The 57,671-nt window shown below is 41.4% G+C and carries 50 protein-coding genes (2 of these 50 only partly in view); 23 read left to right on the top strand and 27 right to left on the bottom strand.

The window, feature by feature from the left end; genetic code table 11:
- The 8 genes from L3Q70_RS08235 to L3Q70_RS08200 all read right to left on the bottom strand — a co-directional run.
- Positions 1-455, bottom strand: partial view of a serine/threonine protein kinase gene (locus tag L3Q70_RS08235; protein WP_062569064.1) — the start only. Its footprint begins 1,369 nt before the window's first position; the window shows 455 of its 1,824 coding nt (coding positions 1-455); its start codon is at positions 453-455; its stop codon lies off the left edge, out of view.
- 147 nt (positions 456-602) lie between these two features.
- The gene (locus L3Q70_RS08230) at positions 603-1,364 is read right to left on the bottom strand and encodes an SDR family oxidoreductase (protein ID WP_193988800.1); all 762 of its coding nucleotides are present in this window, start codon (positions 1,362-1,364) and stop codon (positions 603-605) included.
- 9 nt (positions 1,365-1,373) lie between these two features.
- Complete coding sequence (mmsB, locus tag L3Q70_RS08225; RefSeq protein ID WP_062569062.1) at positions 1,374-2,264, bottom strand: 3-hydroxyisobutyrate dehydrogenase; 891 nt, start codon at positions 2,262-2,264, stop codon at positions 1,374-1,376.
- A gap of 17 nt (positions 2,265-2,281) precedes the next feature.
- Positions 2,282-3,424: an enoyl-CoA hydratase/isomerase family protein gene (locus L3Q70_RS08220; RefSeq protein WP_237115218.1), complete on the bottom strand. Its 1,143-nt coding sequence runs from the start codon at positions 3,422-3,424 to the stop codon at positions 2,282-2,284.
- Positions 3,424-4,203, bottom strand: coding sequence for an enoyl-CoA hydratase (locus L3Q70_RS08215; protein ID WP_062569060.1), 780 nt, complete (start codon positions 4,201-4,203; stop codon positions 3,424-3,426). Before L3Q70_RS08215 ends, L3Q70_RS08220 begins: the two co-directional genes overlap by 1 nt.
- A 10-nt stretch (positions 4,204-4,213) precedes the next feature.
- Entirely contained in the window at positions 4,214-5,371 is a 1,158-nt protein-coding gene (locus L3Q70_RS08210) for an acyl-CoA dehydrogenase family protein (protein WP_237115217.1), read from the bottom strand.
- 110 nt (positions 5,372-5,481) lie between these two features.
- The gene (locus tag L3Q70_RS08205) at positions 5,482-6,972 is read right to left on the bottom strand and encodes a CoA-acylating methylmalonate-semialdehyde dehydrogenase (RefSeq protein WP_054553805.1); all 1,491 of its coding nucleotides are present in this window, start codon (positions 6,970-6,972) and stop codon (positions 5,482-5,484) included.
- Between the two features lie 92 nt (positions 6,973-7,064).
- Positions 7,065-8,246: an acetyl-CoA C-acyltransferase gene (locus tag L3Q70_RS08200; protein ID WP_237115216.1), complete on the bottom strand. Its 1,182-nt coding sequence runs from the start codon at positions 8,244-8,246 to the stop codon at positions 7,065-7,067.
- 380 nt (positions 8,247-8,626) lie between these two features.
- On the opposite strand from L3Q70_RS08200, the gene L3Q70_RS08195 reads away from it, so the two are divergent.
- The 9 genes from L3Q70_RS08195 to L3Q70_RS08155 all read left to right on the top strand — a co-directional run bounded on the left by L3Q70_RS08195 (position 8,627) and on the right by L3Q70_RS08155 (position 18,193).
- The gene (locus L3Q70_RS08195; protein WP_054553803.1) at positions 8,627-9,061 is read left to right on the top strand and encodes a MerR family DNA-binding transcriptional regulator; all 435 of its coding nucleotides are present in this window, start codon (positions 8,627-8,629) and stop codon (positions 9,059-9,061) included.
- Positions 9,062-9,105: 44 nt separating this feature from the next.
- Positions 9,106-10,281: an isovaleryl-CoA dehydrogenase gene (locus L3Q70_RS08190; protein WP_054561519.1), complete on the top strand. Its 1,176-nt coding sequence runs from the start codon at positions 9,106-9,108 to the stop codon at positions 10,279-10,281.
- 9 nt (positions 10,282-10,290) lie between these two features.
- On the top strand, positions 10,291-11,898 hold the full coding sequence (locus L3Q70_RS08185; protein WP_062569056.1) for a carboxyl transferase domain-containing protein: 1,608 nt from the start codon (positions 10,291-10,293) through the stop codon (positions 11,896-11,898).
- A gap of 10 nt (positions 11,899-11,908) precedes the next feature.
- A complete protein-coding gene (locus tag L3Q70_RS08180) occupies positions 11,909-12,679 on the top strand; it encodes an enoyl-CoA hydratase/isomerase family protein (protein ID WP_237115215.1) in 771 nt (256 codons plus the stop codon).
- 8 nt (positions 12,680-12,687) lie between these two features.
- Positions 12,688-14,652 (top strand): acetyl/propionyl/methylcrotonyl-CoA carboxylase subunit alpha, encoded by a 1,965-nt coding sequence (locus L3Q70_RS08175; protein ID WP_237115214.1) that lies wholly within the window; start codon positions 12,688-12,690, stop codon positions 14,650-14,652.
- Positions 14,652-15,557, top strand: coding sequence for a hydroxymethylglutaryl-CoA lyase (locus L3Q70_RS08170; RefSeq protein ID WP_062569053.1), 906 nt, complete (start codon positions 14,652-14,654; stop codon positions 15,555-15,557). The genes L3Q70_RS08175 and L3Q70_RS08170 overlap by 1 nt, the downstream gene beginning before the upstream one ends.
- Positions 15,558-15,568: 11 nt before the next feature.
- Complete coding sequence (locus tag L3Q70_RS08165; RefSeq protein WP_054553797.1) at positions 15,569-16,267, top strand: CoA transferase subunit A; 699 nt, start codon at positions 15,569-15,571, stop codon at positions 16,265-16,267.
- A gap of 11 nt (positions 16,268-16,278) precedes the next feature.
- On the top strand, positions 16,279-16,935 hold the full coding sequence (locus tag L3Q70_RS08160) for a 3-oxoacid CoA-transferase subunit B (RefSeq protein WP_054553796.1): 657 nt from the start codon (positions 16,279-16,281) through the stop codon (positions 16,933-16,935).
- 379 nt (positions 16,936-17,314) lie between these two features.
- On the top strand, positions 17,315-18,193 hold the full coding sequence (locus L3Q70_RS08155) for a LysR family transcriptional regulator (RefSeq protein WP_062569052.1): 879 nt from the start codon (positions 17,315-17,317) through the stop codon (positions 18,191-18,193).
- Between the two features lie 92 nt (positions 18,194-18,285).
- Here L3Q70_RS08155 and L3Q70_RS08150 read toward each other — a convergent pair whose 3' ends face one another.
- Complete coding sequence (locus L3Q70_RS08150) at positions 18,286-18,531, bottom strand: hypothetical protein (RefSeq protein WP_237115213.1); 246 nt, start codon at positions 18,529-18,531, stop codon at positions 18,286-18,288.
- A 292-nt stretch (positions 18,532-18,823) separates the two neighbouring features.
- On the opposite strand from L3Q70_RS08150, the gene L3Q70_RS08145 reads away from it, so the two are divergent.
- Positions 18,824-19,246: a hypothetical protein gene (locus L3Q70_RS08145; protein WP_062569050.1), complete on the top strand. Its 423-nt coding sequence runs from the start codon at positions 18,824-18,826 to the stop codon at positions 19,244-19,246.
- Between the two features lie 124 nt (positions 19,247-19,370).
- On the opposite strand, the gene L3Q70_RS08140 is transcribed toward L3Q70_RS08145, so the two are convergent.
- Positions 19,371-19,898, bottom strand: coding sequence for a hypothetical protein (locus L3Q70_RS08140; RefSeq protein ID WP_237115212.1), 528 nt, complete (start codon positions 19,896-19,898; stop codon positions 19,371-19,373).
- A 545-nt stretch (positions 19,899-20,443) separates the two neighbouring features.
- Between L3Q70_RS08140 and L3Q70_RS08135 the strand changes: the two genes are divergently transcribed.
- Positions 20,444-20,863 carry a hypothetical protein gene (locus L3Q70_RS08135; protein WP_237115211.1) on the top strand — a complete coding sequence of 140 codons (420 nt, stop codon included), beginning with the start codon at positions 20,444-20,446 and terminating at the stop codon, positions 20,861-20,863.
- A 78-nt stretch (positions 20,864-20,941) separates the two neighbouring features.
- Here L3Q70_RS08135 and L3Q70_RS08130 read toward each other — a convergent pair whose 3' ends face one another.
- Both L3Q70_RS08130 and msrA read right to left on the bottom strand, forming a co-directional pair.
- A complete protein-coding gene (locus tag L3Q70_RS08130; RefSeq protein ID WP_237115210.1) occupies positions 20,942-21,712 on the bottom strand; it encodes an amino acid ABC transporter substrate-binding protein in 771 nt (256 codons plus the stop codon).
- Positions 21,713-21,791: 79 nt separating this feature from the next.
- The gene (msrA, locus tag L3Q70_RS08125) at positions 21,792-23,063 is read right to left on the bottom strand and encodes a peptide-methionine (S)-S-oxide reductase MsrA (protein ID WP_062569046.1); all 1,272 of its coding nucleotides are present in this window, start codon (positions 23,061-23,063) and stop codon (positions 21,792-21,794) included.
- 158 nt (positions 23,064-23,221) lie between these two features.
- On the opposite strand from msrA, the gene L3Q70_RS08120 reads away from it, so the two are divergent.
- The 5 genes from L3Q70_RS08120 (at position 23,222) to L3Q70_RS08100 (ending at position 30,407) form a co-directional block, all read left to right on the top strand.
- Positions 23,222-24,742, top strand: coding sequence for a leucyl aminopeptidase (locus L3Q70_RS08120; protein WP_193988785.1), 1,521 nt, complete (start codon positions 23,222-23,224; stop codon positions 24,740-24,742).
- Positions 24,743-24,874: 132 nt separating this feature from the next.
- The gene (pxpB, locus tag L3Q70_RS08115; protein ID WP_237115209.1) at positions 24,875-25,540 is read left to right on the top strand and encodes a 5-oxoprolinase subunit PxpB; all 666 of its coding nucleotides are present in this window, start codon (positions 24,875-24,877) and stop codon (positions 25,538-25,540) included.
- On the top strand, positions 25,537-26,475 hold the full coding sequence (locus L3Q70_RS08110) for a biotin-dependent carboxyltransferase family protein (RefSeq protein ID WP_237115208.1): 939 nt from the start codon (positions 25,537-25,539) through the stop codon (positions 26,473-26,475). Before pxpB ends, L3Q70_RS08110 begins: the two co-directional genes overlap by 4 nt.
- A 349-nt stretch (positions 26,476-26,824) precedes the next feature.
- Positions 26,825-28,492 (top strand): asparagine synthase B, encoded by a 1,668-nt coding sequence (gene asnB / locus L3Q70_RS08105; protein WP_193988784.1) that lies wholly within the window; start codon positions 26,825-26,827, stop codon positions 28,490-28,492.
- A 340-nt stretch (positions 28,493-28,832) separates the two neighbouring features.
- Positions 28,833-30,407 (top strand): BCCT family transporter, encoded by a 1,575-nt coding sequence (locus L3Q70_RS08100; protein ID WP_062569041.1) that lies wholly within the window; start codon positions 28,833-28,835, stop codon positions 30,405-30,407.
- A 125-nt stretch (positions 30,408-30,532) separates the two neighbouring features.
- Here the strand turns inward: L3Q70_RS08100 and L3Q70_RS08095 are convergent, their stop codons facing one another.
- The 6 genes from L3Q70_RS08095 to L3Q70_RS08070 all read right to left on the bottom strand — a co-directional run bounded on the left by L3Q70_RS08095 (position 30,533) and on the right by L3Q70_RS08070 (position 39,472).
- On the bottom strand, positions 30,533-31,240 hold the full coding sequence (locus tag L3Q70_RS08095) for a 3'-5' exonuclease (RefSeq protein ID WP_237115207.1): 708 nt from the start codon (positions 31,238-31,240) through the stop codon (positions 30,533-30,535).
- Complete coding sequence (locus tag L3Q70_RS08090; protein WP_193988782.1) at positions 31,240-33,138, bottom strand: DUF294 nucleotidyltransferase-like domain-containing protein; 1,899 nt, start codon at positions 33,136-33,138, stop codon at positions 31,240-31,242. Before L3Q70_RS08090 ends, L3Q70_RS08095 begins: the two co-directional genes overlap by 1 nt.
- Before the next feature lie 82 nt (positions 33,139-33,220).
- The gene (locus tag L3Q70_RS08085; RefSeq protein WP_237115206.1) at positions 33,221-36,298 is read right to left on the bottom strand and encodes an efflux RND transporter permease subunit; all 3,078 of its coding nucleotides are present in this window, start codon (positions 36,296-36,298) and stop codon (positions 33,221-33,223) included.
- Positions 36,298-37,275, bottom strand: a complete 978-nt coding sequence (locus L3Q70_RS08080) for an efflux RND transporter periplasmic adaptor subunit (protein ID WP_237115253.1) — start codon at positions 37,273-37,275, stop codon at positions 36,298-36,300. The genes L3Q70_RS08085 and L3Q70_RS08080 overlap by 1 nt, the downstream gene beginning before the upstream one ends.
- 323 nt (positions 37,276-37,598) lie before the next feature.
- Positions 37,599-38,231 carry an outer membrane beta-barrel protein gene (locus L3Q70_RS08075; RefSeq protein WP_237115205.1) on the bottom strand — a complete coding sequence of 211 codons (633 nt, stop codon included), beginning with the start codon at positions 38,229-38,231 and terminating at the stop codon, positions 37,599-37,601.
- 233 nt (positions 38,232-38,464) lie between these two features.
- Positions 38,465-39,472, bottom strand: coding sequence for a rhodanese-related sulfurtransferase (locus L3Q70_RS08070; protein WP_237115204.1), 1,008 nt, complete (start codon positions 39,470-39,472; stop codon positions 38,465-38,467).
- Between the two features lie 199 nt (positions 39,473-39,671).
- Between L3Q70_RS08070 and L3Q70_RS08065 the strand changes: the two genes are divergently transcribed.
- The 4 genes from L3Q70_RS08065 (at position 39,672) to L3Q70_RS08050 (ending at position 44,243) form a co-directional block, all read left to right on the top strand.
- On the top strand, positions 39,672-40,997 hold the full coding sequence (locus L3Q70_RS08065; RefSeq protein WP_237115252.1) for a DEAD/DEAH box helicase: 1,326 nt from the start codon (positions 39,672-39,674) through the stop codon (positions 40,995-40,997).
- 2 nt (positions 40,998-40,999) lie between these two features.
- Positions 41,000-41,830 (top strand): S1-like domain-containing RNA-binding protein, encoded by an 831-nt coding sequence (locus L3Q70_RS08060; protein WP_062569035.1) that lies wholly within the window; start codon positions 41,000-41,002, stop codon positions 41,828-41,830.
- 503 nt (positions 41,831-42,333) lie between these two features.
- Entirely contained in the window at positions 42,334-43,338 is a 1,005-nt protein-coding gene (locus tag L3Q70_RS08055) for a hypothetical protein (RefSeq protein WP_237115203.1), read from the top strand.
- 113 nt (positions 43,339-43,451) lie between these two features.
- On the top strand, positions 43,452-44,243 hold the full coding sequence (locus tag L3Q70_RS08050) for an MBL fold metallo-hydrolase (protein ID WP_237115202.1): 792 nt from the start codon (positions 43,452-43,454) through the stop codon (positions 44,241-44,243).
- Positions 44,244-44,537: 294 nt separating this feature from the next.
- Here L3Q70_RS08050 and pyrF read toward each other — a convergent pair whose 3' ends face one another.
- The 9 genes from pyrF to gyrA form a co-directional block, all read right to left on the bottom strand.
- Complete coding sequence (gene pyrF / locus L3Q70_RS08045; RefSeq protein WP_193988776.1) at positions 44,538-45,242, bottom strand: orotidine-5'-phosphate decarboxylase; 705 nt, start codon at positions 45,240-45,242, stop codon at positions 44,538-44,540.
- Between the two features lie 32 nt (positions 45,243-45,274).
- Positions 45,275-46,411 (bottom strand): lipopolysaccharide assembly protein LapB, encoded by a 1,137-nt coding sequence (gene lapB / locus L3Q70_RS08040; RefSeq protein ID WP_062569029.1) that lies wholly within the window; start codon positions 46,409-46,411, stop codon positions 45,275-45,277.
- Between the two features lie 2 nt (positions 46,412-46,413).
- Complete coding sequence (locus tag L3Q70_RS08035) at positions 46,414-46,695, bottom strand: LapA family protein (RefSeq protein WP_062569028.1); 282 nt, start codon at positions 46,693-46,695, stop codon at positions 46,414-46,416.
- 20 nt (positions 46,696-46,715) lie between these two features.
- Positions 46,716-47,003: an integration host factor subunit beta gene (gene ihfB, locus L3Q70_RS08030; protein WP_062569027.1), complete on the bottom strand. Its 288-nt coding sequence runs from the start codon at positions 47,001-47,003 to the stop codon at positions 46,716-46,718.
- Positions 47,004-47,065: 62 nt separating this feature from the next.
- A complete protein-coding gene (gene rpsA / locus L3Q70_RS08025) occupies positions 47,066-48,733 on the bottom strand; it encodes a 30S ribosomal protein S1 (protein WP_062569026.1) in 1,668 nt (555 codons plus the stop codon).
- Positions 48,734-48,825: 92 nt separating this feature from the next.
- Positions 48,826-49,539 carry a (d)CMP kinase gene (cmk, locus tag L3Q70_RS08020; protein WP_062569025.1) on the bottom strand — a complete coding sequence of 238 codons (714 nt, stop codon included), beginning with the start codon at positions 49,537-49,539 and terminating at the stop codon, positions 48,826-48,828.
- Positions 49,540-49,643: 104 nt separating this feature from the next.
- The gene (gene aroA / locus L3Q70_RS08015; RefSeq protein WP_237115201.1) at positions 49,644-50,924 is read right to left on the bottom strand and encodes a 3-phosphoshikimate 1-carboxyvinyltransferase; all 1,281 of its coding nucleotides are present in this window, start codon (positions 50,922-50,924) and stop codon (positions 49,644-49,646) included.
- Between the two features lie 2 nt (positions 50,925-50,926).
- On the bottom strand, positions 50,927-52,015 hold the full coding sequence (gene serC / locus L3Q70_RS08010) for a 3-phosphoserine/phosphohydroxythreonine transaminase (protein ID WP_130149812.1): 1,089 nt from the start codon (positions 52,013-52,015) through the stop codon (positions 50,927-50,929).
- A gap of 69 nt (positions 52,016-52,084) precedes the next feature.
- The gene (gene gyrA, locus L3Q70_RS08005) at positions 52,085-54,781 is read right to left on the bottom strand and encodes a DNA gyrase subunit A (protein WP_237115200.1); all 2,697 of its coding nucleotides are present in this window, start codon (positions 54,779-54,781) and stop codon (positions 52,085-52,087) included.
- Positions 54,782-54,957: 176 nt separating this feature from the next.
- Here gyrA and ubiG point away from each other — a divergent pair, with 176 nt between their 5' ends.
- The 3 genes from ubiG to nrdA form a co-directional block, all read left to right on the top strand.
- The gene (gene ubiG / locus L3Q70_RS08000; protein ID WP_062569021.1) at positions 54,958-55,668 is read left to right on the top strand and encodes a bifunctional 2-polyprenyl-6-hydroxyphenol methylase/3-demethylubiquinol 3-O-methyltransferase UbiG; all 711 of its coding nucleotides are present in this window, start codon (positions 54,958-54,960) and stop codon (positions 55,666-55,668) included.
- Complete coding sequence (locus L3Q70_RS07995) at positions 55,668-56,342, top strand: HAD-IA family hydrolase (RefSeq protein ID WP_062569020.1); 675 nt, start codon at positions 55,668-55,670, stop codon at positions 56,340-56,342. The genes ubiG and L3Q70_RS07995 overlap by 1 nt, the downstream gene beginning before the upstream one ends.
- Positions 56,343-56,734: 392 nt before the next feature.
- Positions 56,735-57,671 carry the 5' end (the start) of a class 1a ribonucleoside-diphosphate reductase subunit alpha gene (gene nrdA / locus L3Q70_RS07990; RefSeq protein ID WP_062569019.1) on the top strand. Its footprint extends 1,349 nt past the window's final position, so the window shows 937 of its 2,286 coding nt (coding positions 1-937); the start codon lies at positions 56,735-56,737; its stop codon lies beyond the right edge, outside the window.

Here is a 57,671-nt window from a genome sequence, read left to right as displayed (position 1 = left end):
AGAACATTGCGAAGCTTAAGCGCCAGCGCCATGATTTTCGCTGCGCTAAAACGCCCCTGTTTGATGGAGATTTTTTCTAAGTCTTCACCTAAGGCGCGCTCCATCATTAAAATGCCTTGCTTTTTAATGCGCTCAAAAGCATAAAATTTTGGCACGAGCGGGTTATGCACTTGCGAGAGCATGTAGGCTTCGTCTTCTAAACGGTCACGTACACTCTGCGCAAGGGTTATGCGTGAAAACTTAAAGACCCAAGGCATACCTTCGTCATCAATACCCGCAAATACAAAGCCAAATGCACCAGAACCAATCAATTCAACATCGCTGTAACCAAGCAAGGTTAGCTGTTTAATACAAATGTTAAGCCATTGGCGGTGCTTTTTAGCATCATGGTGAGACAGCAAATAAACAGACTGTTCTTCATTGATATAAAAATTGCGGATTTGTTTGGAATTCACTGCATCTCTCAAGGTAGAAAACGACTTTAATTATTGAATGTAGGAAAGTTAATTACAAGGGCTGAGTTAAATTAAGGTTTGTTGCGACTTAGAGCAAAAAAACGGCAAGCAAAGCTTACCGTTTTGGGACTCAATGGGTAGTTGAAATTAAAGTCTTATACCACCGTCAATTTCTACAACACGACCGGTAAAGAAGTCGTTTTCTACAATGTACTGTGCTGTTTGGGCAATTTCTTGTGCTTCACCAAAACGACCCACTGGCGTTACCGCCATCATGCGTTGTTTTGCTTCTGGTTTCATTGCATCTGTCATCGCAGTGCGGATAACACCTGGTGCGATTGCACCAACACGGATACCAAAGCGACCTAATTCTTTCGCCCAACCCGTTGTCATCGCAACAACACCGGCTTTAGACGCTGCATAGTTAGTTTGGCCAATGTTACCAGCACGGGCAACACTCGACATATTAACGATAACGCCGCCTTTGCCAGACTCAATCATGTGGCTTGTAGCTTCACGACCGGCTAAGAATACACCGGTTAGGTTAACATCAATTACAGATTGAAACTGAGCCAACGACATTTTATCAACCACTTTGCCTTCTTTTGCTTTGATAAACATACCATCGCGTAAGATACCTGCGTTATTAATTAACACACCAATATGACCAAAGTCTTTGTTAATCGTGTTAAACGTTGCTACCACAGCGTCTTCATCGGTCACATTAGCAGCATACGCCATCACTTTTGTGCCATGCTTAGCAAGCGCTGATACTGCAGTATCAAGTACGTCTTGTTGCATATCGATAAGGGCGATGTTCGCGCCAAGCGATGCAAATTTTTCAGCCATCGCAAAGCCTAAACCTTGCGCACCACCAGTAATTACAATGTTGTTGTTTTTAATTTCCACAACAAACTCCTACTTCGAGAATAATTTAAAAATAGCGCTAAAATCATCACTACCTGCACCTTGATGCTGAAGCATAGTGTATAGATTCTTCGCCATTGACCCCATTGGGGTAGATGAATTACTTTGTTGAGCCGCTTCCATAGCAAGGCCTAAATCTTTAGCCATTAAATCAACCATGAAGCCAGGTTTATAATCATTACTTGCTGGCGCCGTTTCCATTACACCAGGGCATGGGTTGTAAAGCTCAAGTGTCCAGTTACGACCAGAGCTGGCAGTCATAATGTCGCTTAACACTTTTGGATCAAGCCCATTGTTAATCCCCATTTGCAGGGCTTCACTAGTACCTGCCATTAAAATGCTCAGTAGCATGTTGTTACAGATTTTTGCCACTTGGCCAGCGCCAATATCACCAGCATGGAAGATGTTTTTACCCATATCAACTAAAGCAAGCTTAGCTTTTTCAAAATGGCTTTGCTCACCACCCACGATAAAGGTTAAAGTACCCGCTGTTGCACCTGCAACACCACCTGATACCGGTGCATCAACAAAATCAATGCCTTTTTGAGCAAGTTCGCTACCCACTTGACGCGCTGATTCTGCATCAATGGTTGAGCAGTCAATGACTAGGGTTTTGCTATCAAGTAAGTTGATAAGACCCGTTTCACCTAAGTAAAGCGACTTAACATGCTTACTTGCTGGTAGCATACTGATAAAAATATCAGCGCCAATGGCACACTCAGCTGCATCATTTGCAGCAACCGCACCTTTATCGGCAAGTTCACTGACTGCTGTTTTATTTAAGTCAAACACACGAACTGTGTGACCTGCATTGACAAGGTTTGCCGCCATCGGGCCACCCATGTTGCCTAAACCAATAAATCCTATTGTTAATTTAGCCATTTGTTTACCCCTTCGACTTAAGATGACGTTAATGAGTTAAGTGGGTGAGATTGCTCATCCCAGCGTGGTGTAAAGAAACTATCTACAACTGCTGCGTCAATATCGCTAAGCGATTTAAACTGCCAGTTAGGTGCACCGTCTTTGTCGATTAATAGCGCACGGACCCCTTCTTGGAACTCGCCTACTTCGCCACAGCGTACCGACATGCCTAGTTCCATTTTGAAGCACTGTGCTAATGTCATCTCTTTTGAGTTTGCTAATTGACGTTCAACCAGCGCACAACTAAGCGGACAACCATGCGCTAATGACTTTTGCGCACGTGTGAGCCATTTGTCTTCGGTATCTAAACCTTGGATGTGGTCGATTTTGCCCTGCAATGAGTCAAATTCAGCCAACTTTTGAATAACCTCAAGATTATCCCTTACGTTTCCTTTAGGTACGCGGCCTGAAATATTATCGATTGAGATTAAAATTTTTGTCAGCTTTTCGTGGTTTAATGAAGCCGTTTTGCCCCACTTTTCAGCTGTGATAGCCGTTAACATAGCATCATATTTATCGGCAGTTGCATAGTGATCAGCAAGATTAACAAACAATGCATCTTCAGCATTGATAGACGCTGCAGTTAATCCTAAAAAGAGGCCCACTTGCTCAGGCATTTTATGTAAGAAATAACTGCCACCAACATCAGGGTATAAACCAATGGTAAGCTCAGGCATTGCAATACGAGAGGTTTCTGTTACCACGCGGTGACTTGCCCCTGCCATTAAACCTAAGCCGCCCCCCATAACAATGCCATTACCCCAAAGTAAAATTGGTTTTTCATAGCAATGAATCAGATAGTCTAATTTATACTCAAGTGAGAAAAAATCTTCGATGTAATTAGCTGGCTCACCCGTGCTCATTGCTTTATGCAGGCTTACTACATCGCCACCGGCGCAAAAGGCTTTTTCGCCAGCCCCTTTTAAAATAACCATGGCAACAGTGTCATCTTCAGCCCATTTTCTAAGCTGAGGCTCAAGCAATTGGATCATGTCGTAATTTAAGGCGTTTAACGATTTTGGCGCATTGAGTGTCGCAATTGCAATGAGGCCACTTGCGGCCTCTGCAGTTTCAAACACCACAGGCGCATCTTGGTGATTTAGTAGTGTTACGTTAGTCATTAGCCATTTACCCAATTAGCTTTACGCTTTTCTAAGAACGCATTCACACCTTCTTTTTGGTCTTGCGTATCGAATAATTGTACAAATAACTCACGCTCTAATGGCAATGCATGAAGCATCGGTTGTGTACGACCTTTTTGAATAAGTTCTTTACATGCAGTCACAGCAACTGGGCTTTGCTCGCCAACTTGGTTAGCAAGTTTCATTGCCGCCGCTAAACTTTCTCCAACGCCAACCACTTCTTCAACAAGGCCTATCTCGCGTGCTTTATCTGCTTTTAGGCGCTCGCCACATAAGATCATACGTTTTGCCCAGCCTTCACCTACAAGCCATGCAAGATTTTGCGTACCACCAGCACATGGCAGTAAGCCAACTTTTGCTTCTGGTAATGCCATTTGTGCTTGCTCTTCGGCAATACGAATGTCACAAGCAAGTGCAACTTCAAGGCCGCCGCCCATGGCATAACCATTAATTGCTGCGATTGATACGCCACGGAAATTGGTTAGTGCTTCAAATGCATCACCAAACACTTTTGACATAGTGGCAGCTACGCCTTTGTCACCACTGGCAAACACGTTTAAATCGGCACCAGCGCTAAAGAACTTTTCACCTTGACCTGTGATCACTAATGCATACACATTTTTGTTGGCATTTAGCTCAGTCACAGTCTCTTTAAGTGCGGTTAATGTATCTTGTGTCCAGGTATTCGCTGGCGGGTTGTTCATGGTTAAAACCGCTACGTTACCTTCAATATTTAAATCAATCGATGGATTAGACATAGTATGCTCCTTATAGAATGTCGCCAGCTGACTCGGCTAAGATACGACGTGCGATAATCACACGCATGATTTCGTTTGTGCCTTCAAGAATTTGATGCACACGGACGTCTCTGAAATGACGCTCTAATGGGTATTCTTTGATGTAACCGTAACCACCGTGAATTTGCAGTGCATCATCACATACTTTAAAACCAACATCTGTTGCAAAACGTTTTGCCATTGCACAGTACGTGGTTTTTTCGCTGTCCCCGGTATCTAGTTTAAATGCCGCTAAGCGAACCATTTGACGAGCCGCAACAAGTTCTGTGTTCATATCGGCAATTTTGAACTGCAATGCTTGAAAAGCAGCTAATGGCTTGCCAAATTGCTCACGTTCTTTTAAGTATTCGCGTGCGGTGTTAAGGGCTGCTTGCGCTGTACCTAACGAACAAGTAGCAATATTAATACGACCCCCGTCTAAGCCCTGCATTGCAAACTTAAAGCCTTCGCCTTCTTGGCCTAATAAGTTAGCCGCAGGAACTCTTACACCTTCAAAACTAATTAAGCGTGTTGGCTGGGCATTCCAGCCCATTTTTTCTTCAGCTTTACCGTATTCAATACCCGCTGCGTCAGCAGGTACTACGAATGCCGAAATACCGGCTGCGCCTTCGCCACCAGTGCGCGCCATAACAACGAGTAAGTCAGTTTCACCAGCACCCGAGATAAACATCTTAGAGCCTGAAATCACATACTCATCGCCCTCTTTTACTGCTTTGGTTTTTAGCGATGCCGCATCAGAGCCAGAGCCAGGCTCTGTTAAACAGTAAGAAGCAAGTAACTCACCCATTACTAATTGCTCACAGTACTGGGCTTTAACATCATCAGTACCAAAACTTGCAATCATCCAAGTCGCCATATTATGAATGGTCAACATAGCTGTCGTTGCGGTACAACCCATAGCAAGCTGTTCAAAAATAATGCTTGAATCTAGGCGAGATAAACCTAAACCGCCCGCTTCCTCAGGGGTATATAAACCACAAAAGCCAAGCTCACCGGCTGCTTTTATCGTGTCTTTAGGGAAAATGTGTTCTTGGTCCCACTTAGCTGCATGTGGAGCAAGTTCAGACTCTGCAAACTGACGGGCTGTTTGTGCAAATGCTTGCTGATCTTCGGTTAAATTAAAGTCCATAGTAGACCTCTATTTTGTTGTCTTATTCTTGTGTGAATAACGATTGTTGTCGTTTAAATGTGTGTTCTTCGAGCGAGCGTGTGCTCGCTCAGCAGTAAATTAATTACAGCTTATTTAAGGTTGATACTCATGTTAGGACCTGAGGCGATATCATCCTCAAACCAACGTGAAGTAATCGTTTTCGTTTCTGTGTAAAAACGAATACCTTGCTTACCATAGGTGTGTTGGTCGCCGTAGAATGAGCCTTTCCAACCTGTGAAAGAGAAAAACGGGAGTGGCACAGGAATTGGCACGTTGATACCAACTTGACCTACTTCGATTTCATGTTGGAATTTACGTGCAGCAGCGCCGCTTGATGTAAATAACGAAGTACCGTTACCGTAAGGCGAGTTATTAATAAGCTCAATCGCCTCCTCAAGAGTATCTACAAACATACAAGCCAATACAGGACCAAAGATCTCTTCTTTGTATAAATCCATCTCGGTTGTTACATCAGTAAATAGCGTTGGACCCACCCAGTTACCTTGCTCGTAACCTTCAACAGTAAAGTCAGAGCCATCAATTAAGCACGTTGCACCTTGTTCTTTACCACTTGCGATAAGTGATAAAATACGGTCTTTAGCTGCTTTAGATGTTTGTGGGCCGTAAGCCGCGTTTGCATCATCCCATACACCTGGGCGTACGTTTTCAAAGCCTGCTTTAATTTCATCAACCCAGTCTTTTGCTTGACCAACAAATACAGCAACCGAAATACCCATACAGCGCTGACCCGCAGCACCTACAGACGCACCTACTAGGTTGTTTACAACATGCGATTTACTTGCATCAGGCATAATAACCATGTGGTTTTTTGCACCTACACACGCTTGCACGCGTTTAAGGTTTGCTGTGCCTTTTGAGTAGATATACTCACCTACACCACACGAGCCAACAAATGAAATAGCGCGTACTGCTGGATCTTCTAATAAACGGTCAACTTGTGGTTTTGTACCGTGAACAACTTGTAACACCCCTTTTGGAGCGCCCGCTTCAACAAATAGTTCAGCTAAACGCATCGGTGTTAGTGGATCTTGCTCTGAGGGCTTAAGAATAAAGGTGTTACCACACACAATAGCCAGTGGGAACATCCATAATGGGATCATTGCAGGGAAGTTAAATGGCGTAATACCTGCACATACACCCAGTGGCTGCATGTAAGAGTAAGTATCGATTTTACGCGCTACGTTTTCCATTGTTTCGCCCATCATCAGTGATGGTGCATTGGCTGCTTGCTCAACCACTTCAATACCACGCCAAACATCACCTTTGGCATCTTCAAATGTTTTACCCAGCTCATGACAAATAATCGTCGCAAGCTCGTCATGGTTTTCTTTTAACAGTGCTGCGTATTTCATCATAATGCGCGCACGCTCAGAAATTGGCACTTCTTTCCATGTTTTAAACGTTTCTTTTGCAGAGGCAATAGCTGCATCCATTTCTGCATCCGTTGCACACGGCACTTGCGCTAACACTTCTTGGTTTGCAGGGTTGATAACATCAATCAACTGCGTTGAACTTGATTGGGTAAATTCGCCGTTGATAAATAAAGGTACTTGGTGCATGAGGCACTCCTCCCCAGTGGGTATAAAGAGGCCGCAACATGATAGTTTTTAAAATACGTTGCGGCTGTGAGAGATTAAGTTCAAAAACGTAATTAAATTACTTCGACTGCCATAGCAACAGCTTCACCACCACCGATACACAGTGAGGCAACACCTTTGCTAAGACCACGATTCTTTAATGCATGAATTAACGTTACTAAGATACGCGCGCCGCTGGCACCAATTGGGTGACCAAGTGCACAGGCACCGCCGTTAACATTTACTTTGCTTTCATCAAGTTTTAACTCGTTAATTGCGAGCATAGTCACCATTGCAAACGCTTCGTTGATTTCCCATAAATCAACATCATTAACAGACCAACCGGCTTTTTCTAAAAGCGATTGCATCGCGCCAACCGGTGCTAAAGTAAATTCGCTTGGTGCTTGTGAATGTGTGCTGTGAGCAACGATACGGCAAAGTGGTGTTAAGCCTTGTGCTTTAGCATCTGACTCACGCATCAACACAAGCGCTGCTGCACCATCAGAAATTGATGACGAGTTTGCAGCTGTAATCGTACCGTCTTTTTTAAATGCAGGACGTAAACCTGGGATTTTATCAGGGCGAGCATTGCCTGGTTGCTCATCAATCGCAACGGTCACATCACCTTTGCGTGTAGAAATAGTGTGCGCGGCAATCTCGTTTGCAAATGCGCCTGTTTCAATCGCGCTGTTTGCTTTAGTCAGTGAGCTAAGTGCAAAATTATCCATTTGTTCACGACCAATTGAATACTGATCGGCAGTGTCTTGAGCAAAACAACCCATTGCTTTGTTGTCGTAAGCATCTTCAAGGCCATCACACATCATGTGATCTTTTACTTCGCCATGACCCATACGCATTCCTGAACGTGCATTCGGTAACATATAAGGCGCATTACTCATGCTTTCCATGCCACCAGCAACTGCGGTATTGATAGAGCCTGATTTAATTAAGTCATGGGCAAACATTGCAGCTTTTAAGCCAGAGCCACATACCTTGTTGATTGTTGTTGCGCCAGTACCTTGATTAAGGCCCGCTTTTAACATTGCTTGGCGCGCAGGTGCTTGACCAAGACCAGCTGGTAATACACAGCCCATGATCACTTCATCAATCTTATCGGCTGATAAACCGGCTTGCTCTAAGCTACTTTTAATAGCAGTAGCACCTAGATCAGTTGCGTGTGCACCACTTAGTGCGCCCATAAACCCCCCCATTGGGGTACGTTTTGCGGCAACAATAACAACGGCTTCAGTAGTCATAATTGGCTCCATGTAAGTGGTTATCATCATGTGTTCAAATCATGTGTTCAAATCATGTGTTCAAATCATGTGTTCAAATCATGTGTAACCAAACAGTTAATTTGTTATAGTTTAATTTCGATTTAATTCAGCATACATAATATTTACGTTTACGCCAACGTAAATCTAAAATCAACTTTTTTGCGGTCGTTAAAACTGTAAACTTATCTGTATTTTGTTGTATTAAAAATCGAACATCTGCTTACAAGGCTAGATAAATAAAGCTTTTCAACAAATCCAACCAGTTATCTTTATAAGTCTAAAGTATAACACCCAAATCACCCTTTACCTTTACGTAAACTTCACTTATATTGGTGTTATTCGAATGAGGTAAATAAATCATGAAACAAGACAATCAAACAAACTTCGAAAGCGCAGCAGTTGAACCTGCTAGCAATGAGCAAACGTTTAGTATCAGTGAACTAGCAAAAGAATTTGATATTACAACTCGCTCTATCCGCTTTTATGAAGACCAAGGGCTGATCTCACCTGATCGCAATGGTCAAACCCGTATTTATTCAAAACGCGACAAAGTAAGACTAAAGCTTATTCTACGTGGTAAACGCTTAGGTTTTACCTTGGCTGAAACGGGTCGTTTGTTTGAACTTTACGATGCAGATAAATCAAGCGCTAAACAGCTAGTGACTATGCTTGACCTTATCGCAGAGAAAAAAGCAGACCTAAGCCAACAGATGGACGACATTAAAGTTGTACTGATGGAATTGGTTACAGCAGAACGCCGCTGTCGTGAAACCCTTAATAATTTAGACGAATAACCTGACAACAACCTCGTCAACAGACTCTCACAGGAACACACATTATGAGCACTATTTCACTATACAAAGAAATGAACTTCGGACTTGGCGAAACAGCAGACATGATCCGCGATCATGTAAATAGCTTTGCTAGCCAAGAAATTGCCCCACTTGCAGAACAAACTGATGTAGACAACGCCTTCCCTAATCAACTTTGGCCACAGCTTGGCGAAATGGGTTTATTGGGTATGACAGTGCCAGAAGAATTTGGCGGTGCGGGCCTTGGTTACCTCGAGCATGTAATCGCAATGGAAGAAATTAGCCGTGCAAGTGCATCGATTGGTTTAAGTTATGGTGCTCATTCAAACCTATGTGTTAACCAAATTAACCGTAATGGGTCACAGGCTCAAAAAGAAAAATACCTGCCTAAGCTAATCAGTGGTGAGCACATTGGTGCCCTTGCGATGAGTGAGCCAAATGCGGGTTCTGATGTTGTATCGATGAAATTAAAAGCTGAGAAGAAAGGCGATGTGTTTGTGCTTAACGGTAACAAGATGTGGATCACTAATGGTCCAGATGCCGATACCTTTGTTATTTATGCAAAAACAGATTTAAATGCTGGTCCTAAAGGGATCACCGCTTTCATCGTTGAACGTAACACGCCAGGATTCTCTACTGCGCAAAAGCTCGACAAACTAGGTATGCGTGGCTCTAACACCTGTGAATTAGTGTTCGAGAACTGCGAAGTGCCCGCAGAAAACATTCTAGGTAACTTAAACGAAGGCGTAAAAGTACTTATGAGTGGTCTTGATTATGAGCGTGTTGTACTAGCAGCTGGCCCGCTTGGCATTATGCAAGCATGTATGGACATTGTTGTTCCTTATATTCATGAACGTAAGCAATTTGATAGCCCAATTGGTCAATTCCAGCTTATTCAAGGCAAAATCGCTGACATGTACACGCAAATGAATGCAGCTCGTTCATACGTTTACACGGTAGCGCGTGCCTGTGACCGCGGAGAAACAACGCGTAAAGATGCCGCTGGTGCGATTTTATATGCCGCAGAGCTTGCTACTAAGATGGCCCTTGATGCTATCCAAATCTTAGGGGGTAATGGTTATATTAACGAATACGCGACAGGTCGTTTATTACGTGATGCAAAACTGTATGAAATTGGCGCTGGTACGTCTGAAATCCGCCGCATGCTAATTGGCCGCGAATTATTCACTGAAAGCCGATAGGACCTTGTTATGACGATTTTAAAATCGAGTGTAAACCCACACGATCCGCAATTTTTGCAAAATCACGACAACATGGCAGCACTCGTAAGTGACTTACGTGAAAAGGTAGCTGATATCCGTTTAGGTGGTGGCCCAGCCCTGATTGAGCGTCATCAAGGCCGTGGTAAATTGTTTGTTCGAGACCGTATTGAAACGCTACTTGACGAAGGCTCACCATTTTTAGAGATTTCTCAATTTGCTGCCTTTGGCGTCTATGAACAAGCCATTCCTTGTGCTGGAGTGGTGGCTGGTATTGGTCGTGTTAAAGGCGTTGAATGTATGATCATCGCCAATGATGCCACCGTAAAAGGCGGGACTTACTTTCCGCTTACAGTAAAAAAACACCTACGTGCCCAAGATATCGCAGAGCGTTGTCATTTGCCGTGTATTTATTTAGTTGATTCAGGCGGTGCAAACCTGCCTGAACAAGATGATGTGTTTCCAGATAAATTACACTTTGGCCGTATTTTCTACAACCAAGCACGTATGTCTGGTAAAGGCATTCCACAAATTGCGGTCGTAATGGGTTTATGTACCGCAGGTGGTGCATATGTACCAGCGATGGCTGATGAAAGTATTATCGTAAAAGAACAAGGCACAATTTTCTTAGCAGGCCCACCGCTGGTTAAGGCGGCTACGGGTGAAGAAGTGAGCGCTGAAGAGCTCGGTGGTGCCGATGTTCACTGTAAAACATCAGGAGTTGCCGACCACTACGCTGAAAACGATGCTCATGCACTTTCAATTGCACGCCAATGTATCGAACGAATTAATTATCAGCGCCCTACTGCACCCTTACTTGATGATGTTAAACCGCCGCGTTACGACATTAACGAAATATACGGCATTGTTGGTACCGACCTAAAAAAACCATTTGATGTACGTGAAGTAATTGCCCGTGTTGTTGATGATTCATCATTTGATGAATTTAAACGCTACTTTGGTGAAACCTTAGTAACCGGCTTTGCAAAAATCTTTGGTCACCCTGTGGGTATTGTTGCCAACAACGGCATTTTATTTAGTGAGTCAGCGCAAAAAGGCGCGCACTTTATACAGTTATGTGCACAACGTAAAATCCCTTTGGTGTTTTTACAAAACATTACTGGCTTTATGGTTGGTAAGAAATACGAAGCAGAAGGCATCGCCAAGCATGGTGCGAAAATGGTAACCGCTGTGTCATGTGCAGATGTACCTAAATTTACAGTGTTAATCGGTGGCTCGTATGGAGCTGGTAACTACGGTATGTGTGGCCGCGCGTTTGAACCAACCATGATGTGGATGTGGCCAAATGCCCGTATCTCTGTGATGGGTGGAGAACAAGCAGCAGGCGTTCTTGCACAAGTTAAACAAGACGGTTTAGCCCGTAAAGGCGAAAGCATGACTGATGAGCAAGTAAGTCAGTTTAAAAAGCCAATTATCGAGCAATACGAAAAACAAGGTCATCCATATTACGCCAGTGCCCGCCTTTGGGATGATGGCATTATCGATCCTGCTGATACTCGCAATGTATTAGGGCTGGCCTTAAGCGCAGCTAAAAATGCACCAGAGCGCGATTCGCAGTTCGGCGTATTTAGAATGTAATGGAGGCCTTATGTCAGTAACACTCGAAATAACAAAATCAAATGTGGCTGTGCTGGTACTAAGTCGCCCTGAAAAACACAATGCATTTAACGAAGAAGTCATCAGTGAGCTGATCCGTTTAATTGAACATGCAAATAGCTGTGATGTACGCGCACTGGTTCTTAAAACCGAAGGTAAGCACTTCTCTGCTGGCGCTGATTTAAATTGGATGAAGTCGATGGCTGGCAATGACTTTGCTGAAAACTTAGCGGATTCAATGCAGCTAGCAAAGCTTATGAAAGTACTTGCTACAAGCCCACATCCAACAATTTGTGCCATACAAGGTGCAGCCTTTGGCGGTGCATTAGGCTTGATTGCGTGTTGTGATATCGCGATTTGCCAAGACGATGCACAATTTTGCTTAAGTGAAGTAAAGCTGGGTCTTATTCCTGCGGTTATCAGCCCTTATGTCATTAAAGCTATTGGTGAACGCGCTGCACGTCGTTACTTTTTAACGGCAGAGATTTTTGACGCGCATACAGCCAAGCAACTGGGTTTAATTCACCAGATCACCGGCGATTTGCAAACAGCGCTCGACAAACACTTACAAAGTCTTGTTAACAATGGCCCTATTGCCGTTAAAGCAGCAAAGCAGCTTATAAATGATGTGGCTGGTAATGTAATTGATGATGCACTTATTGAGTTAACCGCAGAGCGCATTGCACGCATTCGTGTATCTGAAGAAGGCCAAGAAGGTCTGACTGCATTTTTTGAAAAACGCGCCCCTAACTGGCAGAAATAGGAACCATTATGACAACAAAATCATTGGAAAAAATTCTCGTTGCCAACCGTGGTGAAATTGCCTGCCGAGTTATGCGTACAGCAAAACAAATGGGCTTAACAACGGTTGCAGTGTATTCAGATGCTGATAAACATGCTCAGCACGTAAAGCTTGCTGATGAGGCGTACCATATTGGTCCTGCACCGAGTAAAGACTCGTACTTAGTGGCAGATAAAATCATCGATGTTGCAAAACAAGCAGGTGTTGATTGTATTCACCCGGGTTATGGCTTTTTATCTGAGAACTCTGACTTTGCTCTCGCGTGTGAGAAAAATGATATCGCCTTTATTGGCCCACCAGCATCAAGCATTGAAGCCATGGGTTCAAAAACCCGCGCTAAAGAAATAATGCACCAAGCGAATGTACCTTTAGTACCTGGGTATTATGGTGATAATCAAGATACTGAGTTCTTACAAGCCGAAGCTGAAAAAATTGGTTATCCCGTTCTTATTAAAGCGGCCTTTGGTGGCGGTGGTAAAGGTATGCGAGTAGTTGAACACGCAAAAGACTTTATCAGTGCTCTTGAAGGCGCAAAACGTGAAGCAAAAGCAGGCTTTGGCAACGATTTAGTACTGTTAGAGCGCTATGTCACTAAACCTCGCCATGTTGAAGTGCAAGTTTTTGCCGATAGCCATGGTAACTGTGTGTACTTAGGCGATCGTGACTGTTCTTTACAACGACGTCACCAAAAAGTAATTGAAGAGGCCCCAGCACCTGGTTTATCTGATGCACTTCGCAAAGAAATGGGTGAAGCAGCGGTACGTTGTGCCCAAGCGATTAACTATCGCGGTGCAGGTACGGTTGAGTTTTTATTATGCGGTGATGAATTCTTCTTCATGGAAATGAACACCCGTTTACAGGTTGAGCACCCAGTAACAGAAATGGTAACCGGTGTTGATTTGGTGAATTGGCAAATCAACATTGCGGCAGGTGAAGCATTACCTCTTAACCAAGCTGATATTCAGCTACAAGGCCACAGTTTTGAAGCGCGTATTTATGCGGAAGATCCTAGCAATGACTTTATTCCGTGTTCGGGTCATATTGATGCCCTATTTACACCGGATGAATCTGAGTTTGTTCGTATCGATACAGGCATTGCAGCAGGTGATGAAATTAGCCCGTTCTACGACCCTATGATCGCTAAGTTAATTGTTCATGACGATAACCGTGAGGCAGCGCTTGGGCGTTTATCAAAAGCACTTGAGCAATTTCACTTAGCGGGTTTTAGCTGTAACGTTAATTTCTTACATAATCTTGCTAACCACCCTACTTTTCAAGCAGGTGCACCCGATACGCACTTTATTGAAGACCAAGGTGAGCAACTTGTTGCTAAAAGCGAGCAACAGTCTGTTATTGCGACCGTTGTCGCAGCTTATGCGTATGCTCATCAACTAAAAGGTGAAAGCAGCAGCCCATGGCAACAATTAACAGGCTTTATGCTTAACAGTGACGCTAAAACAACCATCCCGTTTGTTGATTTATCTATTCATGCCATTAAGACTTCAGATGGTTTTAGAATAAGCCTTGACGGGGTTGACTATACAACTTCGGGCAACGTTGAAGATGGCCTTGCAAACCTAGTCGTTAATGGCGAAAAAGTTGTTGCTCATATTAATCAAACAGACTCTCACATCACAGTGATGTACAAAGCACAACAAAAGGTGCTTGAGCTGATTGATAAACACTATATTAGTGAGCACGAAAGTGATGCACTACCACTTGCCGCGCCACTCAACGGTACTGTTGTTAAGCATTTAGTTGAGGTAGGTAGTACTGTTTCTAAGGGGGACGCGGTCGTTATCATTGAAGCTATGAAAATGGAATACACCCTTAATGCCCCGCATGATGGTGTATTAACGAGCTATTGCTTTGCTGAAGGCGAACTGGTGAGTCACGGTGATATGCTCGCGATTGTTGAAGAGCCGGAGGCGTAATGGCACAGTTTCCTGATTTTGTTCGCATTGTAGAAGTTGGCGCCAGAGACGGTTTGCAAAATGAAGCCGCCGTTAGCACGCAAGATAAAGTCGATCTTATCAACGCCCTAGCTGAAGCTGGTCTTAAAGATATTGAAGCAGGCGCATTTGTGTCACCTAAATGGGTGCCACAAATGGCTGACTCTAGCGATGTAATTAGTGCGTTAAATTTACAAGACGTTAATTTAAGTGCCCTCACCCCGAATTTACGGGGTGCAGAGGCAGCAAAACTAGTCGGCATACAAGAATTTGCTATCTTTACAGCAGCAAGTGAAGCGTTCTGTCAAAAGAACATCAACTGCTCTATTGATGAAAGTATTGATCGCTTTAAAGATGTCATGGATTTTGCCAAAGCGAATAACATTCGTGTTAGAGGTTACGTTAGCTGCGTTATGGGTTGCCCATATCAAGGTGATGTCGACTACAATGATGTATTAAACGTATCAGAGCGATTACTCGAGCTTGGTTGTTACGAAATTAGCCTAGGTGACACCATTGGTGTGGGTACGGCGAAAAAAGTCGATGAGTTATTAGATTTACTCTTGCAACATATTGATAAATCAAAACTCGCTGTACATTTTCACGACACCTACGGACAAGCGCTCACAAATATTTACACCGCCCTAAACCGCGGTATAGCAACGGTTGACAGTGCAGTTGCAGGCCTTGGTGGCTGCCCTTACGCAAAAGGTGCGTCAGGAAATGTTGCCACTGAAGATGTAGTTTACTTACTACAAGGGCTTGGCATAGAGCATGGAATTGATTTAGAAAGACTGGCGAAAGCTGGTTGGGCTATTTGCAGTGCATTAAATAAACAACCTGTCAGCAAGGTATCACTTGCTCTAAAGAACACTCAGAATAATTAAGGAGTAGGCTCATGGCCGGTTTCGATAAAGTAGTTTCAAGTTATGAAGCTGCAATGGAAGGTTTAAAAGATGGCGATACTATTATCGCTGGTGGCTTTGGCTTGTGTGGTATTCCTGAGGGGCTTATCAGTGAAATTAAGCGTAAACAAACTAAAAATCTAACCGTTGTTTCAAACAACTGCGGTGTAGATGATTTTGGTTTAGGGGTTTTACTTCACGATAAGCAAATTAAAAAAATCATCGCTTCTTATGTGGGTGAAAATGCGCTTTTCGAAAAACAACTACTTGATGGTGAAATTGATGTTGTTTTAACACCACAAGGTACACTCGCTGAGAAGATGCGTGCCGGTGGCGCTGGTATTCCTGCGTTTTATACTGCTACAGGTTACGGCACTCCGGTTGCTGAGGGCAAAGAAGTCAAAGAATTTGATGGCCGTCCGTATATCTTAGAAGAATCAATTACTGGTGAGTTTGCCATTGTTAAAGCATGGAAAGCCGACCGCTACGGTAATCTTGTATTTCGCCATACTGCAATGAACTTCAACCCGATGGCCGCGACAGCAGGTAAAATTACTGTTGCTGAAGTAGAAGAGATTGTAGAACCAGGTGAACTTGAGCCTAGCCAAATTCATACCCCAGGTATTTATGTTAATCGCGTGATCAAAGGCGACTTTGAAAAACGCATCGAACGTGTAACAACTCGCGATTAAGGAGCAATAAAATGGCATTATCACGTGAACAAGTTGCAATGCGTGTTGCACAAGAGCTACAAGATGGCTATTACGTAAACCTAGGTATTGGTATCCCTACCCTAGTTGCTAACTATGTCCCAGATGGCATCGAAGTCATGCTGCAGTCTGAAAATGGCTTACTGGGTATGGGTGCGTACCCAACTAAAGACCAAGTTGATGCAGATATGATCAATGCGGGTAAAGAAACCGTGACAGCAGCCACAGGTGCAGCAATATTTAATAGTGCAGATAGTTTTGCCATGATACGGGGTGGTCATGTAGACTTAACAGTATTAGGTGCATTTGAAGTTGACCAGAACGGTAACATCGCATCGTGGATGATCCCAAAGAAGCTAATTAAAGGCATGGGTGGCGCGATGGACCTCGTTGCTGGCGCGAAGAATATTATTGTTACGATGACTCATGCAAGCAAGCATGGTGACTCTAAGTTATTAGAAAGTTGCACTTTACCGCTAACTGGGGTTAACTGTGTAAAGAAAATCGTAACTGATTTAGCCGTACTAGAAGTTAAAGACGGCGCATTTCATCTAATCGAACGCGCTCCGGGCGTGTCGGTAGACGAAATCATTAGCAAAACGGCAGGCAAATTGCTTGTTGAAGGTGATGTTCCAGAGATGGTTTTTTAATCCACTCACATCCCATGTACCGACCTCATTCCCAGTGCCAATGGCGCTGAGTTACCCAAAATCCCTCGCAAGAGGGATTTTTTTTATCTATTGATTTACTGTGAGCTGCACCAATTTGTCACATAAATAGTATAAAATGCCCTAACTTTGTGAAGTGAAAGTCTTTAAAGTATAGGGTGTTACCTGTTTCAGAAAACTGCTAAAATCTTTTAAATGCAATAAAAGTAGATTAAACAATCAATTAAAGAGTCTTTTTTATGCATTTGTGCAAATATTAGCTATATTCAACCTTTACTCTCTTACTTTTTACATTTTGGGATAATAATTGCTTAGCAGTTAGTTAACTAACACGCGCTATTGAGACTTACTGAAATTAACTATGCAAACACCTATTCGTGGCTTACGCTCATTTTGTTTTGCTGCACGCACCCTTAGCTTTAAAGATGCGGCAAACCAACTCTACCTTACGCCTTCTGCCGTAAGCCATCAGATCAAACAATTAGAAGAACAATTGGGTATTGAACTGTTTGAACGTCAAACCCGCTCTATCCGCTTAACAGCTGCGGGGAAAAATTTTTATGACTCTGTATCGCCGCTTATTAAAGCGCTAGAAAAAACCATTAACGAGTTTAGTCAGTTACAAGAGAACGTGACTATAAGTATTACGCTACCTGAGTTTTTCGCCAGTGAGCTGTTAATGCCAAAACTGAGCGAATGGACTAGCGATCATCCAAATACAAATTTACAGCTTAATACCTTAAAAACGCGTAAAGAGCTGACTAAGCAAAGCGATTTATCGATTGTATTGTCTTCGTCTAAACCGCACGAAGGGGTTGTACATGAGCTGTTTTCGCTTTCTTATACGCCAGCTTGCAATAAAGAAAACTGGCAAGCATGGCAAGAAAACCCATTTCAGGCATTAAATGAAGTTCCTCTAATACTTCATAAAGCGCGTCCATGGGCTTGGCACCAATGGGCTGAGCATGCTGGTATTGATGACTTTGCACCAAAGCAAATTATTCAGGTTGATAGTATGTTTGGTGTGGCACGTGCCGCGCAACAGGGTATGGGTATTGCCCTAATCCCCTTACCTATCAGTCAGACTTGGTTTGATGAGCAATGGTTATTTAATTTCACTAATATGCCATTAAAAACCAAGGATAAATATTACTTAGTGCAACACGAACCAAGTGAAACCAATGCACAACTAGAACTATTCATAAAATGGATGCTTGATACTTTTAAGCACCTTAAGTAGTCATTATTGCCCTCAGAGAAATCTGAGGGTTATCTAAATTTATAATATCTTAAATAACAATCAACTCAGCTTTAACTCGTTTTATCACACACTTAACTTGAGTCTTTATCATCGTCTCGCTTTTGTTTTTTACGCTGCTCATGCTTTGCTTTGGCAACATTTTCATATACCGAAGGTGGGATTGGAAATAGCGAAATAAGTGGTAACAATGCCATAAATAAATATGCTCCCTTTGGCGCTTTTTTAGCCCACCGCACCATCAAGGTTAGGGCTCTTAGTAATATATAAAAGCCGATTAAACCTATAGTAATTATCAGTACAAGCGTAAGTAAGTTCATTTTCAATCCATCAGTAAGCCCTTAACTTAAAGTGAGGACAGTTAGACTTTTTAAATCATCAGATTATCGTTCAGCTATTTAAAAACTCTATACTTTTAATTTACGACAATTAACTTACAACCCTTATAAACTAATACACACAGCGCTTAGTCTTAAATTATTATATTAGACTAAAGTCTATAAGTTAATTTTCTTCATCTATTGAGTGTTTTTTTATCGTTTGTTGAATTTTTTCTACTCAACTAAAGTTCAACTGTCGGCACTTGATACCGATATAACAGAGGAAAAGATTATGTTTAGTACACTTATGAAACGCGTTGTAGTTAGCTCTTTATTAACTTGTTCAGCTATGGCAATGGCTGATCAAAGTGACTATAAATTAATGGTAATTGACCAATCGACACAGGCAAGTGCTGAGGTTAACCGTCAATACGAATTAGCATTTAACCAATGTGCGTTAAGTGTTCAAGCAAAGAATTTTACCGAAGCTGAAACACTCTGTTCAAAAGCAATCAGTTTACTAAATACAAGCAAAGTACCTGCTTATAAACGCCGTGAATTAACGTCATTTGCTTTAAGCAACCGCGGTGTTGCTCGCATCATGTCTGAAAACGACACAGCGGCACTCTCTGACTTCTACGAAGCAGTACAAATTTCAGGTAACGAGTTAGTAGAACACAACTTAACTCGAGCGAAAAAGAACTTAGCATTATAAGCTCTCTCAAAATTGTGTTGTCTTAAAACCCAGCTTTGGCTGGGTTTTGTCGTTTATGTACCCATCTTTTTACTTACGGCAAAAATACAATAGCGATTTAAGAATTAAGCTGACGAAGCTTACCTTAATCCTCCGATAATGCCTGTTTGTAACTTAAATCAAAGTTTTTGAGCAACTGATTAAGGAAATTGAGGTTTATCTGATTAGGTTTAAAATTTTGCCCCTTTTCAATATTTGCTATGTATTGTTTTAACTTTACTTTGTCTTTATTCCAAAAAGCGATGTTCCCTAAGACAAAGTCATTCCAATACATTTTTGAATTACTTAAGTCTTCATTCGGATCCAATACTTTATTTGCATAAAAGATCGCGTGTTGATAATTACCCGCGAGCCCTTCCATTTGCGCTAAATGCCAAGTTAATGAGCTTTCTTTTGAATTATTATGGGTAATAAAACGTTTAATCAGAATAGCGGCTTCAGTATGACAGCCTGATTTTTCTAACAATCTAAACCCAGCATCATCAGTCTGATCAAATTGCTGGTATGTGAGGTTTAAATCGTCTTTTAATCTTTCTTCAAGGGCAGCTTTACAATCAGCAAACGCAACATTCGATATAAATAAAAATCCAATTGATAAAAGCCCTGTTTTCATAATTCTTTCCTTGTGATTCTCAATATTGGCTTGTTTATGATTCTTTGACAAAAATTTTAATTGTTTTGCTAAACACCGCGGTTCTCATATACAAGCATATCTACTCAGGTTCAGAAGCATTTTCAACTTGTAAATATACAGGTAACGTTGAAATTTAAATGTCACTTTGGAATGCTTTGTCCATAATTTTTAAAAAGCTATTTTTAACAAAGTTACTAACCAATGGCCACTGCTAAAAAGTTACCTCGTTTATCAAAACCTATCTCCATATAAGAATCACAATCTACAGATGCAAATAACGTTTCTATAAATAAGCGTAGGCACAAAAATTTATAAGCACTCAGTCAAAGTTTCAGTTGTTAAAAAATACTAGAGTCGACATTACATACTCTCATCCCCCATGAAACTTTGAGTTCTGAGCAATTACTCTATAGATTAAATTTCTTCATCTATCAGGTTTAATTTAATCGTTTGTTTAGCTTATAGGAATATTTTAAAGTTCACTCGTTGGCAAGAAACACCAACTAATTCAAAGGAAAACTATCATGTTAAAAACACTTGTAACCACTATTGCACTTAGCTCTTTATTAACTTGCCCAGCGATGGCAGTAGCCGCACAAGCTGATTATAAACTGATGGTAATTGAGCAACCTCAAACCAACGATAATGCAACCAGCCAATACGAAACTGCCTTCAACCGCTGTGCATTAAGCGTTAAAGAAAAGAATTTTTCAGAAGCAGAAAGCCTGTGTACTCAAGCAATTTCTCTTCTAAGTACAAGTAAAGTACCAGGTTACAAACGCCGCGAGTTAACATCGTTTGCACTTAGTAACCGAGGTGTTGCACGCATCATGTCCGAAAACGATACAGCCGCGCTTTCTGACTTTTATGAAGCAGTGCAAATTTCTAAAAATGAACTTGTAAACCACAATTTAAGCCGTGCAAAACAAAACTTAGCACTGTAGTTGTAAAGGTTCCCCCAACCAAATTGTTGTCGAAAGCCCGGTTCTTGTGTGTTCTGACCGGGCTTTTTTTCGAGCTGATTAAAGGCCAATATCAAACTGCTGCTTTAAAGCTCTAACTTGGTCACTGTGGGTAGATAGATATAAGTTAAATTGCTCAATAACATCAGGGTATTTAACTGTTGATAGATGGAAACTTTGCACATCTACCGCAAGTTTATCGTGAAAGTACACGGGCACTCTATTTTCAAACTCTTCTCGCATTTTATAGTTCAAAACATCTTTAGATATGTAAATACAATTTATTCGCTTTAAAAGTAATAAAGAAATTAATTCAGTCGTATCAGCCGTCTCCACAACGTCGATCTGCTTTTTCATAAAATGTGATTTATAACTTTGTGATGTAAAGCCTCGAACTTTACCTATCCTGCTACAATCAGAAAGCGTGGTATTTTGTTGCAAACTCGCAATGCCTGTCACTGTATTCAAAATTGATTCTGAGTAAATAATCGGGTTAGGTTTCGAAAATGTATCTTTAAAGGATTTTTGCCACTGCGGATTGTCAGGATATTTAAAATCAATATAGTTTTCGGCAACCAGATCCCTATAAAGACGATTTAAAGGGGCGGGATAAAACTTAACGCTATAACCAAATTCTCGGCTGAATTGTTTAAGCAATTTTTCACTAAATCCAGTGAAGTTAGGCTTCTTACTGTCACTGCCATCGTAATAAGGTAGATACTCTATATTCTCTACACCTATCACGATGGCTTTTAATTCCTTACACACTAATCCATTAGAAAATAAGCACAATTTTAAAATTAACGTATAAATTAGTTTGGTTTTCAACACGAAAAAGTATCTTGTTTCTCCAGTCATAGTTTTAGGATAGGCTATAACTATGGTTTCAACTAATTTTTACTAATAACATTTAACTACGCGGAACAAATTCAAGTACTGTAGCATTAATACAATATCTATCTTGCCCTCTTGGACCTTCCCCCGGAAATAAGTGCCCTAAGTGAATTCCTGAACTTTTCGATTTTAGCTCGATACGCTGCATACCATAGCTATTATCTTCATGCATCGTTACACTATTTTTGACTGGGTGAGTAAAAGACAACCACCCTGTTCCCGAATTAAATCTATCTCGGGTATCAAATAATGGTGCACCACTTAATTTGTCAATAAAAATGCCATCTGGGGTATTTTTAAAAATGTCGTATTCCTTACAAAACGGGCTGTCTGTTCTGGAATGAAATGCCACTCTAAAGGCCTCACTGTCACCCAATTTAAATGCGCCCAATGCTTTGTAAAACTCTTCCTTATTCACATACCCTTGACGACCATAAACTTCTTTACCATCTTCGATAAATAAAAGTGTAGGTGTTGCCCAAGTAGGTGTGTTAATAACCAAGCCAGCAAGTTGATCCGCATGGCGAAAAGTCATAGGGATTGTGCCCTTGTATGCATTAGCAACTTCTTTTTTAAATTTTTCGCAATACGGGCAATAGCCTTTAGCATCAATTACTACAATATGTTTGTTAGCGAGTAAGGCAGTGTTATCTATTTTAGGCTTTTCAGATGGGCTAAATACAACCCCTGTAGAATGATCAGGACAGTAGCCATTCGGGTTTTTCTTTATATAGTCTTGATGATACTCCTCTGCTTTAAAAAACCTATCAAGCGGTTTTATTACCGTTTTAATTTCGCCAAATCCCGCTGATGATAATTTTTTTTGATACGCTTCTTTAAGGCGATTTGCACTAACAAGCTGATTGGAGTTGCTGGTTAGAATAGTCGACCGATATTGTGTGCCAATATCATTGCCCTGCCGATTAAGCTGTGTCGGATCATGACTTTCAAAGTAATGTTTTAAAAGATCTTCTGTGCTTAATTTGTTGCTGTTATAAGTAACTTTGACTACCTCAGCGTAATTGTTTTCATCAAAACGACGAGAGCTACGTGTAATGTTTTTATATGTCGCCTTAAAGCCCTGCCCATCAGCATAACCCGATACCGCATCGAGCACACCGTTGAGGGCTTCATAGCGTTTTTCTGCGCCCCAAAAACAACCCGAACCTAATACTATAGTTTCAATATGTTTAGTTGCATTAGGCAGGTCTTCTTTAGCCAAAACGGGACTGATACTAGCAACTGCACTGACGGTGAACCATGCCACCAATAAAGACTTAATTGTCATACTAATTTACCTCGTCATAGCGTGTGTATTTAATAGACCTAAGAGAAATATAAAATATTTCAACTTAAACGCATCCCACGGGCTATTCACCGCTTAAAATTTAACTCTTTAGTGTTAATAGGGTAAAAAAAGCTTTTTTTTAACATTGGGATATATAAATGAGAATTGCACATAGCTTATCTGCTCTTGCATTGGGTATAACGCTTGCTACGCAAGTGAATGCAGCAGAGTTCACTTTTAAGCAATCTATTCAAGCTACAGATAACACTTTGGTATTGTTTTTAGACACTGAAACACAAATCGCCAAATTTAACCATTTAGCCTCAGAGACACAAACTCATATTAACAAAGTGATTGATTTTTCAGACTTTGAAGCTAAATATGGTAAAACATTAGAGATCATTGCTCCAAATGGTAGCCAGCATCAACGTATTCTTTTAGTTGGCTTAGGTGAGCAAGCAAAGCTAGATGCAGCTAAAATGGCAAAGCTGGGTGGCAATGTACATGCACAGCTACATAAAGCAAAACAAGAAAACGTCAGCCTTGATTTCTCTACAATCACTGATCAAGAAACTAACGCTAAATACGCTGCAGAGTTTGCCCATGGCGCAAATCTACGTGATCACCGCTTTGAAGTTTACAAAAAAGAAAAAGATAGTCACTTAGTGAGCTACACAGTCGATGTTGAAAATATAGACCAAGCGGTCAAAAACCATACTTTACTGCAACACATAGAAGAAGGCGTATTTTTAGCACGCGACTTAACAAGTGAAGTTGCAACTGAAATGACGCCGGCTGATTTTGCAAAAGCTGCAAAAGAACTTAAAAAGTTAGGTGTCAAAATTTCTATTTTAGAGCCTAAGCAAATCAAAAAGCTTGGTATGGGTGCACTAGAAGCAGTTGGTCGTGGGAGCGAACAAGGTTCACGTTTAGTTGTTGCGCATTATCAAGGTAATAAAAATACACCGATCGCTTTAGTGGGTAAAGGTATTACTTTTGATTCTGGTGGTTATAGTCTAAAAACAGGTGCATCAATAGCCCGCATGAAATCAGATATGGCCGGTGCAGCAGCGGTACTTGGAACGGTTAAAGCAATGGCACTTGCAAAAGCTGATACTAATGTCGTTGCAGTAATGGGCATGGCAGCCAATATGGTGTCACAATTTGCCGTTGCACCTGGCGATGTAGTACGCACAGCCGAAGGTCTAAGCGTAGAAATTGTAAACACCGATGCTGAAGGTCGTTTAGTGCTTAGCGATGCAATGTGGTACGCTCGTGATAAATTTAAACCAAGTATTATGGTTGACGTTGCAACCTTAACCGGCTCTAAAATTGGTGCTGTAGGTAATGACTATGCCGCCATTTTCTCTGAGGATGACCAACTAGTAGAACAACTAACGATCGCAGGTAAACACGTAAACGAAAATGTATGGCGCTTACCACTTGGCTACGAAGATGCATTAAAGTCTGATATCGCAGACTTGAAAAATATTGGTTCACATGGTCCTGGTGCAACAACAGCAGCAAGCTTCCTGAAAAACTTTGCGGGTGAAACTCGCTGGGTTCACATTGATATTGCCGGAAATGCGCTTAACAGCAAAGCAAAAGATGAGCTTGCTGAAGGCGGCACTGGTTACGGTGTGCGTTTGTTATCTAACTGGCTTCTAAACAACCAGTAACAAAAAGATTGCCTACAACAGCAGGTTGTAGGCAATTAACACTCGATTAAAATACAAAAACTGTATTTACATCAACAAATTCGTGCTTTTATGCTATGTTGCTATGACTAATCACTTTTAAATTGGGATGCAATGACTACATACAGCTCGCCATCGATTACTGTACTTACCACTCACTGCATTTATTTTGATGTAAGTCATTCAGAACAGACAATTCTAGAAACACAAAAAAAGGTCTGGGCTTTAGCACAACTCTGCCAACAATCTGGTGATTTTATTGATGTGGTGCCAGCGAACAATAATCTGACTTTATATTTAAACGATCCTTTAAGACTGCAGTATTGGTTATCAGCTTTGAATGAGCACTGGCTTGAAGTCTCATTATTAAAATTTAACTCTACCCACCATAAGTTACCGATACGGTACGGTGGAGTTCATGGCCCTGATATTAAACATGTTGCACACTATCACAACCTAAGCGTGGATGATGTAGTACAATTACATAGTAGTGGCACCTACCATGTATTATTTTTAGGGTTCCAGCCTGGCTTTGCCTATCTAAGTGGTTTAGATAAAAAGTTATACACACCAAGACGTAGCGATCCTCGTACATCTGTTCCTAAAGGTTCAGTTGCTATTGGCGGTGAACAAACTGGTATCTACCCAGAAACTTCACCAGGTGGCTGGCAAATTATAGGTCACACCGACTTTAAATTATTTGATATTAATGCCCCCTCTCCTTGCGCTTTTGCGCCAGGTGATACCATCGAGTTTACAATCAAGGAGGTGCTATCGTGATCACCGTTGTTAAACCGGGTATGCAAATGTCTATACAAGATCAAGGACGCACAGGTTCGAGACATTTAGGTATTGGTCAGTCAGGTTGCATTGACCCATATGCACAAATTATTTGTAACCGATTAGTCGGTAACCCTGATAATTGCCCTGTACTTGAAATCACGCTGGGTCTTGCTGAAATTAAATTCGATAATGATTACTATATTGCCCTACACGGCACGGATATGAAAGCCACAGTCAATGGTAACCCTATTCAACCAGGCTGGAGCTATTACATAAAAAAAGGCGATGTATTAAAGCTTAATGCTGCACGACACGGATTTCGAAGCTACCTTGCTATAGGGGGTATTTGGCAATTACCAACGCCTATATTAGGCTCTTACTCTACCGATTTAACCGCTAAGTTTGGTGGTTTACATGGTAACGCTTTAAATCCTGGTGACAGCATAGACATTACACCACAGTACAAAACCAAAATTGGTTTAGGTGCGATGCTTCCACCAAAAAGTACACACATACGTGTTTATGAAGGCCCTCACAATAAATTACTGTCAAAGCAAAGCATCGACAAGTTTATTAATCATTCATGGCATATTTCGCCGAGTAGTAACCGCATGGGAGCGAGGTTAAGTAGTGATGAATGCAAATTAGAACATGCTTTATCATTACCTTCTATGGCAGTCATGCCTGGTAGTATCCAGTTGCCACCGAGTGGCGAGCCTATTGTTCTTTTAAATGATGCTCAAACAACGGGTGGTTATCCATTACTTGGTACAGTGATTGAGGCTGATTTGAGACACTTTGCCCAATTAAAACCGGGGGATTTTTTACACTTTGAATTCGTCAGTCTAAATGAGGCAACCAAAGCACAACAAAAACTAACTTCTCACCTAAATCAATTAAAAATTGCTCTAGAATATAAAAATAAACAGTAAAATAGTGAGCAGCACACCTCGGTGCTGCTCTATTTATAGATACTTGTATACACAAGATCGTCAGTACAAATTATTTAAGCAGTCTATTGCACAAAACTAGTGCAAAGACTAACTGCAAAATAGCTACTCGCTTTTAAATATAGAGCGATTTCCGATTTATCCATTGTCTATGAGCTTATTGCAAAACAGTTATTGATCATTTCGGTGCAACACCCGCCTATTATGGTGCATATTTTATTCTTAAATATTTAGAAAACCTGTGTGACTTAGGTAATTATTTCTGTTAAAACAAAGGTTCGCAGTTTTAAATTTATGTTAACTGCACACATAATAGGAATGAGGAGTCACTATGTGTTCAATTTTTGGTGTATTAGATATTAAATCTGATCCCACACAATTGCGTGGTCAAGCAATTGAGATGTCAAAACTTTTAAGACACCGCGGGCCTGATTGGTCTGGCGTATATTCGTCTGATAAAGCGATTTTAGTTCATGAACGCCTTGCTATTGTCGGTGTATCAAGTGGTGCCCAACCACTGTATAACCCTGAACGTACTAATATACTTGCTGTTAATGGTGAAATTTATAACCACAAAGAATTAGCTGCAAATCTAGAAACCGATTTTACTTTTCAAACGCAATCAGACTGTGAAGTAATATTGGCTTTATACAAGCAGAAAGGTCCTGAATTTTTAGACGACTTAAATGGTATTTTTGCGTTTTGTTTATACGACGAAGAGCAAGATGCCTACTTAATAGGCCGTGACCATATCGGTATTATTCCACTTTATACGGGTCATGATGAGCATGGTAACTTTTATGTAGCCTCAGAATTAAAAGCACTTTCGCCAATTTGTAAACACATTGAAGAGTTCCCTCCTGGGCACTTCTTATGGAGCAAAGATGGTCAATTACGAAAATACTACGCCCGCGATTGGCAAAGCTATGATGCAGTAAAAGACAACGATGCTAAAGTTAGTGATGTAAAACAAGGGTTAGAAGCGGCTGTTAAACGCCAATTAATGTGTGATGTTCCTTATGGTGTATTACTATCTGGTGGTTTAGATTCATCGGTTATTTCTGCTATAACGCAACGTTTTGCTGCAAAACGGATTGAAGATAACGACGAATCTGATGCATGGTGGCCAAAGCTTCATTCATTTTCGGTTGGGCTTGAAGGTTCACCTGACTTAGCTGCGGCACAAAAAGTAGCTGATATGATTGGCACGGTTCACCACCCTATTCACTTTACGATACAAGAAGGTATTGATGCACTACGTGAAGTGATTTATCACATCGAAACGTATGACGTAACCACCATCCGCGCCTCAACGCCAATGTATTTAATGGCACGCCAAATCAAAGCCATGGGTATTAAAATGGTATTATCGGGTGAAGGTGCTGACGAATTATTTGGTGGTTATTTATACTTCCATAAAGCACCAAATGCGCAAGAGTTCCATGAAGAACTTAACCGTAAAGTGTCTAAGCTTCATATGTTTGACTGCTTACGTGCTAATAAATCGATGGCTGCATGGGGGGTTGAAGCACGTGTACCGTTCTTAGACAAAGAGTTTGTTGATGTCGCAATGCGTATCAACCCTGAAGCAAAAATGTGTAAAGACGGCAAAATCGAAAAACACATTATTCGTGAAGCATTCGACGGCTACCTACCAGATGAAGTACTGTGGCGTCAAAAAGAGCAATTTTCTGATGGCGTGGGTTATAACTGGATTGATACTTTAAAAGAGTATGTGAACGAGCAAGTAAGCGACCAAGATCTGGCTAATGCAAAATACAAATACCCAATTAATACGCCTGATTCTAAAGAAGCCTATTTCTATCGTAGTATTTTTGAAGAACACTTCCCAGGTGATGCCGCCGCTAAATGTGTTCCTCATGGAAAGTCTGTTGCATGTTCAACACCTGAAGCTCTAGCTTGGGATGAATCATTCCAAAACAATGCAGATCCTTCTGGTCGTGCTGCTGGCGTTCACAACGACGCGTATAAAAAATAAGCTTTTAATATTATGCTGCAAGTTCCGCTTGCAGCTATTTAATCAATGTAACAATCTAGCATCTCAAAAATTTCACTGTCATCAAATAATTACCTATCTACACCACAACTGTTTAAATTACATTCAAATGAGCTAAAAAACTGTATTTATTCGGATATTTAGGGACAAAAGCATTTACATTTGTGTACGACCTCCTACACTAAAGATTAATCATGGGCACTATTATGATTAGTATTCAAACTATTTTTAAATTTCGAACGTAAAAATACTGATATAGCTAATTTGTGTGCCTACCGGCCGTTTAGCTATCTGCTAAATAAAATTACAACAAGAGGTATTCATGAGCGAACATCATGACAAGTACAGTATCGACAATACAGATTACACTGTCGGTCAGGACAATGTACAAAAATGGGGCTTTGATGTGCATAACCCCGTGTTTGGTATTAGTGCAGGCTTAATTGCGCTATTTTTAGTGGCTACACTCATTTCTGACGCAGAAACCGCTAAATTAACCCTTAACGGCATTAAGAATGACATTATTAATAATTTTGATGGCTTTTTTATGTGGTCAGCAAACTTATTCGTATTGTTTTGCTTGGCGTTAATTGTGTCTCCTTACGGTAATATCCGCCTTGGTGGCAAAGAAGCGCGACCAACCCACTCTCGTATTTCATGGCTGGCAATGCTATTTGCAGCAGGTATGGGTATTGGCTTAATGTTTTGGGGTGTAGCTGAGCCCGTTGCCTATTTTACAGGCTGGTATGAAACACCACTCGGCGTTGAAGCTAACACGCCAGAAGCTGCCAAACTAGCAATGGGTGCAACTATGTTCCATTGGGGTTTACACCCTTGGGCAATTTACGCGGTGGTTTCACTTTCACTCGCATTCTTTTGTTATAACAAAGGCCTGCCGTTATCTATTCGCTCGATTTTTTACCCTATTTTAGGTGACAAAGCGTGGGGCTGGCCTGGTCACCTTATTGACATTCTGGCTGTGCTTGCAACCTTATTTGGTCTAGCGACCTCACTTGGTTTAGGTGCACAACAAGCTGCTGCTGGTATTAATCATGTATTTGGAACCGATGGCGGCATTGGCTTACAAATTGGCGTTATTGTTGGTGTGACTTTACTTGCTGTGATTTCTGTCGTTCGCGGTATCGACGGTGGTGTAAAACTACTTAGTAATGTAAACATGATTATCGCTTTTGTATTACTCGTGTTTGTTGCACTTGTTGGTTTTTCTGCAGCATTTGGCAACCTTTCTAATACAGTAATGGGTTATGTCGAAAACATTATTCCACTGAGTAACCCGCATGGCCGTGAAGATGAAACCTGGATGCACGGTTGGACTGTATTCTACTGGGCTTGGTGGATTTCATGGTCACCGTTTGTAGGTATGTTCATTGCGCGCGTATCTGAAGGACGTACAATTCGTGAGTTCTTAATTGCTGTATTACTCGTGCCTACCGTTGTTACTATCTTCTGGATGTCAATTTATGGCGGTATCGCAATTGAGCAAGTGGTGGATAAAGTGGGTGTACTTGGAGAAAAAGGCTTAACCGATGTACCACTGGCTATGTTCCAAATGTTTGAAGCTTTACCTATGTCACAAGTGCTTTCATTCATTGCAATTGTGCTGGTACTCGTGTTCTTTATCACTTCGTCTGATTCAGGTTCACTCGTTATCGATTCGATTACCGCAGGCGGTAAGGTCGATGCGCCTGTGCCACAGCGCATTTTCTGGGCGACCATTGAAGGTGCAATTGCTGCTGCTCTAGTTTGGATTGGCGGCACGCAAGCTATCGAGGCATTACAAGCTGGCGCTGTATCGACTGGCTTACCTTTCACATTTGTATTGCTGCTTATGTGTGTGAGCTTGCTGCTTGGTTTAAAAACCGAGCCAAGAAACTAATCAATTAAACATGTAAAAAACGCCGCATCTGCGGCGTTTTTTAAATGAACTGTTCTATTAATGCGTTTTCAGAATTGCTGCTTAATGTTTGTATACTTCCCCACCACCATCTCAGCCTCGTTAGTTTAAACAATCAATTCGCTTAATGGGGTATCGGGGCGATAATGATATGCGATTTGAGCTTGCAATAACTCTGCTGTCGCGATCGCATCATTGAGTGCATTGTGATTTTGATAAACGGGTAGAGAGTAGCGAGATCGTGAATCAGCTAAACGCACAGAACCGAGCTTTGTATTTAATAATCGTCCTAATAGGCCTTGCTTTGCTTTGAGTGCTCTTCTCTCCAACTCAAGCGTGTCTATCACTGCAAATTCGAGACCTTCGCCTAATCGTGCTTTAAGCGCTTGAAATAGAAAGTGCCGTTCAATAGGCGCAAAATGCACAACAATCAGCTTGCCTTGCAAAGCATCAAGCAGTGGTTCCATAATCGATGTAAAGTCAGGAGCTTCGCTTACCTCTGAATGAGTTATGCCATGAATAACAATAGACTCTTCAGCGAGTTTTTGTCTTGGTTGCACGACCCAATGCTGACTATGTTTACAAAAAATACGCCTTACATTAAATGGCACTAACCCGACACTGACAATATCATCTTTATCAAAATTTAGACCGGTCGTCTCAAAGTCTAACGCAACCAATGGTACTTCACTAATCGGTAAGCTGCCATTTGATATAGTCGACTGGTAAAAATGTTTAATTAATGGATGCGTACTTTTTTCAGCTAACTGCTCATAGCGCTTAGGCCAATCAAATTTTGAAGGGTTAACGGCCATTATTTCATTCCTGAATTGGCAGAGTAGCGAAATTTTAAGAAGTTTTGCGCTTTATCTAAAATAGCGAACGCCTCTTTTAAGTTTCGCTGCTCAAAAGGCGATAGCAAATGTGGCTCTAAATCGTTATCAGGTTCTTCATCGAGCATTTCAATTTGCCACGCTTGATGTCGAATGCGGATCATAGCGATATATTCAAGGGCATCTCGTAAGTCTTGCGCTTTGCCTTCGGGAAGAAGCTTTGCATCGATAATGTCTTCAAGACGCTCAAAGGAATTTTGCTTTCGACTGCCAATTGCCAGTGCGTGTACACGTATAACATCAGACAAAGGTGCTGTCCCACGGCGTTTCAAATTCATAGAGCGTTTGTGCTGACCATTGTGCTCTAAAACAAAATCTTTAAAAAAGCCTAGCGGTGGGGTTCGATTACGCGCATTCGCTGCCATATTGGCTAAGAATCGTTTATTGCTACGCCCTTCTTTTGCAATAAAACGTTTTAATTCATCAGCCCATTTGGTTTTGCCGTAAACGCCGTCCAAATCAAAAAAGATTGAACTGTGTAATAAAGCTTGAGGCTTAGGCTCTGCTATCCAGCCTGCAAATTGTTCTTGCCATTGTTCTCGTGTTAAACGCCACTTTTTAAATGACGCCATAATTTCACCGTCGCAGTACTTATAACCACACTCAGCCAAGCCATCACAGACAAAATCAGCGAGCTTTTGGAAATAATCATCGTGCATAGACTCATCAAAACTATTATCAAGAATAATGGCATTGTCTTGGTCGGTCACAATTAACTGCTCATCTCGGGCCATAGACCCTAATGCGATAAAACAATACGGAACAGGCGGTGGGCCAAATTGCTCTTCAGCTAAATCAAGCAAGCGCTGTTTAAATGTGCGCCCTATTACGGCCATTGCCGTGCCAATCATGTGTGAATTAGCATCTTCATTCACCATACGCACAAACACATTAGGAAGTTGCCTTGCATAATGTGCTAAATCTTCCACCGATTGCTGCGCTAAGATACCGCGCACTAATAACAAGCTACTTTGCGACTCGTAACGTAAAATATCGGATAATGAAATAACACCTATAGGCTTTTTCTTCACCACTATGGGGAGATGATGAATATTGTCTCTAAGCATGGCGAGAACAGCTTCAAATACATACGCATTGCTATCAAGGAGTAGTAAATCTGTTTGCATTATTTGCTGAGCATGTGACTCATAACTCAGCCCTTTAGCAATTACACTTGAGCGTAAGTCTCTGTCGGTAATGATCCCCACTACTTGGCCGTCATCATCATCGGGGTCATCACTAATAGGTTTGTCTGCATCAGTGACTAGAACAGAGGAAACCGACTCTTGTGTCATTACCTGCGCCACCATTTGAACTGTCGCATCTTTGGCAACCGTGACAACATCACGATGCAATAAAGATTTTACCTTAGCTGTGGTTAAATCGTTACTATCAGCTTGCTCAACGATTGCTTGATGTAAACGCACATTACCGTCGGCTTCAAAAAAATCCGCAAAGGCATCAAACTGGTCACAATACTGATTAAATAACTCTACATTGATACAATAAACAAGTGTGTCTTCAAGTGCTTTTGCTGGAAACCGAACTTTACGATTCATTAGCAAACCCATTTGCCCAAAAATACCGCCAATAGTTAAACGGTTATACAAGTCTCCGTCACGACGATACATTTCAACCGCACCGGTACGAATAACGTATAAATCAGCGATATCTTCGCCATAATTTAATATTTGTGTACCTGCGCGAAAATAAGCAATTTCAACTTGTGATGCGAGTTTATTAATGGCCTCATCAGGGAGATCATCAAAAGGAGCATGATCTTTCAAAAATTGGGCAATATCGATGTGTTCGGCTTGCATATGCGTACCTAGTTAGAAACTTTTTCTTGATTGTGAGCGTAATCGGCTATTTTTTCAAAGAAAAATAGCCGATTTTAATGAATTAAGCTTTTTCAAGCTCATCGGCAAGTAGTTTAGACTCATCCCCTCTTGGTTTAGTAAAGCGCGCTAAACCGAGGTAAATAACTGGAGTTAAATAAAGCGTAAATAACACAGCAAGGGCTAAACCTCCAAATACAACCCAGCCTATTGCATTTCGTGCTTCGGCTCCCGCCCCGGTTGAAAGAATGAGCGGTAAAGCACCCAGTAAAGTTGAAACCAATGTCATGGCAATAGGTCGTAAACGCACCAAAGCGGCTTCTTCGACTGCAACTCTAACAGAGCGGCCTTGATCCCGTAACTGGTCAGCAAACTCCACCAATAAAATCGCATTTTTAGCAATCAAACCAATTAACATCACAAGGCCTATTTGTGAGTAAATGTTCAATGAGGTACCCGTTAAATACAGGGCTAATATTGCCGATGTAATACCGAACGGTACGGTTATCATTACCACTATGGCACTATTAACGCTCTCAAACTGGGCTGCCAACACCAGTAGCACAATTAAGAATGCTAAAACATAGGTTACCAGTACTTCATTGGCGGTTTCTTCAAAGGTAAGGGCTTCACCTTTAAACGCGAGACTAATACCACTTGGTAAACTTTGCTGAGAAATTTCACGAATTTTAGTTACCAGCTCAGCGATTGTCACATCCTCAGGTAACTCCATGCTTAGCTCAATAGCTCTTCGCTGTGCATGACGCTCAAGCTCTGCAGCAACCCCTTCTTCCGTAATAGTTGCGACGCTGCTAAGTGGTACTAGCTCCCCATCGCGCGTGCCAACATAGAGATTAGCTAAATCGCCAGGGTTCGTTATTGTTTGGTTTTGAGCTTGCAGCATAATTGGGATTGATTGATCACCAATGTTTAAATCGGCGATATCATCACCATTGATTGCCGCTCGAAGCGTCACTGATATATCACTGAGCGATACCCCTAGCTCTTCAGCGCGGCGCCTATCAATATTAACCCGCAATTGTGGCTGCGATGGCTGATACGAAATACGCACAGGGGCAACAGCAGGCATCGCTTTTTCAATTTCAGCAGAGAAGTCTTGTGCGGCTTTAAATATCTCTAAATAGTCTTGGCCAAGTAGTGCAAGCTCGATTCCCCCACCTTGACCACGTAAGTTCAAGCTATTTGAGCCACCAGGATAACCCGCAGCACCTGGAATATTACCTAATGGTTCGCGAATTTTATCAATAATCTCTTGCTGACTAAAATGACGTTCATCCCAATGCTTTAACGGTACTGTAATGAATACGATGTTAGGATCCCACTGCCCAACCACAGTGTAAATTGACTCAATTTCTCCGCTTTCAACATACGGTAATAAAATATCTTCCATCTGCACGGCTTGCCTATCCATAAAATTAAGGCCAACCCCATCTGGGCCACGGGCAAAAATCCGAATTTTGCCGCGATCTTCTGTTGGTAATAACTCATTATCTAAATTGAAATAAAGTGCACCAGAGCCTGCAGCAACCAATAAACACGCAAAAAATGTTAACCACGCATGTTCAAGCACACCATGAATAGAGCGTTTATAAATCGCTGCTAAACCATGTCCCAATTTAGCGAAAGGATGAAAACCACCTTGCTTTAATTTCAGCTTAGAGGTCAATGCTGGTACTAATGAAAGGGCTACAAAGCTGGAAATAATGACTGCACCGGCCAGTACCCCACCAAATTCTCTAAACAGTCGCCCTGCTGTTGAAGGTAAAAAGGCGATAGGCACAAATACTGCTGCAAGTACTGCGGTCGTTGCCACTACTGCAAAAAAAACTTCACGGGTGCCAATAACCGCTGCTGCACGTCTGCCCAACCCTAAACCACGCTGACGCTGTATGTTTTCACTCACCACAATCGCATCATCAACAATTAGGCCTGTTGCTAACACTAACGCCAGTAAAGTTAAAATATTAATCGAAAAACCAAGTGCCCAAATAAGCGCGAGCGATCCAATTAATGCCACAGGTATTGCAAAGGCAGGAACAAGGGTTGCTCGCCATGAGCCAATAAACACCCACAGCGTAATCACCACCAGCAACACTGTCAGTAATAAAGAGTTGATAACTTCATCAACGGAGCTTCTAATAAACTGTGCGTCATCAGAGGTAAGCGTAAACTCCATTTCAGGAAAACGTTCGCGCATTCTTTCAATTAAGCTAAGAACTTCATCAGATATTTCGATAGTATTTGACTGTGCTTGGCGAATAATTTCCATACCAATCACAGGCGTGCCATTGAGTCTTACGAATGAACGTGGATCTGCAGGGCCAAAATACACCGCAGCGACATCACCAATTCGAGTATCATCACGAACAATAATATCGGCTACCTGCTCAGCAGAAATAGATGTTGCATCGGCACGCACAATCACTTGTTGATCGCTCGACTTTAAACTTCCCGCTGGTACGTCAAAAGGCGCTTGGCGAAGCACGTTAGCAATATCAGGCACAGTTAGATTAAAGCTACTCAGTTTAAGTGGGTCTATTCGAACACGTAATACACGTTCGCGGTCGCCGTTTAAGCGTACATCAGCAACCCCTGGAATAGTTAAAAACTGCGGTGCTAAATCGACATCAACGCGCTCTGTTAACGCCTCAAGTGACAAGCTTTCGCTTGATACCGTTAACGATACAACCGCTTCGGCATCGTTATCGGCTTTTATTATAGATACACGTTCAACTTCCTCAGGTAGTTCACGCTGAACACGCGCGACTGATTCTCGAGTTTCATTTGCTGCATCGTCTAAATTTATGCCAGGTCGAAACTCAACCACAATGCGAGCGTTATTCTCTTCACTTTGCGCGCGAATCGACTTTACGCCACTTACCCTTGCTACAGCTCCTTCAAGCTTACTGGTTACTTCGGTATCTACAGTTTCGGGTGAGCCACCAGGAAATGAGGCTGAAACAGTAATTCGAGGTCTATCCACGTCAGGTAATTCACGAACTTCAACACCTGCTATCGCTGCAATACCAGCAATGATGATCAACAAATTCAGCACCACAATTAATACTGGCCGACGTATTGCCATTGATGGTAAATCTTCCATCATAGGTTGCTGTTTCATTATTGCTCCTTGGCCAGTTTAATATCATTAATATGAACTAACTCTTGGCCAGGACGTAAACGCTGAACACCTTCAGTTACGAGTAAATCACCTTGTTTTAATCCACCGGACACGAGTAAACGCCCTGCTAATCGCTGTTCAATTTTGACATCAACACGGGTTGCTTTATTATCAGCGCTTTTCCACACATAAGGACCAGCAGCGCCCCACATCATGGCAGCTTCAGGTACTACAGCGAAATCATCACCAAGTATATTTATATGGACTCGAAAGCTCATCCCCGGCATAAACTGCTTGGCTGAGTTATCAAGTTTTGCTTTCGTTCTTAAAGTGCGCGTTTGTCCATTTATACGCGAATCTAATTGTGCGATTTTTGCCTCGAAAGCTTTCTCGCTAAGCCAAGGAGTCACTTCCACACTGCCTTTGTGACGCAATACATTAACAGCGGCCTCTGGCGCATTAAAGTTAATATAAAGCTCAGTAGTGTCATCAATCGTTGCAATAGCTGTTTGGGTGGTGATCCTATCGCCTACTTCAACATCGGTAAGGCCCATCACGCCACTAAATGGGGCACGCACTTGACGGTCTTCTAATTCAGTTTCAGCCTGAGTTAACTTAACTTTAGCCAGTTCAAATAAGGTTTTAGCATCATCTAGATCACTTTGTGGAACAGCACCTCTGGCATGACTTTCAACTAATCGCTTCATAGTGCGCTCAGTATCTTGTAATGTAATTCGAGCTTCGGTAAGGGCTGCTTTTTGACGGCGAGAATCTAACTCGAGTAACAATTCACCTTTTTCGACATTATCTCCTGGTTTGAAATGTACATGGGTGACTCTATCCCCTACAGCAGGATAAAGTGTTACTGAATGAATTGCCTCAGCGTTACCAACCGCTTTTATTTGCTGTTTTGTTTGTTCTAATGTAACAGGTTGTACGACAACATTTGCTGCATGCGCTACTGTTATAAAGCTAATACAGGCTAAAAATGTCCATGATTGAAATCTGCCAAGCTTCAAAATTTCACCTAAATAAGAATCGTTTTAATTGTTACGAAGTGTAACAGCTTTGTGATCAATAAGAAGATATGTTCGATTAATAGCAGTTCAGTGCGGCTAATGTCATTATAAAGACTGGTTAGGCTTATTAATCAAGGGCTGCAAGCAAAATATTATTAGCTAATTGATATAGCGCTGGTACTGAGTAAAGAGTAAAGAGTAATAATGAGAAGTGAGTAGTATGGCAATGGCTACTCACTTTTTAAATAAATCGAGCGACTAGATGTTTACCTTGGTAACTGTTAAAACCTAAACATAAGCGATGCCACGATTGTTTGTGTTGAGATATCGGCTATGTCTGTTTTTTCATAGTCGATTGTAACCGCTACGTTATCACTAAAACCATAGCCAACACCAAAGCCCGTTAACAAGGATACTCCGGTATCACTTTTTTCAACCACGCTATAAGATTCTGCTGATTCTTGTAAGTAGCTAAAATCATTGTCCCAGACGTACGCACCAGCGTGTGCTCTTAGGAAAAAACTCCCCGTAATTGGGTAAGTGGCAATAATTCGTGTATCAAAGGAAAGTGTTTTAAAATCTCCTTCGTACACAGTTTCCTTGGTCGGTTCATTTTTATTATTGACCGTATCACGATAAATAGTAAAGTTTGCCTCCCCAGGTAAACCGAGCCCCACTTCAACGGCAAAAAATTGGTTAAACTGATAACCATAAAAACCCCTAAAGCCTTTACCTGACTGCTCATCACTGTAATTTAGTGGTGCGAAGGAATCTTGCTCTATCGAAGGGATAAAATTAATATCGTAATTATTATTTTGTAGCGCCAAACCAAAGTAGCTGAATTCATTATTAGAATTGGCATGCGACAGTAACGGCATTAGGCATAGTGCCGCTGTTGTAAGCTTAAGTTTCATAGATATCCTTCTCTTTTTGTTCCAACATTTTTAAATAACTAGCCAAGCTAATAAGCTATATTCAGCGAATTAAAACTCTGTATAAAATATTTGAAAATTAGTTGGTTGTATAAAATTTTTCAAAAGCGGCGCTAATGTACACCACTAAGGAACAACATTAAAGTTTTCACTATTATTAAACGCAAAAAACCCCAGACAATGCTGGGGTTTCTATCAATTCATAAAGCTAAAAATTACTGTTGGCGCTGTGCTTCTTTTTGCGCTTTTTTCGCTTCTTTACGCTTACGAAGTACTTCTTGCGCTTCGTTACCAATGTGACCTTCGCCACGCGCTTGTGCTAATTCAATTTGCTTTTGGCGCTCAGCAAAACGAGCACGTTGCTCTTCTGTTAGGCTGTCGTGACAGTGATGACACGAAACACCTTCCATGTATTCAGGCTTTTGCTTTTCGTCTTCAGTGATTGGCATACGACACGCGTGACATTGGTCGTAAGAACCTTTTTGTAAATCGTGATTTACCGCAACACGGTTATCGAAAACAAAACACTCACCTTCCCACATGGTTTCTTCTTTTGGTACTTCTTCTAAGTACTTAAGAATACCGCCTTCTAGGTGGAACACTTCGTCAAAACCTTGCTCTTTCATATACGCAGTTGATTTTTCACAGCGGATACCACCGGTACAGAACATAGCCACTTTTTTGTGCTTTTCAGGGTCTAGGTTTTCTTTCGCCCACGCAGGGAATTCACGGAATGTTTTGGTGTTTGGATCAACCGCATTTTGAAAAGTACCGATCTCGATTTCGTAATCATTTCGCGTATCGATAAGAATCACTTCAGGGTCTGAAATTAACGCATTCCAATCCGCTGGTTTTACGTATGTACCCACAACTTCACGCGGGTCGATACCTTCAACACCCATAGTGACGATTTCTTTTTTCAGCTTTACCTTAGTACGGTAGAACGGGCATTCGTCATCGTATGACTCTTTAGTGACAATGTTGTCTAGGTTTGGTTGTGAATCTAACCATGCAAGTAGGTTATCGATACCTTCACGTTTAGCAGAAACAGTACCGTTAATACCTTCGGCCGCAAGTAACAAAGTACCGCGTACTTCATTGTCTTCCATTACTTTAAGTAGTGGTTGGCGAATCGCTTCAAAATTAGGAAGGGCTACAAATTTGTAAAGTGCGCAAACAACAAAGTGCTCGCTAGTTACATTGTCTTTATGAACAGCAGTCATGGTGTTACCTTTTGCCTTAAATGCCCATGTGGGGCGTTAACCGAATCGCAAATCCGGCGCATTGAGGGCGAGTATTTTACGCGAATTAGCGATAATTGCAAAAACTGATGCGAAATAGCTGTGTTTTTACTGTCTCCAAGTGAGGCAAGTGCGTTATAATGAACAGGATTTATAAATTTTGCTCATCGGAGATTACGCATTGCATTTTACTGAACTTGGGATTGATACACGCCTCGAAAAACAACTTGCGCATCAAGGCATCACCCAGCCCACTGACATTCAAGCTCACGCGGTACCAACAGCTATCGCAGGCCATGATATTTTTGCACAGTCAAAAACAGGATCGGGCAAAACGCTGGCGTTTTTATTACCTGCTGTACAGCGCGTAATGAAGCAAAAAGCTCTCAGTAAACGCGACCCTCGCGTTTTAATCGTTGCGCCTACCCGCGAATTAGCAACCCAGGTATACAGCCAATTAAGACTATTAATTGCTGGCACAAACATTAGTGCTGTAAAAGTACTGGGTGGTGAAAACTTTAATGACCAAATTAAAGCACTTCGTAAAGACCCACATTTTGTGGTGGCAACTCCGGGGCGTTTAGCTGACCATTTAAGTCAACGCTCATTACAGCTTTCAGGCTTAGAGCTTTTAATTTTTGATGAAGCCGACCGTATTTTAGATTTAGGCTTTACCGAGCAAGTTAAAATGATCAACGAGCTTGCTGATCACCGTTTACGCCAAACGTTATTGTTTTCAGCAACCCTTGACCATGCACAAGTTGATGCCCTGTCACGTAACTTATTACGTTCACCAAAACAAATATTGTTAAGTGCCTCAAATGAGCAACATAGTGACATTACTCAGCAGCTTTATTTAGCTGATCACTTAGATCATAAAGAAGCCCTACTTGAGCACTTTGTAAAACAAGACAATGTTGGTCAGTGTATTATTTTCACCGCAACACGAGCTGACACCCAACGCTTGAGTCAGTTGTTAAATGATAAAGGCTTTAAAGCACAAGCACTCGCGGGTGACTTAACTCAGGCTAAGCGCCTTGAAATTATGGACGCCTTCAGCCGTGAAAACTTCAAAATTTTGATCACCACTGATGTTGCATCACGTGGTCTTGATTTATTAAGCGTGACCCACGTAATTAACTTTGACCTACCAAAACATGCTGAAGAGTATGTGCACCGTATTGGTCGTACAGGTCGCGCAGGCTTTAAAGGCACTGCCATTTCATTAGTTGGCCCGAAAGATTGGCCAAGCTACAAAGCAATTAAAGCATTTTTAAATGATGAATTAAGCTTTTTCAGCGTTGACGGCCTTGTTGGTAAATTCAAAGGTCTGCGTGAGAAAAAGCCAAACACAGTTTGGAAAAAAGCAGAGAAAAAAGTGGCTGCTAAACCTGCAAAACCAAAACGCAAAGCAGCCCCTAAGAAGCCTAAAGCCCCTATTCAAGCACCAATTGATGTAGATGGTTTTGCTCCAATGCGCCGTAAGAAAAAGCCAGAACAGGAATAATAATGAGTATTTTAGGAACCACACAAACCCTTTTCGTTAACGAAATATCTAACGAAGGTGCTTATTTAGATGGCCGTGATTTAGGCGAAGTATTCTTACCAAGCAAAGAAATTGATTACGAACTAGAAGCTGGCGACAGCGTGCAAGTATTCATTTACTTAGATCACGCAGGTCACCCAACAGGCACCACTAAAAAACCTTTAGCTGAAGTGGGCGAATATGCCCTACTACGTGTTAAAGCAATCAACAGCACTGGTGCGTTTTTGGATTGGGGCCTCGAAAAAGACGTACTAGCGCCATACAACGAACAAAAGCCAAAAATGAAAGACGGCTTTTCTTATCTTGTACGTTTATACCTAGATAACGCCAGCCAACGTATTTGTGCATCAAGCAACTTTAATAAGTTTTTATCAAAAGATGAACCAACTTACTCTGTAATGGAAGAAGTTGATTTAATCGTTGCCGGTAAAACAGACCTAGGCTACAAAGTACTTGTAAACGAAGCCCACATTGGTGTTGTTTACTACAACACGGTATTTAAAAAGCTATTTGTTGGCCAGCGTTTAAAAGGCTTTATTCAAAAAGTACGTGAAGACGGCAAAATCGATGTACTACTTGAAAAGCCAGGCATGGGCAAAGTAAACGACCTAGGCGAAAAAATCCTAGACAAATTAAAAGCCGAAGGAGGCGTACTTCACTTAGGTGATAAATCAGACCCTGAAGCAATTAAAAAGACTTTCTCAACCAGTAAAGCAAACTACAAAAAAGCCATTGGCGGTTTGTTTAAGCAAGGTTTGATTGATATTGAAGCGACGTCGATAAGATTGAAGTAAGTTGCGAGATAACAAGATAGTGAATTATTTGAAAGAGTAAGGTGAAAGCTTTACTCTTTTTTTATTCTTAGTAGTTTTATAGTTTTAACGTACGGGTGCCATAAATTTTCTAACGCTATTTTGAGAATTTTTCATTTAGAAGTGAAAGTCAGTATTGTTCCATAAGCAGCCTTTCCGGATTAACTCATCTCTGCCCCAAAATGAGTTCGCGTAACTGCTCTAGAGCTCTGCCTCAAACGAAGATTGAAAATTTTCTTTTGATACAGTCTTTATATTCAAAATTTACAACTTTCACCTATATTCAAGAAAATGAGCAATTTGCGCATTCTTGTCATAAGACCACTTTACCAATTTAAATTATTTTGTTAACTAGCAAAAGGTTAGCTAATTTGATAAAAACGTAGTAATCAGAAAAGTGAGCAGTTGCGTGGTAGAAATATGCGCGATTTGCGCACTATTAAATTGTTAGATGAAGTCCACAATCAAGCAAGGATGATTAATTAATGAAATTTGAGACGAAAGAAGCCGCTGTATTTTTTATTGATATACTTGGAATGAGTGCACTTACTGAAGGCTCAATTGACTTAACTGGAATTGATAAAAAAATTGATACTTCTATCTACGATGTAGAAATCAATGGGGAAAAAGAGCTTTCAAGCCCAAATCAAATTATTGCTGCATGGACTCTCAATCGTTTTAGAGAGGCACTCCGCAATGTTCATTCTAAATTTGATGTAAAAGTTTCGCAGTTATCAGACTGCGCATTTATTTGGTCGGAGAGTAGCAGTGAACTTCTAATGGCCTCATCAAAACTAATGTGGGATCTGACCTTTTCTGGGGTGCTATGTAGAGGTGGTTTAAGCTATGGTGAGGTCATTATTCCAAATAATGACAAGGAATCTTTTGGCTCATTTATTCTTGGTGATGCTGTTACTCGTGCAGCGAAACATGAAGCCAGAGGAAAAGGATGCAGGGTGTTTAGTGATGCAGATGCAATTCATCATTTTCACGAAGATTTTCCAGGTAAAGTAAATTCAACAGTGGTTTCAACTAAAATATACAATGATATTTTTTCTCCAATTACAAACCCTCTAGATTTCAGCATAGTAGATGAATTCAAGTGGTATCTGTTTCATGACCTTAAGGGCATAACAACAAATGCAACCGAGATCAATCATGGCAGGTTGGCCATGTACATGTCAGGGCTTGTTTCAACTCTCAGGCACTCCCCTTATTTCGCGTGGAATTCATTGAATAAGCATGGCCTCATCCAGCTCGCAGGCAGTATAGAAGCAATCTCTACAGATATTGCCGTTCACACTGGTCATGAAGATGCGAAACTCTCTGCTGAATATTCTATGGTCGGGTTGGAAAAGGTAAATCGAAGCCATGACATAGTTAAAAGACATTTTTACCAATACAACGTAAACGCTCTCACTAAAGGTGCACATGAGACACTCAAAGAACGTTTGGAGAATGAAGTGGTAAAAGTACTTGAAGCTGGTTAATCATCTAACAAGGTGCTGCTGTCGGACAAATTTTCCGCTGCGCTCCAAATTTGCCGCAGAGCGCGGCGTTAAATGACAATGTACTATTTAGTATCGCTTAACTAGGATGAGCTATGACAAAATTTAAATGCGTACAATTAATTTCATTGCTATTTTTCAGTTCTACTGTCTTTTCTAGCAATATCCATGTAGAGAAAGTATCTGATCAAGTTCATATTTTGAGTGGAAAGGAGTACGGAACTAATATTGGATTAATAACTACAGAGAATGGTTTGACCTTAATCGATCCCATGCCAGGGGGTGGGCATTTACTAGAGTTAGATAACATAGTTAAGTCAATTTCCAATAAGTCCATAATTTATATCTTGAATACTCACACACATTCAGATCATACGGGTGGTAATGAGTTTTTCATAGAGCAAGGCGCAAAGCTTGTCGAGAGTATTACTACTTCAGATGATCTTGTTCATATTAAAGTGAAGTCACACTCATCGAATGACAATATTTATTACCACAAAATTAGCAATACTATCTTTGTTGGTGATGTTTTCGATACCAGTTGGCACCCAACATTTTATGCAGGTGGATTTCAAGGTTTTAATGATGCGATTGATGCAATTATGAAGCTAGGTGACGAAGAGTCTCTCATAGTGCCCGGCCATGGCGCACCAGCAAGAAAGTTGTCTTTACTAGAATTCAGAAAAAATACTTCAGAATGGATAATGAGAGTCCGAGAGCTACACCAAAAAGGGTGGGATGAAGACCGAATAATGAATGATGCTCAAGCTAAGAGTATTGTGGAAAAATTCAATTTAGGCGGTAGGTCACCATTCCTTCCCCAAGAAGCATTCAAAAGATTTGTAGAAAGAACAATTTCGGTGATAGAAAAAGAGAAAGGCATGTAATAAGGGGTTTAAGGCGGATTCGTAACAGTTGGTTCGATTCCGATTTGCTTCACAAATTTAGCCCACTTTTACTCTCCGCTTAATGCGTTACCAATGTCTAGCCATTGTACAGATCCGTCTGTCGATTCTAACTCATAAATGTCCATAAACGAGTTTATTCGCCCGTCTAATTCTCGTTTGTAGATGACCTAGATAATTTTTTCGGAAATTGCAACAAACAAAAAGAGCACTGTATTTAGCGCGATAAAAACCGTGCCTACAATGCTCTTTAGAAACTGTTTGAAAATAACGAGGTTATTTTAGTGAGTCGTTAATTTCTTTTAGTGTTGCAACTGGGTCTGCCGATTGAGTGATTGGGCGGCCTACAACTAAATAGTCACTGCCATCTTCTACGGCTTGTTTTGGTGTCATGATGCGCTTTTGGTCACCTGCATCGCTGCCTGCAGGACGAATACCAGGGGTAACCAGTTTAAAGTCTGCGCCTAGTTCTGCTTTTAGCTTTTTCGCTTCTTGTGCTGAGCACACTACCCCATCAAGGCCTGATTCTTTGGCAAGCTTTGCGAGGTAAATTACTTGCTCTTCTGGGGTTTTATCTACACCTAAACGAGTAAGCTCTGCGGCATCCATACTGGTTAGTACAGTTACTGCAATCAGTAATGGCGCATCATCACCAAACTGTTCTAAAGCGTGTTTTGCTTTAGTCATCATTTCAACGCCACCAGAGGCATGCACGTTAACCATCCATACACCCATTTTTGCAGCCGCTGTCACAGCTTTAGCCACTGTGTTTGGAATATCGTGAAATTTTAGGTCTAAGAATACATCAAACCCTAAGTCGATTAGTTCCTTAACAAAGCTAGGACCAAAATACGTGAACATTTCTTTACCTACTTTAAGGCGACACGCATCAGGTGATAATTGCTTTACAAACGCAAGAGCTGTTTGTTGATCATCATAATCAAGGGCAATTAATACTTTTTTTGAATCTTCGACAGACATAACTTTCCTAAAAACTAATGGACTAATATGAATTAAAAACCGTCTATGCCACGGCTTGGAACAATTGTTTCCCAGTGCTTACAAGATGGACATACCCAATAAATGGTATGACTGGTAAAGCCACAGTGCTGGCACTGAAAATCAGGTTTGGTTGCGATATAAGACGTTACTAGCTTATCAATTTGATCGAGTACATCTTTAATATCGTTGTTTTGTTTGGCAAGTAGCTGTAATAAAAAGCTAAAGCCACGGATAGTTGGATGACGTTTTAAACTATCCGTTAAAAATTTGATTGCTTGATCAATATGACCTTGTTCTAGTAAAGCTTGGCAGTGTTTTATTTTTATAAGTACCCCACCCTTATCGAGCAACTCGTTGAGTAGCTCATGAAATTGATGAGTTAAATTAAGCTTTTCGTAACTTATAGCTAGCTGTTCAACAAATACAGGGGCAAAAAAGGTAAATTGGCAAATTAGCTCACGCCAATAGTAGATTGCTTTTACGTAGTCTTCTTTAATAAATGCACTGTGGCCAAGCTCATACAATGGGCGAATAGCTTTGTGGTTTAAGCTAATGGCTTTACGCATAATTTGCGTATCATTATCTTGTAAGGCCGCTTCACAGTAAAAGTTGGCAATGGCTTTTATATGCTGAGGCTTAGTGAACAAATCACTGTGCGCCTCGTACATATTGATGCCTTTTTCCCATTCACGGGTTTGTGAATAAAGATTAATAATTGGCTCTAACGCGTCTTTGTTTCCTGCCTTTACAAGCCAAACTAAGTGTTCTTCTGCACCATCTAATAAGCCTGCCATAATATAATCTTCTGCAAGCTCAAGTCGGCTAGTAGCAGCTTGTTGCTCATCAAGGCTTGGGTGTTTTAATAATAGCTCATGAATTTTAATTGCGCGGTCAAGCTCGCCACGGCGGCGGAACATGGTTGCAAGTGTTGAGTAGTGTTCAACTGAATCAGCAGCGACTTCAAGTAGATTAATAAGGTGTTCTAAGCCTTGATCTTCTTCTCTGTCTAAGAGAAATTTAAGGCCTTTAGAATATTCAGAGGTGATTTGTCTATTAAGCTGATGAGCTTGGTTTTTAGCACTGTTTTTACCCATTATCCAACCGTAACCGGCTGCAACGGGTAAAAGTAAAAACAGAAGCTCAATCATGATTAGGTGTCTTTATTAGCAACAAGCTTTTTATTGTTTTTTTCAGGCGCTAACTTTTTCTTTAAGCGATAATTTTGCCACTTTAACTGCGAAAACAGTGTAAAGCTTATAAAACAACCAATGGCGACACCTAAAACAAAGCAGATACTTATTACAACAGCTAAGGGCAACGTATTACTGGCAATTAAATAGTTGATTTGCACCAATTGTGGATTTTGTGAACCAAGTACAAACGCAATAAATAAACACAGCGCTATTAATACAATTTTTAATACCCTAAACAAGTAACTACTCCTGTATAAAACTAGGCAATACTCTCATTTACGCGATCACGTAATTCTTTACCTGGTTTAAAATGTGGTACGTGCTTACCGTCTAACTCAACTGTTTCGCCAGTCTTTGGATTACGACCTGTGCGTGGAGAACGATAATGCAATGAGAAACTTCCAAAGCCACGGATCTCAATACGATCTGAGCTAGATAATGAACCGGCCATTTGTTCAAGAATTTCTTTAACGGCATTTTCAACATCTTTCACTGGGATATGTGCATGTTGTTCAGCTAGTTGTTCTATCAATTCTGACTTAGTCATAACGTTTCCTTAAAAAGAGATAAAGGAAGGGCAAAACTGCCCTTCCAATTAAAGACTATAGATTAGTCTTTTTGAGCATTTTTGAATGCTGCAGCCATTGCGTTTTCGAACGCAGGCTCTTCTTTCTTAAGCTTCTCTAGTACTTCTTTCTCTTCTGCTTCGAAAAGAGCTTTAACTGATAAGCTTAAAGTGCGGTTCTTACGATCAACACCAACGTATTTCGCTTCGATTTCGTCGCCTTCAGAAACTACAGTTGTAGCATCTTCAACACGCTCTTGAGCGATATCAGCTACACGGATGTAACCTTCAACGCCTTCGATTAGCTCAACAGTTGCGCCTTTCGCATCAACTTCAGTCACTTTACCTTTAACAATAGCACCTTTTTTGTTTGCGTCCAGGTAGTTATTGAAAGGGTCAGCTTCGATTTGCTTAACGCCTAGAGAGATACGCTCACGCTCTGGGTCAACTTGCAATACGATAGCAGTGATTTCGTCGCCTTTCTTGAATTCACGTACAGCTTCTTCGCCTGGCGTGTTCCAAGAAATGTCTGAAAGGTGAACAAGACCGTCAATACCGCCTTCAAGACCGATGAAGATACCGAAGTCAGTGATTGATTTGATCTTACCAGTAACTTGGTCGCCTTTGTTTTGTAGACGAGCAAATTCTTGCCATGGGTTAGCAATACATTGCTTAAGACCAAGAGAAATACGACGACGCTCTTCGTCGATTTCAAGAACCATAACTTCAACAGTGTCACCTAGTGAAACAACTTTTGAAGGGTGGATGTTCTTGTTAGTCCAATCCATTTCAGAAACGTGTACTAGACCTTCTACGCCTTCTTCGATTTCAACGAAACAACCGTAGTCAGTAAGGTTAGTTACACGACCAGAAAGCTTAGAACCTTCTGGGTAACGACCAGCGATAGCTGCCCATGGATCTTCGCCAAGCTGTTTAAGGCCTAGAGATACACGAGTCTTCTCTTTGTCGAATTTAAGAACTTTAACTGCGATTTCGTCGCCAACATTAACGATTTCTGAAGGGTGCTTAACACGCTTCCACGCCATGTCTGTGATGTGTAGTAGACCGTCAACACCACCAAGGTCAACGAACGCACCGTAGTCAGTAAGGTTCTTAACGATACCTTTAACTTCTTGACCTTCAACAAGGTTAGCAAGAAGTTCTTCACGCTCTTGTGAGTTTTCTGATTCGATAACTGCACGGCGAGAAACAACAACGTTGTTACGTTTTTGGTCAAGCTTGATTACTTTGAACTCAAGCTCTTTACCTTCAAGGTGAGTTGTGTCACGTACTGGACGAACATCAACAAGTGAACCAGGTAGGAAAGCACGGATTGAATCAACTTCAACAGTGAAACCGCCTTTAACTTTACCGTTGATAACACCAGTAACAGTTTCTTGCTCTTCACACGCTTTCTCAAGACGGATCCATGCTTCGTGACGCTTCGCTTTCTCACGAGAAAGGATAGTTTCACCGAAACCGTCTTCGATTGCATCTAGTGCAACATCTACTTCGTCGCCAACAGCAACTTCTAGTTCACCAGCAGCATTTTTGAATTGCTCAGCAGGGATTGCACTCTCAGATTTAAGACCAGCATCAACAAGTACGATGTTGTTCTCGATTGAGATAACTGTACCTTTAACGATAGAGCCTTGCTCTGCTTCAAAACCCTTTAGGCTTTCTTCAAATAACTGCGCAAAATTTTCTGACATTATACGTCTCTAAATAATTAAATAACCAATTAGCAACCATGCTGCATGGGGTTGTTAAAATAGTACTGGCCTCCTGCCGGCACCTTAAAAATTTACTTTTTAGCTTTAGGAAGCTTACCTGCAAGTACGGCTTCATCTAACAAAGTTACAACTTTATCAAACACTTGCATTGCATTAAAATCACTTGTGTCGATTTCAATGGCGTCATCTGCAGGTACAAGCGGCGCAACTTCACGATTCATATCGCGATGATCACGCGCCTTTATATCCTCAAGTAGACCACTTAGTGTAACATCTAGACCACGTTCGTTCAACTCTGTAAAACGTCGACGCGCGCGCTCCTCAGCAGAGGCAGTCAAATATATCTTCAGTGGTGCATCAGGGAACACAACCGTTCCCATATCACGACCATCAGCAATTAAACCATTTTCAGTTCTAAATGCTCGCTGGCGGCGTAACAATGCTTCTCTAACTCGCGGCAATGCTGCAACTTTTGAGGCAGCAGCGCCTACTTCTTCGTTTCTAATTGTGGTTGTGACATCCTCGCCTTCCAAAATAATTTTCGATGTGTGTGCTTGGCTATCAACCAAAAATTGCACATCTAAATTTGCAGCAAGAGGAACAAGACCTTCTTCATTGTCTAATTCAATTTGATGATGGAGTGCCGCAAGTGACAACACACGATAAATCGCACCGCTGTCTAATACATCCCAACCTAATTTCTCGGCTAACAAGCGGCAAACAGTTCCTTTACCTGAACCACTTGGGCCATCTATGGTGATAACGGGCATTGATAACGCCTGCATTTATAACCTCCTGCAATGCACACCAAAATAAAACCGCGATATTATACGTCAGTTCTGATAATAGATCCGCATTTAGAGTGTAACTTTTTATATTTTCTTCTGTTTTATTGACTTGAGACAGACTCTAGTACTTTGAAAAACGTTGGAAAAGTTTTGTATGTACACTTAGGATCGTTAATGGTAATTGGCTTACCGCCAACTGCCACCATCGCAAAGCACATGGCAATACGATGATCGTTATAGGTATCAATCGCTACATCGTTAAATGTTTTAGGTGGTGTAATTTCGATGAAATCTTCCCCTTCAACAACTTCAGCACCTACTTTTCGAAGCTCTGTGGCCATGGCATATAAGCGATCTGTTTCTTTCACGCGCCAGTTATAAATGTTGCGAATGGCCGTTTTACCTTTTGCAAAAAGCGCAACAGTTGCTAGCGTCATTGCGGCATCTGGGATTGCATTGGCATCAATATCTACGGCGTTAAGCTCTCCCTTACGAACCACCAGCTTTTCATCGTACCAATCGATTTTAGCGCCAACTTGTTCCATGACTTTAGCAAAGCCAATGTCGCCTTGAACAGATGCAGCACCTACCCCATTGATCTCAATTTCGCCGCCCGCTATTGCAGCTGCCGCAACGAAGTAAGAAGCACTAGATGCATCCCCTTCAACCATAATACGCTCAAGTGCTTGATACTGTTGACAGCCTTTAACGTAAAACGTTTCGTAATTGTCATGGCTCACAGTAACGCCAAAACGCTTCATCACATCAAGGGTGATATCGATATAAGGTTTTGATACCAAGGTGCCTTTAATAGTGATTTCTGTGTCGCCATTAAATAGCGGGGCTGCCATTAATAATGCAGTTAAAAATTGACTTGAAATGCTGCCATCAATGTCAACTTTACCACCGTTGATTTTGCCGCCTTTAATGGCCAGTGGTGGATAATCTTTGCTTTTTAGGTATTCAACATCACCGCCAAGTGCTTGTAGCGCATCAACCAAGTGACCGATTGGGCGCTCTTCCATACGTGGCTCACCCACCAGTTGGTATTCACCTTCTACAGCCGCTAACACTGCTGTAAGCGGACGATAAGCAGTACCAGCATTACCTAAAAATAGCGGCTTACTTGGCGTTTTAAATTTACCTGCAACACCCTCTACGGTAGCCACTGTTTTGTCTTCGTTAAGCGAAACATTAACGCCTAAAAGTTTTAGTGCACCTAACATATGACGAATGTCATCACTATCAAGTAGGTTTTCTACAACTGTGGTGCCCTCTGCCAGCGCTGCTAATAGTAAAATACGGTTTGATAAGCTTTTTGAGCCAGGCAGTGTCACACTGCCATTTACCTTTGTAATCGGTTCAAGACGAAGCTGTTCCATAATTAGCTGTTCTCCTTGGCAAATTTATCCATAAAATTAACCAAAGCTTGAACACCTTCTAACGGCATCGCGTTATAGATACTTGCACGCATACCACCGACAATACGGTGGCCTTCAAGAGCTAATAAGCCTGCTTCTTTTGACTCACTGATAAACTTGTCATTAAGCGATTCGTCGTTTAACCAAAACGGTACGTTCATACGTGAACGGCAATGCTTAGCAACTTTATTATTATAAAAATCAGAGTTATCAATAAAATTGTAAAGTAGCTCTGCTTTTGCGATATTTTGCTCTTCCATGGCTTTAACGCCGCCATTTGCTTCAAGCCATTCAAAGACTTCAGCTGCTAAGTACCACGCAAATGTAGGTGGCGTGTTATACATACTGCCTTGTTTTGCTTCTAATGCGTAATCAAGAATACCTGGCTTTGCAAGGCCCTCGCGCTCAAGTAGCGTTTTGCGGATAATAACAATCGATAAGCCAGACGGACCGATATTCTTTTGTGCACCAGCGTAAATAAGATCAAACTGATTCACATCAATTTCACGCGATAAAATAGTCGAAGACATGTCAGCCACAATGGGGGCTGATGGATGTGAAGGCACATCAAAAATTTCAATTCCATCTACGGTTTCATTTGGGCAATAGTGAATGTACGATGCATCCGCAGGTAATTCCCAGCTGCTCGCTGGTTTGATAGAAAACTGGCCATTTTGCTGCTCATCATCACGAACATTGATGCTTTCAACAGCAGTAAATTTTGCGGCTTCTTGTGTCGCACCTTTCGACCATACACCGTTTTCACAATAAACGGCGGTTTTATCATTAAGGTGAAGATTCAATGGCACAGCGCTAAATTGACCACGGCCACCACCGTGCATAAATAACACTTCAAATTCATCGCTAATATTCATTAAACGACGCAGGCTAGCTTCACATTTAGCTGTGAGCTCTATGAAATCACTACTGCGATGGCTGATTTCCATCACAGATACACCTAAACCTTGCCAATCTATAAATTCTTTTTGTGCTTTTTGCATTACTGCCGGCGGCAGCATTGCCGGTCCTGCACAAAAATTATATTTAGTCATTACTTTGCCTCATTCCAGTAATTATAGTGCTAATAAAAAAAGCGGCCGAAGCCGCTTTTTAAATCAATGTTATTCTGAAGGTGGGTTATCACCCGTTTCTTCAGGATTTGTATCGACTACTTCAACGGCCTCGCCTTCGATGGCTTCAAGCTCATCAACTTCGATTTCTTCGATACGTTGTAAACCAACTACTTGCTCTTCGTCAATAGTTCGTATCAAAATAACGCCCTGTGTATTACGACCAACTGTAGAAACCTCATTAACCCTAGTACGTACGAGTGTACCGCGATTAGAGATAATCATGATTTCGTCGTTGTCATCAACTTGTACTGCACCAACCACAGCGCCATTACGCTCGCTTACTTTGATTGATACAACACCTTGCGTTGCACGGCTCTTCGATGGGTAATCTTCAAGTGCCGTACGCTTACCGTAACCATTTTCAGTCACAGTGAGGATTGCACCATCTGACTTAGGTACGATTAATGACACCACGCGTTGATCGTCTGCCATCTTAATACCACGAACACCCGTCGCTGTACGGCCCATTGGACGTACACCTTTGAAGCGGATTTCTGGGTTACCATTTTCGTCTAGAACTGCATTGCCGTTTTCATCAACGACAGCTGATTCTTCCGCTTCTTTAAAGCGAACAACTTTACCCGCATCAGTGAATAGCATGATTTCATTCGTGCCATCAGTGATATCAACACCAATTAGGCTATCGCCTTCATTTAGGTTCACAGCGATGATACCGCTGGCACGTTGACGGCTATACGCAGTCAGTGGTGTTTTCTTAACTGTACCAAACGCAGTCGCCATGAAGATGTATTTATCTTCTTCGTACTCACGTACCGGTAAGATAGCAGTAATACGTTCATCAGCTTCAAGTGGTAATAAGTTAACAATTGGCTTACCGCGCGCCGCACGGCTTGCAAGTGGTAACTGATATACTTTAAGCCAATACAAGCGACCTGCCGTTGAGAAACACAGGATTGTATCGTGTGTATTGGCAACTAATAGACGTTCGATGAAATCTTCATCTTTCATCTTCGTTGCTGACTTACCTTTACCACCACGACGCTGTGCTTCGTAGTCAGATAATGGTTGATACTTAACGTAACCTTCGTGAGAAAGCGTTACAACAACGTCTTCTTCATTAATTAGGTCTTCAAGGCTGATATCGTGAGCTGCTGCACTGATTTCAGTACGACGTTCGTCACCATATTGCTCTTTAATTTCTACTAGCTCGTCGCGGATAACTTCCATTAGGCGCTCTGGGCTTGAAAGTATAAATAAAAGCTCAGCAATAAGATCAAGGAGTGTTTGGTACTCATCTAAAATCTTTTCATGCTCAAGACCCGTTAGCTTGTGTAAACGTAGGTCTAGAATTGCTTGTGCTTGTTGCTCAGATAAATAGTATTGACCGTCACGGATACCTAAATCATCAGCTAACCAATCAGGACGTGCAACGTTATCTTCACCTGCTTTTTCAAGCATTGCTTTAACAGTACCCAGCTCCCATGAGCGTGCTGTTAATGCTGCTTTTGCTTCTGCTGGTGTTGGTGACTTACGAATAAGTTCAATAATCGGATCGATATTCGCAAGAGCAATCGCTAAGCCTTCAAGCGTGTGAGCACGGTCACGGGCTTTACGTAAATCAAATACCGTACGACGTGTAACAACTTCACGGCGGTGTACGATAAACGCTTCAAGCATTTCTTTAAGGTTAAAGCACTTAGGTTGGTTGTTATCTAGTGCAACCATGTTCATACCAAACACAGTTTGTAACTGAGTTTGTGCATAAAGGTTGTTTAAGATTACTTCACCAACATCACCACGTTTGATTTCGATAACGATGCGCATACCGTCTTTATCTGATTCATCACGTAGTGCGCTAATACCTTCAATCTTCTTATCTTTAACAAGCTCAGCGATCTTTTCGATAAGACGCGCTTTGTTAACTTGATAAGGGATTTCGTGGACGATGATCGTCTCACGGCCAGTTTTTTCGTCTACTTCGATTTCAGCGCGAGCACGAATATAAACTTTACCACGGCCCGTTAGGTACGCTTGCTCAATACCTTTTTTACCATTGATAATCGCCGCAGTCGGGAAATCTGGACCTGGGATATATTCAATAAGGTCAGCAATTGTCATATCAGGGTTTTGAATAAGCGCTAAACAACCATTGATAACTTCTGTTAAGTTATGAGGTGGAATGTTTGTCGCCATACCAACCGCGATACCCGAAGAACCGTTTACTAATAAGTTAGGTACTTTAGTAGGTAATACGTCAGGAATTTGCTCAGTACCATCGTAGTTAGGTACGTAATCAACCGTTTCTTTTTCTAAGTCAGCTAATAATTCATGTGACATTTTCGCCATACGGACTTCCGTATAACGCATTGCTGCCGCAGAGTCACCATCAACAGAACCAAAGTTACCTTGGCCGTCAACTAGCATATAGCGTAATGAGAAAGGCTGCGCCATACGAACGATGGTGTCATATACCGCGCTGTCGCCATGTGGGTGGTACTTACCGATTACATCACCAACAACACGTGCTGATTTCTTGTAAGGTTTATTCCAATCATTATTGAGTTCGTTCATTGCGAATAAAACACGGCGGTGAACAGGCTTTAAGCCGTCACGTACGTCTGGCAATGCACGCCCTACGATTACACTCATCGCGTAATCAAGGTAGGAATTTTTTAATTCATCTTCAATATTGACTGGCAGAATTTCATTGGCGAGATCAGTCATTTGATTTCACATTCCTTCAGTATTGACTCATAAAGAGGCAAAGCGCCGTCTTCAGAGCTTTAGTTATTATTTCCAGACCATGCTATCACAATTTATTTAGATTTACAGGCGCTAAATCTTTGCGATTTATTAATTTACCCCTATATAATGGCCTCAGATTGACGAGGAAGTTTTTTATGACCGAACATCAAAATGTAGATAATGCAGAAATTGCAAAGTTTGAAGCCATCGCAGAACGTTGGTGGGATCGCGACGGAGAGTTCAAACCTCTTCATGAAATAAATCCTCTTCGCTTGGATTTTGTTGCCGATAAAGTGGGCGGCTTATTTGATAAGGAAACCTTAGATGTTGGCTGTGGCGGCGGCATTTTAAGTGAAAGCATGGCACGTATGGGCGCAAAAGTGACCGGCATCGATATGGGTCAAGAGCCATTAACCGTTGCCAAACTACACAGTTTGGAAACCGGCGTGCCCGTTGATTATATTAAAGTACCCGCAGAAGAATTTGCTGAAGAGCACCCTGCTCGCTTTGATGTGATCACTTGTATGGAAATGCTGGAGCATGTTCCAGATCCTGCTTCTATTATTCGTGCTGTAGCAGAACTTGCCAAACCGGGCGCCGATGTATTCTTTTCAACATTAAATAAAACCCCGAAAGCATACTTATTTGCCATTGTTGGCGCTGAAAAGCTTTTAAAAATGGTGCCCGAAGGTACTCATGACCACAAGAAATTTATAAAACCTGCACAGCTTATTGCATGGGCAGAAGAGGCAGGCTTAAAAGTAAGAGCCAGTACAGGCCTTACCTATAATCCGTTCTCTAAGCAGTACAGCTTAAATGATGATGTCAGTGTTAATTACATCCTTCACTTTGAGAAACTGGTCTGATGAGTGGTGTACAAACACCCTCTATCGATTTTGATGCGTTTATCTTTGATTTAGATGGCACACTACTCGATACCGCAGATGACTTAGGTGGCGCATTAAACCGTGTCTTAGCTGATGCCAATGTGGCGCCTGTTGCTGAGCATGTTTATCGCCCCGCAGCTTCTAATGGTGCAAATGCATTATTAGAAGTAGGCTTTGGTGATAAATGGCCCGAACTTGAACAACTCGCCTTGCGCCAGCAGCTTCTTGACTACTACGCTGCAGATATTGCTGTGCACAGTAAATGCTTTAAGGGTATAGAGCAGCTCTTAGTTGCACTTGAACAAAAAGACATTAAATGGGGCATTATGACTAATAAACCAGGTTTTTTAACAGAGCCGTTAGTCAAAGCAATCCCTTCTTTAAGTAATGCTATGGCTGTGGTGAGTGGAGATACACTAGACGTGGCGAAGCCATCTCCAGATCCACTACTGCATACTGCTGAGATCCTCAATGTTGATCCCAGTCGTTGTTTATATATAGGGGATGCGGAGCGCGACATCCAAGCGGCAAAAGCAGCCAATATGTATAGCGCTACTGCTTTATGGGGCTATATACCTAGTGTTGATGCTGCTCTGGATTGGCAAGCTGATTTCAATTGGCATTCGCCTATTGATGGATTTAACCATATATAGTGCTATATTTAAATTTAGATACTATATATTGTGATCGGTTTGAGTTTTGAGCATTCTTTGACGATAAAAAAAACAGTCAAAATTTATTTTCAAAAACGGTAAATTTTCTAGATCTTGAGTTGATTTTTACAAATTTCATCATCAATGAATGGTCAAAGGTTAATGCTCACTAACACAATGCGCTTATCCAGTAGTTATCCACAAATAGGGGCATTTCTGTCCCTTGCAAATGATCGCAGACCACACTATCTTGTGATCTGCAATTTAAAGAACACCAGATATTGTGGCTAAATGTTATTCAATTCACACAATCTAGTGTTTAATAATAAAAATTATACTGAAGAATAAGTTTTCACTAAAAATATAATTTCCCAAGGAATACAGGCAAGACTATGAACCAACAGCTATCTGTAAGCAAACGTGACGGCCGTAAAGAGTCACTTGATCTAGATAAGATCCACCGCGTGATCGCTTGGGCCGCCGAAGGTCTAAATAACGTGTCTGTCTCGCAAGTTGAATTAAAATCACATATTCAATTTTACGATGGAATTCGTACCGATGACATTCATGAAACTATCATCAAAGCGGCAGCTGATCAGATCTCTAAAGATACGCCTGACTACCAATACCTTGCTGCTCGATTAGCTGTATTCCATTTACGTAAAAAAGCGTACGGCCAATTTGAGCCACCACGCTTATACGATCACATCACGAAATTAGTTGAAGACAAACGTTATGATCAACACTTACTTGTTGATTATACCGAGCAAGAAATCGATGAGTTAGATTCTTATATTGATCACAACCGCGACTTAAACTTCAGCTATGCTGCTGTAAAACAGCTAGAAGGGAAATATTTGGTTCAAAACCGTGTTACTGGTGAAATTTACGAAAGTGCACAGTTTTTATATATCTTAGTGGCTGCAAGCTTATTCTCTGATTATCCAAAAGAAACGCGTCTTGACTACATCAAGCGCTTTTATGATGCAGTATCTACATTCAAGATTTCATTACCAACACCAATCATGGCCGGTGTGCGTACGCCTACGCGCCAGTTCAGCTCATGTGTACTTATCGAGTGTGGTGATAGCCTAGATTCTATTAATGCGACATCGTCTGCGATCGTTAAGTATGTTTCGCAACGTGCAGGGATTGGTATTAATGCGGGTCGCATTCGTGCGCTTGGCAGCCCTATTCGCAACGGTGAAGCGTACCACACAGGTTGTATCCCGTTTTATAAGCATTTTCAAACAGCAGTTAAAAGCTGTTCACAAGGTGGTGTACGCGGCGGCGCAGCAACCCTATTCTACCCATTATGGCACTTAGAAG

It is taken from the genome of Pseudoalteromonas sp. CF6-2, from assembly GCF_021729425.1.
Taxonomy (GTDB): domain Bacteria; phylum Pseudomonadota; class Gammaproteobacteria; order Enterobacterales; family Alteromonadaceae; genus Pseudoalteromonas; species Pseudoalteromonas arabiensis.
Note: the sequence above shows the minus strand (reverse complement) of the source record. Positions and strands in the feature narration are given on the sequence as shown.

What these genes read in the sequence shown, in the direction of transcription:
- L3Q70_RS08210 (WP_237115217.1), bottom strand. Translation starts at nt 5,371, where the DNA reads ATGGACTTTAATTTAACCGAAGATCAGCAAGCATTTGCACAAACAGCC.
- L3Q70_RS08055 (WP_237115203.1), top strand. Translation starts at nt 42,334, where the DNA reads ATGAAATTTGAGACGAAAGAAGCCGCTGTATTTTTTATTGATATACTT.
- L3Q70_RS08195 (WP_054553803.1), top strand. Translation starts at nt 8,627, where the DNA reads ATGAAACAAGACAATCAAACAAACTTCGAAAGCGCAGCAGTTGAACCT.
- L3Q70_RS08175 (WP_237115214.1), top strand. Translation starts at nt 12,688, where the DNA reads ATGACAACAAAATCATTGGAAAAAATTCTCGTTGCCAACCGTGGTGAA.
- gyrA (WP_237115200.1), bottom strand. Translation starts at nt 54,781, where the DNA reads ATGACTGATCTCGCCAATGAAATTCTGCCAGTCAATATTGAAGATGAA.
- L3Q70_RS08140 (WP_237115212.1), bottom strand. Translation starts at nt 19,898, where the DNA reads ATGAAAACAGGGCTTTTATCAATTGGATTTTTATTTATATCGAATGTT.
- L3Q70_RS08170 (WP_062569053.1), top strand. Translation starts at nt 14,652, where the DNA reads ATGGCACAGTTTCCTGATTTTGTTCGCATTGTAGAAGTTGGCGCCAGA.
- L3Q70_RS08085 (WP_237115206.1), bottom strand. Translation starts at nt 36,298, where the DNA reads ATGAAACAGCAACCTATGATGGAAGATTTACCATCAATGGCAATACGT.
- L3Q70_RS08075 (WP_237115205.1), bottom strand. Translation starts at nt 38,231, where the DNA reads ATGAAACTTAAGCTTACAACAGCGGCACTATGCCTAATGCCGTTACTG.
- asnB (WP_193988784.1), top strand. Translation starts at nt 26,825, where the DNA reads ATGTGTTCAATTTTTGGTGTATTAGATATTAAATCTGATCCCACACAA.
- L3Q70_RS08135 (WP_237115211.1), top strand. Translation starts at nt 20,444, where the DNA reads ATGTTAAAAACACTTGTAACCACTATTGCACTTAGCTCTTTATTAACT.
- L3Q70_RS08150 (WP_237115213.1), bottom strand. Translation starts at nt 18,531, where the DNA reads ATGAACTTACTTACGCTTGTACTGATAATTACTATAGGTTTAATCGGC.
- L3Q70_RS08200 (WP_237115216.1), bottom strand. Translation starts at nt 8,246, where the DNA reads ATGACTACTGAAGCCGTTGTTATTGTTGCCGCAAAACGTACCCCAATG.
- L3Q70_RS08145 (WP_062569050.1), top strand. Translation starts at nt 18,824, where the DNA reads ATGTTTAGTACACTTATGAAACGCGTTGTAGTTAGCTCTTTATTAACT.
- L3Q70_RS08165 (WP_054553797.1), top strand. Translation starts at nt 15,569, where the DNA reads ATGGCCGGTTTCGATAAAGTAGTTTCAAGTTATGAAGCTGCAATGGAA.
- L3Q70_RS08070 (WP_237115204.1), bottom strand. Translation starts at nt 39,472, where the DNA reads ATGACTGCTGTTCATAAAGACAATGTAACTAGCGAGCACTTTGTTGTT.
- serC (WP_130149812.1), bottom strand. Translation starts at nt 52,015, where the DNA reads ATGACTAAATATAATTTTTGTGCAGGACCGGCAATGCTGCCGCCGGCA.
- L3Q70_RS08155 (WP_062569052.1), top strand. Translation starts at nt 17,315, where the DNA reads ATGCAAACACCTATTCGTGGCTTACGCTCATTTTGTTTTGCTGCACGC.
- L3Q70_RS08100 (WP_062569041.1), top strand. Translation starts at nt 28,833, where the DNA reads ATGAGCGAACATCATGACAAGTACAGTATCGACAATACAGATTACACT.
- pxpB (WP_237115209.1), top strand. Translation starts at nt 24,875, where the DNA reads ATGACTACATACAGCTCGCCATCGATTACTGTACTTACCACTCACTGC.
- L3Q70_RS08215 (WP_062569060.1), bottom strand. Translation starts at nt 4,203, where the DNA reads ATGTCTAATCCATCGATTGATTTAAATATTGAAGGTAACGTAGCGGTT.
- L3Q70_RS08050 (WP_237115202.1), top strand. Translation starts at nt 43,452, where the DNA reads ATGACAAAATTTAAATGCGTACAATTAATTTCATTGCTATTTTTCAGT.
- L3Q70_RS08220 (WP_237115218.1), bottom strand. Translation starts at nt 3,424, where the DNA reads ATGACTAACGTAACACTACTAAATCACCAAGATGCGCCTGTGGTGTTT.
- cmk (WP_062569025.1), bottom strand. Translation starts at nt 49,539, where the DNA reads ATGCAGGCGTTATCAATGCCCGTTATCACCATAGATGGCCCAAGTGGT.
- L3Q70_RS08160 (WP_054553796.1), top strand. Translation starts at nt 16,279, where the DNA reads ATGGCATTATCACGTGAACAAGTTGCAATGCGTGTTGCACAAGAGCTA.
- ihfB (WP_062569027.1), bottom strand. Translation starts at nt 47,003, where the DNA reads ATGACTAAGTCAGAATTGATAGAACAACTAGCTGAACAACATGCACAT.
- L3Q70_RS08190 (WP_054561519.1), top strand. Translation starts at nt 9,106, where the DNA reads ATGAGCACTATTTCACTATACAAAGAAATGAACTTCGGACTTGGCGAA.
- L3Q70_RS08095 (WP_237115207.1), bottom strand. Translation starts at nt 31,240, where the DNA reads ATGGCCGTTAACCCTTCAAAATTTGATTGGCCTAAGCGCTATGAGCAG.
- ubiG (WP_062569021.1), top strand. Translation starts at nt 54,958, where the DNA reads ATGACCGAACATCAAAATGTAGATAATGCAGAAATTGCAAAGTTTGAA.
- msrA (WP_062569046.1), bottom strand. Translation starts at nt 23,063, where the DNA reads ATGACAATTAAGTCTTTATTGGTGGCATGGTTCACCGTCAGTGCAGTT.
- aroA (WP_237115201.1), bottom strand. Translation starts at nt 50,924, where the DNA reads ATGGAACAGCTTCGTCTTGAACCGATTACAAAGGTAAATGGCAGTGTG.
- rpsA (WP_062569026.1), bottom strand. Translation starts at nt 48,733, where the DNA reads ATGTCAGAAAATTTTGCGCAGTTATTTGAAGAAAGCCTAAAGGGTTTT.
- L3Q70_RS07995 (WP_062569020.1), top strand. Translation starts at nt 55,668, where the DNA reads ATGAGTGGTGTACAAACACCCTCTATCGATTTTGATGCGTTTATCTTT.
- mmsB (WP_062569062.1), bottom strand. Translation starts at nt 2,264, where the DNA reads ATGGCTAAATTAACAATAGGATTTATTGGTTTAGGCAACATGGGTGGC.
- L3Q70_RS08060 (WP_062569035.1), top strand. Translation starts at nt 41,000, where the DNA reads ATGAGTATTTTAGGAACCACACAAACCCTTTTCGTTAACGAAATATCT.
- lapB (WP_062569029.1), bottom strand. Translation starts at nt 46,411, where the DNA reads ATGATTGAGCTTCTGTTTTTACTTTTACCCGTTGCAGCCGGTTACGGT.
- L3Q70_RS08185 (WP_062569056.1), top strand. Translation starts at nt 10,291, where the DNA reads ATGACGATTTTAAAATCGAGTGTAAACCCACACGATCCGCAATTTTTG.
- L3Q70_RS08120 (WP_193988785.1), top strand. Translation starts at nt 23,222, where the DNA reads ATGAGAATTGCACATAGCTTATCTGCTCTTGCATTGGGTATAACGCTT.
- L3Q70_RS08205 (WP_054553805.1), bottom strand. Translation starts at nt 6,972, where the DNA reads ATGCACCAAGTACCTTTATTTATCAACGGCGAATTTACCCAATCAAGT.
- pyrF (WP_193988776.1), bottom strand. Translation starts at nt 45,242, where the DNA reads ATGTCTGTCGAAGATTCAAAAAAAGTATTAATTGCCCTTGATTATGAT.
- L3Q70_RS08180 (WP_237115215.1), top strand. Translation starts at nt 11,909, where the DNA reads ATGTCAGTAACACTCGAAATAACAAAATCAAATGTGGCTGTGCTGGTA.
- L3Q70_RS08090 (WP_193988782.1), bottom strand. Translation starts at nt 33,138, where the DNA reads ATGCAAGCCGAACACATCGATATTGCCCAATTTTTGAAAGATCATGCT.